We start from the raw sequence: 56524 nt of genomic DNA, 5'->3' as shown, positions 1-56524 counted from the left end.
GCCTCCAGCCAGGGCGACGTCGCCGAATCGTTCACCTTCTCCGCGGTCTACAACGCCCCCGTGGTGTTCTTCTGCCAGAACAACCAGTGGGCGATCTCCGAGCCGACCGAGCGCCAGACCCGCGTCCCGCTCTACCAGCGCGCGCAGGGCTACGGCTTCCCCGGCGTCCGCGTCGACGGCAACGACGTCCTGGCCTGTCTCGCGGTCACCAAGTGGGCGCTGGAGCGCGCCCGCAACGGCGAGGGCCCCACCCTGGTGGAGGCGTACACCTACCGCATGGGCGCGCACACCACCTCCGACGACCCCACCCGCTACCGGGGCGACGAGGAGCGGCTGGCCTGGGAGGCGAAGGACCCGATCCTGCGGCTCCGCCGGTACCTGGAGGCCTCAAACCACGCGGACGAGGGATTCTTCGCGGAACTTGAGACCGAGTCCGAGGCGTTGGGCAAACGAGTGCGCGAAGCGGTCCGCGCCATGCCCGACCCGGACCACTTCGCCATCTTCGAGAACGCATACGCGGACGGGCACGCGCTCGTCGACGAGGAGCGCGCCCAGTTCGCCGCCTACCAGGCGTCGTTCGCCGATGAAGGGGGTCACTGAGATGGCCGAGAAGATGGCGATGGCCAAGGCCATCAACGAGTCGCTGCGCCGTGCCCTGGACACCGACCCCAAGGTGCTGATCATGGGTGAGGACGTCGGCAAGCTCGGCGGCGTCTTCCGGGTGACGGACGGGTTGCAGAAGGACTTCGGCGAGAGCCGGGTCATCGACACCCCGCTCGCCGAGTCCGGCATCGTCGGCACCGCGATCGGCCTGGCCCTGCGCGGCTACCGCCCGGTGGTGGAGATCCAGTTCGACGGCTTCGTCTTCCCGGCCTACGACCAGATCGTCACCCAGCTGGCCAAGATGCACGCCCGCTCGCTGGGCAAGGTCAAGCTGCCGGTCGTCGTCCGCATCCCCTACGGCGGCGGCATCGGCGCGGTCGAGCACCACTCGGAGTCGCCGGAAGCGCTGTTCGCGCACGTGGCCGGCCTGAAGGTGGTCTCCCCGTCCAACGCGTCGGACGCGTACTGGATGATGCAGCAGGCCATCCAGAGCGACGACCCGGTGATCTACTTCGAGCCCAAGCGGCGCTACTGGGACAAGGCCGAGGTCGACTTCGAGGCGATCCCCGCCCCGCTGCACAAGGCGCGCGTGGTCCGCGAGGGCACCGACCTGACGCTGGCGGCCTACGGCCCCATGGTGAAGCTGTGCCAGGAGGCGGCGAACGCGGCGGCCGAGGAGGGCAAGTCCCTGGAGGTCCTGGACCTGCGCTCGGTCAGCCCCCTCGACTTCGACTCCGTCCAGGCCTCGGTGGAGAAGACCCGCCGCCTGGTCGTGGTGCACGAGGCACCGGTGTTCTTCGGCTCCGGCGCGGAGATCGCCGCCCGGATCACCGAGCGCTGCTTCTACCACCTGGAGGCACCGGTCCTGCGGGTCGGCGGCTACCACGCCCCGTATCCGCCGGCGCGCCTGGAAGAGGAGTACCTGCCGGACCTGGACCGTGTGCTCGACGCCGTCGACCGCTCGCTGGCGTACTGAGGAGAGGGTCGTGACGACGATGACGGAAGCGTCCGTACGCGAGTTCAAGATGCCCGACGTGGGCGAGGGACTCACCGAGGCCGAGATCCTCAAGTGGTATGTCCAGCCGGGCGACACGGTGACGGACGGCCAGGTGGTCTGCGAGGTGGAGACGGCGAAGGCGGCCGTCGAACTGCCCATCCCCTACGACGGCGTGGTCCGCGAACTGCACTTCCCCGAGGGCACCACGGTGGACGTGGGCACGTCCATCATCGCGGTGGCGGTGGCCGGGGCCGGCGGTGCCGCGCCGGAGGCCCCCGCCGAGCAGCCCGCGGCGGCCCCCGCCCCGGCGAAGGAGGAGCCGAAGCCGGAGGGCCGCCAGCCGGTCCTCGTTGGGTACGGCGTGGCGGCCTCCTCCACCAGGCGCCGCCCGCGCAAGGGCCCCGAGGTCACCGTCCCGGCGCCGGCGCAGGCGGTCCAGGCGGAGCTGAACGGCCACGGCGGCGCGGTCGCCGGGAAGTCCCGCCCGCTGGCCAAGCCCCCGGTGCGCAAGCTGGCCAAGGACCTGGGCGTCGACCTGGCCGCGATCACCCCGTCCGGCCCGGACGGCATCATCACGCGTGAGGACGTCCACGCGGCGGCCACGCCCCGGACGGCCGAGCCGGCCGCCCCGGTCACGGCGGCGCCCGCCGCTCCCGCGGCCCCGGCGCCCGTGGCGTCGTACGACACCGCGCGGGAGACCCGCATCCCGGTCAAGGGCGTCCGCAAGGCCACCGCGCAGGCGATGGTCGGCTCGGCGTTCACCGCGCCGCACGTCACCGAGTTCGTGACGGTGGACGTGACCCGCACGATGAAGCTGGTCGAGGAGCTGAAGCAGGACAAGGAGATGCAGGGCCTGCGGGTGAACCCGCTGCTGCTGATCGCCAAGGCCCTGCTGGTCGCCATCAAGCGCAACCCGGACATCAACGCGTCCTGGGACGAGGCGAACCAGGAGATCGTGCGCAAGCACTACGTCAACCTGGGCATCGCGGCGGCCACCCCGCGCGGTCTGATCGTCCCGAACATCAAGGACGCGCAGGACAAGACGCTCCCCGAACTGGCTCAGGCGCTGGGCGAGCTGGTGTCCACGGCCCGCGAGGGCAAGACCTCCCCCGCGGCGATGCAGGGCGGCACGGTGACCATCACCAACGTCGGCGTCTTCGGCGTCGACACGGGCACCCCGATCCTCAACCCGGGCGAGTCGGCGATCCTCGCGGTCGGTGCGATCAAGCTCCAGCCGTGGGTCCACAAGGGCAAGGTGAAGCCGCGTCAGGTCACCACGCTGGCCCTGAGCTTCGACCACCGGCTGGTGGACGGCGAGCTGGGCTCGAAGGTGCTCGCGGATGTCGCCGCGATCCTGGAGCAGCCGAAGCGGCTGATCACCTGGGCCTGACCGCCCGACGACTCGCCGGTGCACGGCGAAGGGCCCGCCGCACGGGGTGCGGCGGGCCCTTGTCGTCGGTGCGTCAGCCGAGCTTGGCGAAGCCGTAGTTGAGCAGCTTCTTCGCGTCCGCCTCGCGCTGGGTGATGGAGGAGGAGGCGAGGACGGTGCCGATGACGGTCTTGCCGTTCCGGGTCGCGGCGAAGACCAGGCAGTACTTGGCCTCGGGGCCGGAACCGGTCTTCACGCCGATGGTGCCGCTGTAGCTGCTGAGGAGCCCGTTGGTGTTCTTCCACGGGTTCATCGTGCGGGTGCTGCCCGTCTTGGTGATCGTCTTCGCGGTGTACGACTTCGTCTTGACGATCGTGCGGAACGTGGAGCTCTTCATCGCGCTGCTGGCGATCTTCGTCAGGTCGCGCGGCGTCGAGTAGTTGGAGCCGTTGCCGATGCCGTCGAACGAGTCGAAGTGGGTGTTCTTCAGACCCAGGTTCTTGGCGGCGGTGTTCATCTTGCCGATGAAGGACTTCACCCGCGCGGCCCGCGTGGAGCCGGAGCCGAACTTGTCGGCGAGCGCGTAGGCGGCGTCGCAGCCGGACGGCAGCATCAGGCCGTACAGCAGCTGGCGGACCGTCACCTTGTCGCCGACGATCAGGTGGGCCTGGGAGGCGTTGTTCTTGACGACGTAGTCGCTGTACGCCTTCTGGATCGTGACCTTGGCGTCGAGGTTCAGGTTCGACTGCGCGAGCACGACCTTGGCGGTCATGATCTTGGTGGTGGAGCCGGTGGAGCGCCTGGTGTCCGCCGCCTTTCCGTACAGCGTCGCGGCGTTGGCGTTGTTCATCACGAACCCGCCCTTGGCCACGATCGTCGGCGCGGTGACGGCCTGTGCGGGCGCTGCGGTGAGGGCACCGGTCGCGAGCAGCGCGCCGGACGTGACGGCGACGGCAGTTGCTCTGCGGAGGCGGATGCCCTTGATGCCGGTAATCAAAGTGATATACCTCGAATGTCTTGAATGCCCCTGGATTGCGGCCGAGTTGAGGTGGCAAGCGGGAGGGGGCCGCATAGGTGTGACACGTAAGTAGCACAGAAGGTTGTGCGGTCGCCGAGAGAGACGTGCGTCACGTCCGTATGATGGACGGTCCGGCCCTTGCGTACGTGTTGTATCTATGCTGTGGGCATGAACACGGCCGTCGAGCAGTCCGCCCCTCAGTCCCTCAAGCCGCCACCCGCCGCCGACCGCGTGTACACCCACGTCAAGCAGGGTGTGCTCGACCGCCGCTACGAGGGCGGCACCCTGCTCACCGAGGGGGAGCTGGCCGAGGCCGTCGGGGTCTCGCGCACGCCCGTCCGGGAGGCGCTGCTGCGGCTGGAGGCCGAGGGCCTCATCCGGCTCTACCCGAAGAAGGGCGCCCTGGTCCTGCCGGTCTCCGCGCAGGAGATCGCCGACGTGGTGGAGACCCGGCTGCTGGTCGAGGAGCACGCGGCCCGCAAGGCCGTACCCGCGCCGCCGGGCCTGCTGGAGCGGCTGGCCGAGCTGCTGGAGCAGCAGAAGGCGCAGGCCGCCGCCGGCGACCTGGCCGCCGCCGCGGTCACCGACCGCTGCTTCCACGCCGAGATCGTGCGCAGCGGGGGCAACGAGATCCTCTCCCGGCTCTACGACCAGCTGCGCGACCGGCAGCTGCGGATGGGCGTCGCCGTCATGCACTCCCACCCCGACCGGATCGCCAAGACGCTCGCCGAGCACGAGGAGATCCTGGACGCGCTGCGCGCCGGCGACGCCGAGGCGGCCGTCGGGATCGTGCACCGGCATGTGGGCTGGTTCTCGCACCTGGCACGGGGTGAGGTCCGATGAGCCTTCCGGGGCGCGGCGCCACCCTTCCGGGCGATCCGCCGGGCGGGCGCCGGGCCGTCGCCGTCTGGTCCATAGGCGTGGCCGTCTACTTCGTCGCCGTCATCTTCCGTACGTCGCTGGGCGTGGCCGGCCTCGACGCGGCCGACCGCTTCCACGTGGGCGCCTCGGCGCTCTCCACGTTCTCCATCCTCCAGCTGCTGGTCTACGCGGGCATGCAGATACCCGTCGGCCTGCTCGTGGACCACCTCGGCACCAAGAAGGTGCTGAGCATCGGTGCGGTGCTCTTCACCGCCGGACAGCTGGGCTTCGCCTTCTCCCCCTCGTACGGCACCGCGCTCGCCTCCCGGGCGCTGCTGGGCTGCGGCGACGCGATGACCTTCATCAGCGTGCTGCGGCTCGGCACCCGCTGGTTCCCGGCCCGGCGCGGCCCGCTGGTCGCTCAGCTCGCGGGCCTGGTCGGGATGGCGGGCAACCTGGTCTCCACCCTGGTCCTGGCCCGGCTGCTGCACGGCATCGGCTGGACCCCGGCGTTCGCGGGCAGCGCGCTGGCGGGGGCGGTCGTCCTCGTGCTCACCCTGCTCTTCCTGAAGGACCACCCCGAGGGGCAGGAGCCGGAGCCGTCCCCGCACCGGGGCGCGGCCTACGTCCGCCGGCAGATCGCCGCCTCCTGGCGGGAGCCCGGCACCCGCCTGGGCCTGTGGGTGCACTTCACCACCCAGTTCCCGGCGATGGTGTTCCTGCTGCTGTGGGGCCTGCCGTTCCTGGTCGAGGCGGAGGGCCTCAGCCGCGCCACGGCCGGCGAGCTGCTCACTCTCGTCGTGCTGTCCAACATGGTGATCGGCCTGGTCTACGGCCAGATCGTCGCCCGGCACCACGCGGCGCGGCTGCCGCTGGCGCTGGGCACGGTGGCCGCCACCGCGCTGCTGTGGGCGGCGACCCTGGCCTACCCCGGGGAGCACGCGCCGATGTGGCTGCTGCTGGTGCTGTGCGCGGTGCTCGGGGCGTGCGGACCGGCGTCCATGCTCGGTTTCGACTTCGCCCGGCCGGCCAACCCGCCCGAGCGACAGGGCACGGCGTCCGGCATCACCAACATGGGTGGCTTCATCGCCTCCATGACGACGCTCTTCGCGATCGGCGTGCTGCTGGACGCGACCGGGGACGACTACACCGTGGCGTTCAGCGCCGTGTTCGTGCTCCAGGCGCTCGGGATCGGTCAGATCCTGCGGCTGCGGGGGCGGGCGGCCCGGCGGGAGCGCGAGCGGCTGGTCGCCAGCCGGGTGGAGACGGTGCACGTGCCCGCGGCGTGAGCCGCGGGGCATCCCGCCCGCCCGTGCTTCTCCGGTCGGCCGGGAGGCCGGCCGGGTGCCGTCACGGCGTCACCGCGAAGTGGCGCAGGATGGCCGCCGCCAGCTCCTGGTCGCCCTCCGTCTTCACCCGGTCCGCCACCGCCTCGGGGCTCACCCGACCGCAGGCCAGACGGACGTAGGTCTCCCAGTCGAGGGTGAGGGTGGCCGCCGGGCCGAGGGCGGGGACGGTCTCCAGGGTGCCGCGGCCCTGGATGTCCACGCGGACCGTGCGCAGGAACTCGACCGGGCCGTGCACGTCGAACACGATCGCCGAGCTGCGCGGGGCGTTCGCGTCGTGCGCCACGACCTTGGGCAGCGCCTCCAGCAGGACGTCCCGGGTGACGTAGGCGCCCGGCGAGTCCAGGTTGCCGGGGCGGCCGAGGGCCGCGCGCAGGTCCTGCTCGTGCACCCACACGTCGAACGCGCGGGCGCGGTAGGCCTGTTCCAGGGTGATCTCCGTGCCCAGCGGCCCGCGCACTTTGGTGCCGGGGTCCCGGGCCTCGTTGCGCAGCTGGCGGTTGCGGCGGATGACCGTGTACTCCAGCTCGGCCGTCATCTCCGGCGCCGTGTGGTGGCGGCGGACGTCGACCTGCATCTCCATGTAGCGCTGGTGGTCGGTGGTGACGTGGAAGAGGTCGCGCGGCAGGGAGTGGATGGGGCGCGGGTCGCCGAGCATCTCGCAGTCCAGGCCGATGACATGGGACACGACGTCCCGCACCGACCAGCCGGGGCAGGGTGTCCGCCGGTTCCACTCGCCTTCGACGAGCGACTGCACCATCTCGGATATCGCTTCGATGGAGTGGGTCCAGGCGTCGGCGTAGGGCTGGAGGGTGGGATGCAGACTCACGGAACGGGACCCCTCGGCGGTCGGTACACGGGCAGGTTGTGGCGGCATGGCCAGTGGGCGGCTGCACTTCGGCGGGTGTCTTGGAGTCCCCCAGGTTCTCGACTGTGCTCGAACTGGGGGCACCCCCAAGTTACGCTGCTGAAAGGCACCCCGGCAGTGCTTTCGTGTGACGATCGTAGGCCCGTGTGGACGACTCGAATGCCAGGACGGTGGTAGTGTGCGCGCCTCGCTGATCCAGATCGCCGTGGACGAGGGCGAACCGGTCGACTCCCGGCGCCGGCGCGTGGCCGCGCTGGTGCGGGAGCAGAGCGGCGCCGACCTCGTCGTACTGCCCGAACTGTGGACGACCGGTGCCTTCGCCTTCGAGGAGTTCGGCCGGGCGGCCGAGCCGCTCGAAGGGCCGACGTACGAGGCCATGGCCAAGGCGGCGAGCGACGCGGGCGTGTGGCTGCACGCCGGTTCCCTGCCCGAGAGGGACCCTGACGGCACCCTCTACAACACGTCCCTCCTCTTCTCCCCCTCCGGTGAGCCGGCCGCGGCCTACCGCAAGATCCACCGCTTCGGCTTCGACAAGGGCGAGGCGGTGCTGATGGGCGCCGGCCGGGACCTGGTGACGGCCCGGCTGCCCGGGACCACGCTCGGCCTGGCCACCTGCTACGACCTCCGTTTCCCCGAGCTCTTCCGCGGTCTGGTCGACGCCGGCGCCGAGACGCTGGTGATCCCGGCGGGCTGGCCCGAGCGGCGACGCGCGCACTGGACGCTGCTGGCCCAGGCGCGGGCGGTGGAGAACCAGGCGTTCGTGCTCGCCTGTGGAACGGCCGGGACCCACGCCGGAGTTCCGCAGGCGGGTCACTCGATCGTGGTGGATCCGTGGGGCGAGGTGCTCGCCGAGGCGGGCCCCGGAGAAGAGGTCCTCACGGTCGACCTGGACCCGGCGAAGGTCGGCGCGACCCGCGAACAGTTCCCGGCGCTCAAGGACCGGGTGCTGGGCCTGGAACCGCCCCGGCGCCCGCGCTAGTCCCCGTCAGTCCTCCTCCCCCTCCTTCTCGGCGAGGTGGATCACGCACACCGCCACCGCGATCAGCAGCGCCGGGTCGGCGTCCTCCCGTACGACGTCCACGCCGTACGTGTCGCGGACGCTCAGCCAGCGGCGGGAGATCACCGCGAGGAGTTCGCCGTCGTACTCGACGGCGAACTCGCGGTCCAGGATCTTTCCGCTGACGTCGAGTTCGGTGCCGTCCACCAGGGAGACCCGGTAGTGGTTGCGCAGCAGGGACAGCCGCTTGCGCCGGATCCTGGCCAGGGGCTCGCCCTCGCGTTCGATCAGCATGGTGTCGCGCAGGGCGAACATCTTCTGGTGGATGTCGATCAGGACCCGCCCCTCGGTGTCCTTCAGCTCGAAGGTGTCCCGCAGGCGCATCGCCTTGCCGTCGACGAGGAACACCTTCCGGCCGTGTTCGTCCTCGATCCACCAGTCGTCACCGATGCCGAGGATCCGGTCGCGTACGAGGAATCTCATACGGGTCATGCTTCCCCGGCACCGGTCGATCGTCACGGGTCGTGCTGGTTCGTCAGGCCGGCCCGAGGCGTCGTGCGTGACCCCGACGCCGTACCGCCCGGGGCGAGCGGGCCGGATCGCGGGCGACCGCGGACCCGGACCCGGGTCCGTCTCACGCCGTCCTGACCCGGCCCTGCCGACCGGCCGCACCTTCCACGGGCGCCGTCCCGAACCGCCTGAGGTACTGCGAGGGGCTCAGCCCCGTCTCCCGCCGCAGCCGCGCCCGCAGATTGGCCGCCGTACCCAGGCCGCTGCGCGCCGCCACGACGTCCAGTCGCTCCTCACCCCGCTCGATCAGCCGGCACGCCAGCGCCACCCGCTCCGCGGTGAGCCAGGCCAGCGGGGTCGTGCCCAGCCGGCTGCGGAAGCGCCGGTGCAGCGTGGCCGGGCTGACCGCCGCGCGGGACGCCAGGCCGGCCACCGTCAACGGCTCGTCCAGCCGTTCCTGCGCCCACGCCGGCAGCGGGCCGAGGGACTCGTCGGGCACGGCGGGCACCGGCCGCTCCACGAACTGCCGCTGCCCGCCGTCCCGGTGTGCGGCGAAGACGAGCCGCCGGGAGACGTGGTGGGCGATCTCCGCGCCGTGGTCCCGGCGGACCAGGTGCAGGCCGAGGTCGAGCGCGGAGGCGCTGCCGGAGGCGGTGAGGATGTCGCCGTCGTCCACGAAGAGCACGTCCGGTTCCAGGCGCACCGCGGGGAAGCGGGACCGGAAGGACTGTGCCCACATCCAGTGACAGGCCGCGCGGCGCCCGTCCAGCAGCCCGGCCTCCGCGATCGTGAACGCGCCCGAGCAGAAGCCGACGAGGCGGGCGCCACGCGCGTGTGCCCGGCGTACGACGTCCAGGACGCGCTCCGCGCGCGGGACCTCGGTGTCCGGGCGGTTCGGCACGATCAGCGTGTCGGCCTCCTCGGAGGCTTCCAGACCGGCCACTCCGCCCAGCGTGAAGAAGCCGTCCCGCATCCGGGTGTGCGGCTCGGCCGCGCACAGCCGGAAGTCGTACTTATCCGAGCAGTGGAGCCCCCGCATCGTCACCGCCGTCAACGACTACGACGTCCGCGTGGCGAAGGTGGAGGGCGAACACCTCTGGCACGCGCACGAACACACCGACGAGTTCTTCCTGGTCCTCCCCGGCGAGCTGCACATTGGTCTGCGCGAACCGGCCGGCGAGCGCACGGTGGTCCTGCCCAGGGGATCGGTGTTCACCGTCCCGCGCGGCACCGAGCACAAGCCGTACGCGCCCGTGCCCACCGAGATCCTGCTCTTCGAGCCCACCGGGACGCTGACCGTCGGCGACCGGCACGAGGACGTCCCCGGCCACGTGGACGCGACCACGGGTCACGCGCTGGCGTGACCCGCTCCTGACGGGACGCCGGAATCCACCGGGACACCAGGTGTTCCGCGGGTGAACTTCCGGTTCTCCCAAGGGTGTTGGCCAACCAACGGGAGCAGCCCCGAGTCGAACGGTGCGGAAGCCGGCGGAAGCCGGCCGAACAGTCCGCCCGTTCCTCCCGGAGGTCCACCATGTCCGCTCGCGCCCACCGCCGCCGGCCCGTCCGCGCGCTCGCCCTGGCCGTCGGCACGGCCGCCGCGCTGGCCGTGCCGTTCGCCCTGTCCGGCACCGCGTCGGCGGCCACTTCGCCCGCCACCGCCGAGGTCAACCAGTACGACTGGCAGCTCACCTACAAGGCCGCCCCCGGCCAGACCAACAAGGCCACCGTCACCGCGTCGCTCACCGCCGACCGCACCGGCATCACCTACGTGATCGACGACACCGTCGCGATCAAGGCGGGCCACGGCTGCGCCCACCCGGACGGCGCGGACCGCACGAAGGTCTCCTGCACGGTCACCAGCCTCGACAGCCAGGACCCGTACGCCGCCCTGGTCGTGGACCTCGGCGACCGCGACGACACCCTCGCGTACAGGAACGCCACCGACCAGATCTACTACTACGCCCAGATCTCCCTGGGCTCCGGCAACGACAAGGCGACCGACTCCGGCCGCCTCGACGGCGCCTACGTCTCGGGCGACGCGGGCAACGACCGGCTCACGGTCGGCAAGGAGGGCCTGGCCTGGGGCGGCGACGGGAACGACACGATCAACGCGAGCGGTGGCGACAACATCGTGCAGGGCGGCAAGGGCGACGACGTGCTGCACGGCGGCGCCGGCGCCCAGGACCTGGCCGGTGACGAAGGCAAGGACACGATCACCGGCGGCACCGGCGACGACGTCCTGTACGGCAACAGCGGCAACGACAGACTGTACGGCAACAGCGGGAACGACAGGCTCTACGGCGGCCCAGGCCGGGACACGCTCTCCGGCGGCCCCGGCCGGAACGTGGTCCACCAGGGCTGACGGCCGCGCCGGTCACGGGCGGGCCGCCCCGCGCCCGGGTTTTCCACAGGCGCCGAAACGGCTGTCGGCGTCAGGTGGCACTCTTGGAGCCATGACCGACTCCGCACCCCGACGCGCCCGAGTCCGCGCCCCCGAGCTGATCGGCAAGGGTGGCTGGCTGAACACGGGAGACCAGCAGTACACCCTCGCCGACCTGCGCGGACGCATAGTCGTCCTGGACTTCTGGACCTTCTGCTGCATCAACTGCCTGCACGTCCTGGACGAGCTGCGCGAGCTGGAGGAGAAGCACCAGGACACGCTCGTGGTGATCGGGGTGCACTCGCCGAAGTTCGTGCACGAGGCGGAGCACCAGGCGGTCGTGGACGCCGTGGAGCGCTACGGCGTGGCGCACCCGGTCCTGGACGACCCCGAGCTGGCCACCTGGAAGCAGTACGCGGTCCGCGCCTGGCCGACGCTCGTGGTGATCGACCCCGAGGGGTACGTCGTCGCGCAGCACGCGGGCGAGGGGCATGTGCACGCCATCGAGCGGCTGGTGACCGAGCTGGAGGCCGAGCACGAGGCCAAGGGCACCCTGCGCCGTGGCGACGGGCCGTACGTCGCACCGGAGCCGGAGCCGACGGCGCTGCGCTTCCCGGGCAAGGCCCTGCTGCTGCCGTCCGGCACCTTCCTGGTCAGCGACACCACCCGGCACCAGCTGGTGGAGCTGGCCGAGGACGCCGAGACCGTCGTACGGCGCATCGGCTCCGGCACGCGCGGATTCGCCGACGGGGGCCCGCGGGAGGCGTCCTTCAACGAGCCGCAGGGCCTCGCCCTCCTCGACGACGGCTCGGTGGTGGTCGCCGACACCGTCAACCACGCCCTGCGCCGCCTGGACCCGGTCACGGGCGAGGTGACCACCCTGGCGGGCACCGGGAAGCAGTGGTGGCAGGGCTCGGCGACCTCCGGCCCGGCCCGCGAGGTGGACCTCTCCTCGCCGTGGGACGTGGCGGTCTTCGGCGGCAAGGTGTGGATCGCGATGGCGGGCGTCCACCAGCTGTGGACGTACGACCCGGCCGAGCGCACGGTCGCCGTGGCGGCCGGCACCACCAACGAGGGCCTGGTGGACGGGCCCGCGGCCGAGGCATGGTTCGCCCAGCCCTCCGGCCTCGCGGCCACCGCCGACCGGCTGTGGCTCGCCGACTCCGAGACGAGCGCCCTGCGCTGGGTCGGCCTCGACGGGCAGGTGCACACCGCCGTCGGCACCGGCCTGTTCGACTTCGGCCACCGGGACGGCGCCGCCGACCAGGCCCTGCTCCAGCACCCGCTGGGCGTCACCGCCCTGCCGGACGGCTCGGTCGCCGTCGCCGACACCTACAACCACGCCCTGCGCCGCTACGACCCGGCGACCGGCGAGGTCACCACGCTCGCCACCGATCTGCGCGAGCCCAGCGGCGCCGTCCTGGCCGGTGAGGACATCGTGGTCGTGGAGTCGGCCCGGCACCGGCTGACCCGGCTGCGGCTGCCGGAGGAGGCGGTGCGCGTGGAGTCGGTCGCCCACCGCACCCAGCGCGCCGCGACCGAGGTCGTCCCCGGCGCGCTGCGCCTGGACGTGATCTTCCAGGCCCCGGCGGGCCAGAAGCTCGACATACGCTACGGCCCCTCGACCCGGCTGCTGGTCTCCGCCACCCCGCCCGAGCTGCTGCTCAAGGGCGAGGGAGCGGACACCGACCTGTCCCGCGACCTGGAACTGAACCCGGACGTCACGGAGGGCGTCCTGCACGTCTCCGCGATGGCGGCGTCCTGCGACGACGATCCGGCCAACGCATACCCGGCCTGCCACGTCCACCAGCAGGACTGGGGCGTCCCGGTCCGCCTCACCGAGGGCGGTGCGGACCGGTTGCCCCTGGTGCTGGCCGGGATGGACGACACCGCCCCCGGACAGGGCTGAGCGGCGCGGCCGGCGGGCACAGAGCTGGGCACGGCTGAACCCACCTTCACAGGCCGGTGGGTTCAGCCGTCAGACGCCGTAGCCGTCGGAGTAGCCGTCGACGCGGTGGTGGCGGGGTTCTTCCTCCACCACCGGCGTCGTCGGCGGGACCACCACGCGGCGGCGGCGGGCTATTCCGCTGAACGTCGCCACGCCGATCAGGCCCACGGCCATCAGGATCAGGCCGACGACGGTGAGGTTGACGCCCTGCATGTGCCAGTCGGTCGCGAACGTCAGAATGGCCCCCACGGCGATGAGGATGATGCATCCGCCGAGACCCATGAGACCTCGCCTCCCCTTCTGGTTCCGGAATCTCCGGTGCCCTCCGGGTACCCGGCGAGGCCCCGACTAGCCCTCCAGGAAGGCGGTCAGGGCGTTCGCCAGGAGGAACGGGTCGTCGGCGCCGCACAGTTCACGGACGCTGTGCATGGAGAGGATCGCCACGCCGATGTCGACCGTGCGGATGCCGTGCCGGGCCGCGGTGATCGGGCCGATGGTGGTGCCGCACGGCATGGAGTTGTTGGAGACGAAGCTCTGGAAGGGGACGTTCGCCTTCTCGCAGGCCGCGGCGAACACCGCGCGGCCCGAACCGTCGGTGGCGTAGCGGTTGTTGACGTTGACCTTGAGGATCGGGCCGCCGTTGACCCGCGGGTGGTGCGTCGGGTCGTGCCGCTCGGCGTAGTTGGGGTGCACGGCGTGGCCCGTGTCGGAGGACAGGCAGACCGTTCCGGCGAAGGCGCGGGCCCGGTCCTCGAACGACCCGCCGCGCGCGAGGACCGAGCGCTCCAGGACGGTGCCGAGCAGCGGGCCGTCCGCGCCGGTGTCCGACTGGGAGCCGTTCTCCTCGTGGTCGAAGGCGGCCAGCACCGGGATGCGGGTGAGCGCGGCACCGGAGGCTGCCGCGGCGACGAGGGCGGCGACACCGGCGTGCACGGACAGCAGGTTGTCCATCCGCGGACCGGCGACCAGCTCGCGGTCCCGGCCGAGGTAGGCGGGCGGCTCCACCGGGTACGTCATCAGGTCCCAGCCGGCCACCGAGCCCGCCGTCAGCCCGGCCTCCTGCTCCAGGAAGGCGATGAGTTCGCCGTCCAGCACCTCGTTGCCGAGGCCCCACACCGGCTGGAGGTGCCGCTGCTTGTCCAGCTTGAGCCCCTCCGAGCTGACCGAACGGTCCAGGTGGATGGCGAGCTGCGGCACCCGCAGCAGCGGCCGGTCCACGTCGACCAGGACCGAGGAGCCGTCGCGCAGGGTCAGCCGGCCGGCCAGGCCGAGATCCCGGTCCAGCCAGGAGTTCAGCAGCGGGCCGCCGTAGATCTCGACGGCGACCTGGCGCCAGCCGTGCGCCCCGCTGTCCGGGCGCGGCTTGACCCTGAGGTTCGGGGAGTCGGTGTGCGCGCCGATGATGTGGAAGGGGGTGTGCGGCTCGGCGCCCTCGGGCACGTACCAGGCCACGATCGCGCCGCCGCGCAGCACGTACTTGCCGCCGTACGTCCCGTCCCAGGCGTCCGTCTCCGCCACCTGCCGGAAGCCCGCCTTCTCCAGCCGGGCGGCGGCGTTCGCCACGGCGTGGTACGGCGTCGGGCTCGCCGCCAGGAAGGACATCAGGTCGTCGGTGTGGCCGCGGTCGAAGGTGAGAGGCGCGCGCGAAGCGCCCCCGGGAGGGGCGGCGGCGGATGACGGGCGGGCTGGTGCGCTCATGGGATTCACCTTAACGACGTGCACGGGCCCGCTCCCGGTAAGGAGCGGGCCCGTGCGAGGAATCGACGGGGTCGTCCGGAACGTCCGGACGGGCCGGTTAGAACGCCGCCTCGTCCAGTTCCATCAGGTCCAGCTCGACGCCCGCGGCGACCTTGCGGGCGAGGGTGACGCCCGGCAGGACGTTCGCCGCGAAGAACTTCGCCGCGGCGATCTTGCCCGTGTAGAACGCCTTGTCCTTCGCCGAGGCCGTGGCCAGCTTCTCGGCGGCGATCGCGGCGCCCCGCAGGAGCAGGTAGCCGACGACGACGTCACCGGAGGCCATGAGCAGGCGGGTGGTGTTCAGGCCGACCTTGTAGATGTTCTTGGTGTCCTGCTCGGTGGCGGCGAGGTCGGTCAGCATCAGGCCGACGATCGCCTCCAGCTCCACGGCCGCCTTGGCCAGGTGCTCGCGGGCGCCGGCCAGCTCCTCGCCGCCGGTGCCGAGCGCCAGGAACTTCTTGATGTCCTCGGCGAGGGAGTTCAGCGCGGCGCCCTGGTTGCGGACGATCTTCCGGAAGAAGAAGTCCTGGCCCTGGATCGCCGTGGTGCCCTCGTACAGGGTGTCGATCTTGGAGTCCCGGATGTACTGCTCGATCGGGTACTCCTGGAGGAAGCCGGAGCCGCCGAAGGTCTGAAGCGACTGGGCGAGCTGCTCGTAGCCCTTCTCGGAGCCGTAGCCCTTGACGATGGGCAGCAGCAGGTCGTTCAGCGCGTGCTCGGCGGAGGCGTCCTCGCCGTTCGCCTCCTTGATCTGGATCGCGTCCTGGACCGAGGCGGTGTGGAGGACGAGGGCGCGCATGCCCTCCGCGTACGCCTTCTGCGTCATCAGCGAGCGGCGCACGTCGGGGTGGTGGGTGATGGTGACCTTGGGCGCGGTCTTGTCCATGAAGTTGGCCAGGTCCGGGCCCTGGACGCGCTCCTTGGCGTACTCCAGCGCGTTGAGGTAGCCGGTGGAGAGCGTGGAGATCGCCTTCGTGCCGACCATCATGCGGGCGAACTCGATGATGCGGAACATCTGGCGGATGCCGTCGTGCTTGTCGCCGATCAGCCAGCCCTTGGCGGGGTGCTTGTCGCCGAAGGTCATCTCGCACGTGTTGGACGCCTTCAGGCCCATCTTGTGCTCGACGTTGGTCGCGTAGACGCCGTTGCGCTCGCCCAGCTCGCCGGTCTCGAAGTCGAAGGTGTACTTCGGGACGAGGAAGAGGGACAGGCCCTTGGTGCCGGGGCCGGCGCCCTCGGGACGCGCGAGCACGTAGTGGAGGATGTTCTCCGACATGTCGTGCTCACCGGAGGTGATGAAGCGCTTCACGCCCTCGATGTGCCAGGAGCCGTCCTCCTGCTGCACGGCCTTGGTGCGGCCGGCGCCCACGTCCGAGCCCGCGTCGGGCTCGGTGAGGACCATCGTCGAGCCCCACTGCTTCTCGACGGCGATCTTGGCGATGTGCTTCTGGACCTCGTTGCCCTCCTCGAAGAGGATGCCGGCGAACGCGGGGCCGGAGGAGTACATCCACACGGCCGGGTTGGCGCCCAGGATCAGCTCGGCGTAGGCCCAGATCAGGGAGCGCGGCGAGGTGGTGCCGCCGATCTCCTCGGGCAGGCCGAGCCGCCAGTACTCCGAGTCCATGAAGGCCTGGTAGCTCTTCTTGAAGGACGCGGGCACGGGCGCGGTGCTGGTCTGCGGGTCGAAGACCGGCGGGTTGCGGTCGGCGTCGGCGAAGGACTCGGCCAGCTCGTTCTCGGAGAGGCGGGTCAGCTCCTCCAGGACGCTCTTGGCGGTCTCGACGTCCATCTCCTCGAACGGGCCGGTGCCGTACACCTTGTCGCGCCCCAGTACTTCGAAGAGGTTGAACTCGATGTCGCGGAGATTCGACTTGTAGTGCCCCATGGCGACGGCTCCGTAGAGGGATCGGCGAGGCACTTGCTCCTCGCACCTAGTTCACGTACCAACAAGTAGCTCCGATGATGCTACCCGCGGGTAATAAGAAGCAACCCCGATCCGGGCATCTGTGACCCACCCCTCGCCCGGCGCTCAGTACTCTTACGCGCATGTACGGATACGGCCAGCCCATGGACGGGGGTGCTGCCCAGCAGCAGTACGCCTCGTCGCAGCAGCAGATGCCGGGTGGTGTCGGCGGGTACGGGCAGCAGCCGCCGCTGTACCCCGAGCCGTCGCCGCCCTCGCTCGCGGACGCGGTGCGCGCCTTCACGACCGGGCAGATGTCCGCCGAGGACTTCCAGCAGACCTTCGCCACGTCGAAGGTGTACTGCCCGCGCGGCGACACCCCCGGCTTCCTGGCGCTGCACAACACCCAGCAGCCGGTGATCCCGATGTTCACCTCGCTGAAGGAGCTGCGCCGGTACGCCGGCAAGGAGTCCAAGTACTTCGTCATCACCGGCGCCGAGGTGATCGACCTGCTCCCGACCGGCTACGGCTTCGTCCTGGACATGGAGGGCGAGCACCGGATGGTCTTCGACGCGAAGGCCGTCGAGCAGATGGTCGACTTCGCGATGCGCCGCATGTACGGCTAGACGCCACTGCCGCGCGGACGACGGTCGACCCGTGCGCCCGCGCACCGGGAGCCCGGAGGGAATGTCCTCCGGGCTTTCTCTGTTCTGGGTGGCAAGAAGTTCAACGCTCAACTAAAGTGGGCGTACCAAGGAGGTACCCACCATGCCTGCAATCGACGGCGTCTTCGACCACCATGACAGCAACGGTGGCGGCGGCACCATCACCAACGGCGACACCCAGTGGATGACGGCGGGCTCGGGCCTGCTGCACATCGAGGCCCCGCCGGAGTCCCTCGTCGTGTCCGGCGGCCTCTTCCACGGGCTCCAGCTGTGGGTGAACCTCCCCGCCAAGGACAAGATGATGGCCCCGCGCTACCAGGACATCCGCGGCGGCAACGTCCAGCTGCTCACGACCCCCGACGGCGGCGCGCTGCTGCGTGTCATCGCCGGCGAGCTGGACGGCCACCAGGGCCCCGGCATCACCCACACCCCGATCACGATGATCCACGCGACCGTCGCCCCGGGTGCGGAGATCACCCTGCCGTGGCGCGAGGACTTCAACGGTCTGGCGTACGTCCTCGCGGGCCGCGGCAGCGTCGGTGCGGAGCGCCGCCCGATCCACCTGGGCCAGACGGCCGTCTTCGGCGCCGGCTCCTCGCTCACCGTCCGCGCGGACGAGAAGCAGGACTCGCACACCCCGGACCTGGAGGTCGTCCTCCTCGGCGGACAGCCCATCCGGGAGCCGATGGCGCACTACGGCCCGTTCGTCATGAACACCAAGGACGAGCTGATGCAGGCCTTCGAGGACTTCCAGAAGGGCCGGCTCGGCAGCATCCCGGCGGTCCACGGGATGACCGAGGGCGGCATCTGACCGCTCCCCGGCGAAGGCGGCGGCCCGCGGACGACCCGCCGGGCGCCGCCGGCTCCCCCTGACGACCCCGGCCGCACACCGGCCGGGGCCGGCGTCTTCTCACCCGCCCGGACCCGTGTCACAGGACAGTTCCGGTGCCCCGTGATCGGCTGGACGCGTGCAGTTCCTCCCTGTCGCCGTCCGCCGGTTCGCCGCCTGGTGTGTCGTGCTGCTGCTCGCCGCCGGGGTCGGATGGGTCGGGGTGCGGCTGTGCGCGGAGTTCCGCACGGCCGTCACACCGGTGCTGCTCGCCCTGCTCGGGACCGCGCTGCTCGGGCCGCTGTACCGGCAACTGGTGCGGGCGGGGGTGCAGGCCTCCGTGGCGGCCGGGCTCACCTGCGTTGCCGTCGTGGCCGTCGTCGGCGGTGCCGTGTACATCGTCGTCGCCGCGCTCGTCGACACCGGCGCGGAGATCCTCGCCTCGCTGCGGCACGCGGCCAAGGGCGTCGCACGGCACTTCGGCGCCGCCGGGACGAGTCTGGACGACCTCGCCGCCAACGCCCGGCAACTGCTGGGCAAGTTCGGCAGCACCGCCGCGTCCAACGTCATCAGCGGCGTCAGCGTCGTCGCCGAGTCCATCGCCATGGCCGTGCTCGCCCTGCTGCTCGTCTTCTTCTTCCTGCGCGACTCCCACCGCGCCATGGCCGGCCTGCGCTCGCTCGCGCCCGGCGGCAGCGCCGAGCTCCTGGAGGCCATCGCCCGGCGGTCCTTCGCCGCGGTGGAGGGCTTCATGCGCGGCACGACCTTCATCGCGCTCATCGACGCCCTGTGCATCACCGTCGGCCTGCTGATCCTGCGCGTACCCGGTGCGATCGGGCTCGGCGCGCTCGTCTTCGTCGGCGCCTACATCCCCTATCTCGGCGCCTTCCTCTCCGGCGCGGTGGCCGTGCTGGTCGCCCTCGCCGACCGGGGCTTCGTCATCGCGCTGTGGGTGCTCGGGGTGGTGCTGGCGGTGCAGGTGCTGGAGGGGCATGTGCTGCAACCGGTGATCCAGAGCCGGACCGTGCAGATGCACCCGGCCGTGGTGATGGTGACGATCACCGCGGGCGCCTCCGTCGCGGGCGTCCTCGGCATGCTCCTCGCCGTCCCGCTGACCGCGGCGGCCTTCGGGGCCGTCCAGGAGCTGCGGGGGCGTCAGGCCACCTCCTCCGACGCGCCGGCCCCGGAGCCCCCCGGTTCGTAGAGCTCGAACCAGATGCTCTTGCCCTCGCCCCGCGGGTCCACCCCCCAGCCGTCCGCGAGGAGTTCGATCAGCATCAGACCGCGCCCGGAGGAGGCCAGTTCACCGGGGCGGCGCTTGTGCGGGAGGTCGTCGCCGGTGTCGAAGACCTCCACCCGCAGCCGCCGCCCGGTGCCCTCGCCCATGACCTCCGCGAGCAGCAGCGCGTCGGCGTCCGTGTGCACCAGCACGTTGGTGACCATCTCCGAGACCAGCAGCACCGCCGAGTCCACCTGCTCGGCCGACGCCCAGTCGTGCAGCAGTCCGCGCAGGTGCTGGCGGGCCTCGGCGATCCGTTCCGGCTCGTCCTGCGCCACCGACAGCAGCGTGCGCCGCACCGCCGGCCGTACCGCGACGGTGCCGCCGCGCTCGCGGCCCTCCCCCGGCCGGCACAGCAGCAACAGCGCGATGTCGTCCTCGCGGCGGTCGGCCAGCGGGCCGGTGGTGTGGTGCGAGGACGGCCCGTGCACCCCCTGCACCAGCGCGTCGGCCAGCGACTCCAGGTCGCCCTCGTGGTCCTCCAGGATCGCCCGCAGCCGGCGCCAGCCGCTCTCCATGTCGTGCCCGCCGGTCTCGATCAGGCCGTCGGTGCACAGCATCAGCGTCTCGCCGGGTTCGAGCGTGAACCGGGTCGTCGGGTAGTCGGCATCCGGGTCGAGGCCCAGCGGCAGCCCGCCCGCCGTCGGCCGCGTCATCACCGTGCCGTCCGTCATCCGGATCACCGGGTCGGGGTGCCCGGCGCGGGCGATCTCCAGCCGGCCGGTCGGCGGGTCGGCCTCCACGTACAGGCAGGTCGCGAAGCGGAGGTCGGCCAGCGCGTCCTCCCCGGCGTCCTGGGTGAGGCCGTGCAGGAAGCGGGAGGCGCGGGTGAGGACCGCGTCCGGGCGGTGCCCCTCGGAGGCGTAGGCGCGCAGCGCGATCCTCAGCTGGCCCATCAGGCCGGCCGCGCGCACGTCATGGCCCTGGACGTCCCCGATGACCAGCGCGAAGCGGCCGGAGGGCAGCGGGATCATGTCGTACCAGTCGCCGCCGACCTGGAGTCCGCCGCCGGTCGGGATGTACCGGGCGGCCACCCGCATCCCGGGGACCTCGGGGCCGAGCGACGGCAGCATGGAGCGCTGGAGGCCCTCCGTCAGCTCCCGCGCGGACTCGGCGGCACCGGCCCGGGACAGCGCCTGGGCCAGCATCCGGGCGACCGTCGTCAGGACCGCGCGCTCGTCCGGGGTGAACGCCACCGGATAGGTGAAGGCGGCCATCCAGGCGCCCATCGTGCGCCCGCCCGCCGTCAGGGGCAGGAACGCCCAGGAGCGGCGCCCGAAGTACCGGGCGAGCGGCCAGGTCGCCGGGTAGCGGTCCCGGTACTCCTCGGGCGAGGACAGGTACACCGCGCGGCCCGTGCGGACGACCTCGGCCGCCGGATAGTCGGTGGCCAGCGGCATGTTCGAGAAGGGGCCCATGTCGGCGGGGGTGTGCCCGTGCTGCCCGGTGATCGTCAGCCGGTCGCCCTCGACGCCGAACACCACGAGCCCGTCCGGCGAGAACCCCGGCATCGACAGGGCGCCCGCGACCCGCAGCACCTCCGCCGTGGACCGGGCCTCCGCCAGCGCCCGGCCCGCGTCCAGCAGGAACGCCTCCCGGGAGCGCCGCCAGTCCCCGGTGACCGCGCTGCGGCCGGCCGCCGTGCCCGGGGTCGGCTCGGTCACCTCCTGGAGGGTGCCGATCAGCTCGTACGTGTGCCGCTCGGGGTCGAAGGACGGCTTCGACCGGCTGCGGACGACCCGCAGGATGTTGCCGTCCCCGTCCATGATCCGGATGCGCACCTCGGCGAGGGTGCCCTCGGCGACGGCCAGCCGCACCACGCCGGTGATCTCGTTCCAGTCGACCGGATGGAAGTGGGCCCGGGTCTGCGCCTCCGTGAGGGTGGCCGGCTCCGCGGGCAGGCCGAGCAGCCGCGCCGCCTCCGCGTCGACGGTGACCAGCCCGGTGTCCGTGTCCCAGTGCCAGAGCCCGGTCGCGAGGGCGGCGAGGACGTCCTCCACGGACGGCAGCGGCTCACCTGTGCGCATTGCCCCACTTTATGGAGAGGTGTACGAAGCCTGCCACCGTAGGCGGGCGAGCGGTACGGGCGGTAACGGTGGGAGCCGATCTTGGGGTGCCCGGTACCCTTGGGATGGCCTAGGCCGTACCCGCCTGGCGACACCCGATCCGCAAAGACTGGATGAACGACGATGCATCGGTACAGGTCCCACACCTGCGGCCAGCTCCGCGCCTCTGACGTCGGCACCGACGTCCGGCTGAGTGGCTGGCTGCACAATCGGCGCGACCTGGGCGGCATCCTCTTCATCGATCTCCGTGACCACTACGGCATCACGCAGCTGGTCGCGCGCCCGGGCACCCCGGCGTACGAGGCCCTGGACAAGATCTCCAAGGAGTCCTCGGTCCGTGTCGACGGCCGCGTTGTTTCACGTGGAACCGAGAACGTGAACCCCGACCTGCCCACCGGCGAGATCGAGGTCGAGGTCGCCGAGGTCGAGCTGCTCGGCGCGGCGCAGCCCCTGCCCTTCACCATCAACACCGAGGACGGGGTCAACGAGGAGCGGCGCCTGGAGTACCGCTTCCTGGACCTGCGCCGCGAGCGCATGCACCGCAACATCATGCTGCGCACCTCCGTGATCTCCGCGATCCGCCAGAAGATGGCGGCGATGGGCTTCAACGAGATGGCGACGCCGATCCTGTCCGCCACCTCCCCCGAGGGCGCCCGCGACTACGTGGTCCCCTCCCGTGTGCACCCGGGCAAGTTCTACGCGCTGCCGCAGGCCCCGCAGCAGTTCAAGCAGCTGCTGATGATCTCCGGCTTCGACCGCTACTTCCAGATCGCGCCCTGCTTCCGCGACGAGGACGCCCGCGCCGACCGCTCGCCCGGCGAGTTCTACCAGCTCGACGTGGAGATGAGCTTCGTCGAGCAGGAGGACGTCTTCCAGCCGATCGAGAAGCTCATGACGGAGCTGTTCGAGGAGTTCGGAGGCGGCCGTCACGTCACCTCTCCGTTCCCGCGCATCCCGTTCCGCGAGGCGATGCTGAAGTACGGCTCGGACAAGCCGGACCTGCGCGCCAAGCTGGAGCTGGTCGACATCACCGATGTCTTCGAGGGCTCGGAGTTCAAGGCCTTCGCGGGCAAGCACGTGCGCGCGCTGCCGGTGCCGGACGTCTCCGCGCAGCCCCGCAAGTTCTTCGACCAGCTCGGCGAGTACGCCGTCGAGCAGGGCGCCAAGGGCCTGGCCTGGGTGCGCGTGGCCGAGGACGGCTCGCTCTCCGGCCCGATCGCGAAGTTCCTCACCGAGGCGAACGTCGCCGAGCTGACCAAGCGCCTCTCCCTGGCCCCCGGCCACGCCGTCTTCTTCGGCGCCGGCGAGTACGACGAGGTCTCGAAGATCATGGGCGCCGTCCGTGTGGAGGCGGCCAAGCGCGCCGGCCACTTCGAGGACGGCGTGTTCCGCTTCTGCTGGATCGTCGACTTCCCGATGTACGAGAAGGACGAGGAGACCGGCGGGATCGACTTCTCCCACAACCCCTTCTCGATGCCGCAGGGCGGCCTGGAAGCCCTCCAGACCCAGGACCCGCTGGACGTCCTGGGCTGGCAGTACGACATCGTCTGCAACGGCGTCGAGCTGTCCTCCGGCGCCATCCGGAACCACGACCCGGAGATCATGCTCAAGGCCTTCGAGATCGCGGGCTACGACCGGGAGACCGTCGAGGAGAAGTTCGCGGGCATGCTGCGCGCGTTCCGCTTCGGCGCCCCGCCGCACGGTGGCATCGCCCCGGGCGTGGACCGGATCGTCATGCTCCTCGCGGACGAGCCCAACATCCGCGAGACGATCGCCTTCCCGCTCAACGGCAACGCCCAGGACCTGATGATGGGCGCGCCGACCGAGCTGGACGAGTCCCGCCTGCGCGAGCTGCACCTGACCATCCGGAAGCCGCAGCCGAAGTAAGCAGCCGAGAAATCCCCGGCCGTGCGCGCCGATCCGTCCTGACTCGCTCTTGACGATCGGCGCGCACAGCCGTCTCCGGGCCCGGTGACAGCTTCCGTCCCTACGGTCCCGGCCCATGCAGACACCCCTGAAGCCGGCCGCAGCGGCCGTGAGCCGTCCCGCCCGTCCCGTCGTACGGTGATCATGGCGGGTGGTGCCACCGCCGTGGCCGTGGGCCTGGGCGGCGCCCTGGCCGTCGACGCGTCCGCGGACGACGACACCACCGCGGACCTCTGCTACACGCTGACCTCCGAGACCGTGGAGGGCCCCTACTACATCCCCGCCGACAAGATCCGGCAGGACGTCACCGAGGACCAGGACGGCATCCCGCTGACGCTCACGCTCAAGGTGATCGACGCGGAGACCTGCGAGCCGCTGCGGAACGCGGCCGTCGACATCTGGCACTGCAACGCGGTGGGCGTCTACTCCGGGTACGAGGCGTCGGGCAGCGGCGGTGGAGGCGGCGGCCCGGCGACCGGCACCCTGACGGCGACCCCGACCGGTACGCCCACGGGCGCGCCTCCGTCAGGCGGTCCCGGTGGTCCCGGCGGCGGTGGCCACCAGGAGCCCACCGACGACACCCGCTACCTGCGCGGCACCTGGCGCACCGACCAGCGCGGGCACGCCACCTTCCGGACGGTCGTCCCCGGCTGGTACCAGGGCCGCTGTGCGCACATCCACGTCAAGGTGCACGTCGACGGCACCTGGACGGACGCCGGGTACGAGGGCGGCCACGCCTGCCACACCGGGCAGCTCTTCTTCGCCGAGCAGGCGGTGCTGCTGACGCAGGAGGTGGAGCCGTACTCCACCAACACCACCACCCGCACCACGCTCGACGAGGACACCATCTACCCCGGCAACGGGCACGCGGGCGGCCTGCTGTACCTGTCGTACGACCGCAAGCGCATCGCCCGCGGTGTCCGGGCCCGGCTCATCCTGGGCGTGGCCCCGGACGAGACGCACGACGGCGGCTGATCCCGTTCACTCGCCCTGTTCGTCGGACTCGGTGTCCGGGGACGCGCCCTCCTCCAGCAGCCGCTCGGCGATGTCGTCGGACCAGTGCTGGGCCCAGGCGCGCAGGGCGGCGACGGCGGTCTCGTCCAGGCCGTGGCGGAGGAAGTCCCTGTCGGAGTAGAAGTCCGTGCCCGTCAGCCGGGACTGGAGGGTCGGCAGGTCGAACGGGTCATGGGCGTGTCGGCGCCCCAGTTCCTCCAGGGCGGGCAGGGGGAACCGGGCCGCCGCGGCCTGCGCGTCGATGAGGTCGACGGCGGCGCCCCGGTCGTACAGGGCGCGGATCTTCGTGCCGACGGCGTCCGCCAGGGAGAGCGCCGGGCCGTACCCGGTCAGTTCCGGCGGCTGCCAGAACGCCTCCTTGTGCAGTGCGAGCGCACACGGCTCGCCGGTCGGCGGGTCCGTGACCGTCAGCTGTGCGGTGCGCGCGGTGACCGCGCCGGTCCGCACCCGCCGCCCCCGCGCCTCCAGGGCCGCGCCGACGGCACCGGCGATGTGCTCGATGACCTCGGCGCTCTCGGTGGCGAAGTCCAGGTCGGCGTGCGGGCGGCGGAGCAGTCCGTGCGCCTGGAGGGCGTAGCCGCCGGCCAGGACCAGACCGTACGGGCCGCCCACGGCGACGACGTCCGCGAGGAGCCGGCGATGGGGTTCGGGGATGTCCACACCAAGATCTTTCCGGCTTCCGGCCGCTCATGCGCGACGAGCGGCAACTTTCCCCGCCGCGGCGGCCACTGCCCCGCCGCCGAAGCGCCGCCGGAGCGGCCGAAGGGTCCGGGAAGCGTGTGCTCCCCGGGCCCTTCCGCTCGTGCCACGGCTCAGGCGGCCGGCTTCTCCTCAAGGCGCGGGAAGAGGACCGCGCCCTTGGTGATCGTCGAACCCGCGGGCAGCTTGCCCCACTCGCCCGCGTCCTGGATCCGCTGCCCGGCCAGGGCGCCGAGGCCGGCCTCCGCGCCCAGGGAGTCCCAGAGCTTCTCGGAGGTCTCCGGCATGACCGGGTTCAGCAGCACGGCCACCGCGCGGAGGGCTTCCGCGGCCGTGTAGAGGATCGTCGCGAGGCGGGCCCTGCCCTGCTCGGACTCGTCCTTGGCCACCTTCCACGGCTCCTGCTCCGTGATGTAGCCGTTGACCTGCTTGACGAAGTCGAAGACGGCCAGGATGCCGCCCTGGAAGTCCAGCTCCTCGCCGATGCGGCGGTCCGCCTCGGCCACGGCCTTGGCCAGGCCGTCGTGGATCGCCTTCTCCGCCTCGCCGTCGGCGGCCGACTCCGGCAGCGTGCCGCCGAAGTACTTGCCGACCATGGCGGCCACGCGGGAGGCGAGGTTGCCGAAGTCGTTGGCCAGCTCGGAGGTGTACCGGGCGGAGAAGTCCTCCCAGGAGAAGGAGCCGTCCTGGCCGAAGGCGATGGCCCGCAGGAAGTACCAGCGGTAGGCGTCCACGCCGAAGTGCGAGGTGAGGTCCTGCGGCTTGATGCCGGTCAGGTTCGACTTCGACATCTTCTCGCCGCCGACCATCAGCCAGCCGTTGGCCGCGATCCTGCCGGGGAGCGGGAGACCCTGCGCCATCAGCATGGCGGGCCAGATCACCGCGTGGAAGCGGAGGATGTCCTTGCCGACCAGGTGGACGTCGGCGGGGAACGTGGCCTCGAACTTCTCCTGGTTCTCGTTGTAGCCGACCGCCGTGGCGTAGTTCAGCAGCGCGTCGACCCACACGTAGATCACGTGCTTGTCGTCCCAGGGGATCGGGATGCCCCAGTCGAAGGTCGAGCGGGAGATGGAGAGGTCCTGGAGGCCCTGGCGGACGAAGTTCACGACCTCGTTGCGCGCGGACTCGGGCTGGATGAAGCCCGGGTTGGCCTCGTAGTGGGCGAGGAGCTTGTCGGTGTACTCGCTCAGCTTGAAGAAGTAGTTCTCCTCGCTGAGGATCTCCACCGGCTTCTTGTGGATCGGGCACAGCTTCTGGCCCGCGTACTCGCCCTCGCCGTCGAGCAGTTCGCCGGGGAGCTTGTACTCCTCGCAGCCGACGCAGTACGGGCCCTCGTAGCCGCCCTTGTAGATCTCGCCCTTGTCGTACAGGTCCTGGACGAATTCCTGGACGCGGTCGGTGTGCCGCTTCTGCGTGGTGCGGATGAAGTCGTCGTTCGCGATCTCCAGGTGCTCCCAGAGAGGCTTCCAGGCCTCGGTGACGAGCTTGTCCGCCCACTGCTGGGGCGTCACCCCGTTCGCCTCGGCCGTGCGCATGATCTTCTGACCGTGCTCGTCCGTGCCGGTGAGGTACCACACCTTCTCGCCGCGCTGACGGTGCCAGCGGGTGAGCACGTCGCCTGCGACGGTCGTGTAGGCGTGGCCCAGGTGAGGAGCGTCGTTGACGTAGTAGATGGGGGTGGAGACGTAGTACGCCTTGCCACCCTGCTTCTCGGATCCAGTGGCCGCCATAAGTCGAAATCCTACTGGCCCGCCGGAGATCGACTCACATGCGTTTCGGGGGGTGGACGGGTGTCCACCCCCCGGTGGGGCTCACGGGCGCCAGGTGGCCAGTACGCCCTCGTAGAGCTCCGTGTCGGTGAGCTCGCGCGGGGTCGGGCCCGCGTGGAAGAAGGACGTGTTGCCGGTCTTCAGCTTGCGGAGGTAGTCGAAGGCCTTGTTGTCGTGGTCGCCGAAGGCGACGAAGGAGAAGAAGAGGGCGGGGTGCCGGGTGGCGGCCTCGGTGAGCGACTGGGTGGCGGGGGTCTTGGCGTCCGGGGCGCCGTCGGTCTGGAACACGACCAGGGCGGGGGTGCCGGGGGCGGCGTTCTCCTCGTAGTGCGTGACGACCGCCTCTACGGCGGCGTGGTAGCTGGTACGGCCCATGCGGCCGAGGCCGGCGTGGACGTCGTCGATCTTCGTCTCGTGGTCCGGGGCGAGGGTGAGGTCGGCGGTGCCGTCGACCTCCGTGGAGAAGAAGACGACGTGGACCGTGGCCTCGGGGTCGAGGTGGGCGGCGAGGGCGAGGGTCTGGTCGGCGAGGGCCTGGGCGGAGCCGTCCTTGTAGTACGGCCGCATGCTCGCGGAGCGGTCGAGGACGAGGTAGACCTTGGCGCGGGTGCCCGTGAGGTCGGTCTTCTTGAGGGTGGCCGTGGCGGCCTTGTAGGCGGTGGTGAGGGACGGGGTGCGGGTCCGTACCCGGGTGAGCGGGACGGCCGGCTGGGGCTTGGGCTCCGCCTCGGCATCAGCGGGTACCTGCGGTGCGGGTGCGGGTGCGGGTGCCGGGTCCGGGTCCGCCTCGGCTTCGTGGGTTGCCTGCGGTGCCGGGTCCGGGTCCGCCTCGGCTTCGCCTTCGGCGTCCGGGTTCCCACCCGCACCACCCGTGCGGCTTTCGTCGTCGGCTGCGGGTGGCCCCTGGGGGGCGTCCTCGCCGTCGGCGGCCTGCGGGGCGGTGGTCGCCTCGGCGGCTACGGCCGCTTCGTCGGCCTCCGCTTCCGCGTTCGCCTCCGCCGGAACCGGAACCTCCACCTCTGCCTCCGGCTCGGTCGCCGGTTCCGCCGGAGCTGCAACCTCTGCTTCCGCCTCCGGCTCGGTCGCCGGTTTCGCTTCCGCCTCCGGTTCGGTTGTCTCCGTGCCGACCGCCGACTCGGGCTCGGGCTCCTCGGTCGTCTGCTCGGCCTTCGGCTCGGGCTCCTCGGCCGCCGACTCGGGCTCGGGCTCGGGCTCCTCGGTCGTCTGCTCGGCCTTCGGCTCGGGCTCCTCGGCCGCCGACTCGGGCTCGGGCTCGGGCTCCTCGGTCGTCTGCTCGGCCTTCGGCTCGGGCTCCGTTGGAACCGTCGGTGCGGTCTGCTCGTCCGCCTCGGCCGGGGGCTGCTGGTCGGGCTTGTCCCCGGGCTCGTCCTGGATTTCGGCGGTGGCTGCCGCCGGAGGCTCCTGCTCGGGCTCCGTCGGAACCGTCGGCGCGGTCTGCTCCTCCGCCTCGGCCGGGGGCTTGTCCTCGGGGTGGGCGGGGGTGGGCGCTTCGCTCTGCTCCTCCTCGGCCGTCACCGGGTCCGTCTCCTCGGTCCTGGCCGGAGTCGGGGCGGTCTTCACCTTGTCGAAAGCCGCTGCCACCAATTCGTGTTCCTCGGCCGCCGTCACCGGTGCGTGTTCCTCGGTGGGGGTGCGGCGGGGTTCCGGGACCGAGGGGGAGTGCGCGGGGGTCTCGGTCGCACCCTCCGGCTCGGTGGCTCGTGCTTTGCGTGAGCGGCCGAACGCGTTCCGCAGGAGAGTGAGAATGCCCATGTGCGCAACCCTTCGTGAGGTGTAGCCGTCAATCCCTGGCCAGGACGGACACGTAAGGTTAGCGGCCCCGGATTACGGGGGCGGTCAGCGCGGGGACGCGATCGAGCGGGCCGCCGCGACCTCCTGCCGCAGGGGTTCCAGGACGCTGCCCGCCGGGCCGGTCAGGTCGGTGCGGACGGCGATGAGGGTCTCCGCGTTCCGTACGCCCTCCGACAGTTCCCGCAGTTGCAGGGTGACCTGGGTGATCTCGGCCGTGGAGGGCGCCGCCGCCCCGTGGCGGACACGTACGCGGGCGGCCGTCGTGGCGTCCACGATCCGTTCCACGGCGACGACCAGCGGCCACCACGCGGCGGCGCGCCGGCCGGTCGGCGGCGGTTCGGTCAGGGCCCGCTGGAACTCCGTCCGGATGACGGACAGGTCGCGGTAGAGGCGGCGGCGCATGCGGGCCCGGGCGGGCGGGTCGGCGTGCGGGCCGAAGGCGGCCTCGACGTACGCCGCCGTGTCGGCCACCGCGTCGGCGAGGCGGTCGCCGACCCGGGTGTGCCAGCTCTCGGGCCACAGGAGGTAGCCGGCGGTCAGGGCGATGGCGCAGCCCAGGAGGGAGTCGGCCAGCCGGGGCATCAGCAGGGCCGTGCCCTGGTGGTTGAGGACGTCGGACAGGATGAGGATCACCGGGGTGATGGCGGCGGTCTGGTAGCCGTAGCCCCGGGGGGTGAGGACCGGGATGAGGGGGGCCAGGAGGAAGAGGACGGGGACGTCCCACCAGCCGAGCGGGACCTCGGCCAGCACCACCGCCGCGATCAGCAGACCGGCCACCGTGCCGAGCGCGCGCAGCAGCGCGCGGGAGAAGACCGAGCCGAAGTCGGGCTTGAGGACGAAGGTGATGGTCAGGGCGACCCAGTAGGAGCGCGGGACGGGGATCAGGGAGACCAGGGCCTGTGCGATGCCGATGCAGACGGCGAGCCGTACGCCGTAGCGCCAGGAGTTGGCGGACAGCACGACGTTGCGGGCCGCGCGGGCGGTGCGGATGCCGAGGGCGGCCGGCCGGCCCAGGCGGTCGTCGATGCCCCGGGGGTCCACGTCGGGGGCGGTGACGACCTCGGCGGTGTGGCGCACGGCGTGGTCCACCGCCCGGGCCGTCTCCGTGGTGGGGACGGGCAGGTGCAGGGGCGGGAGGGTGTTCGACCCGGTGGCGACGGCGTCGGCCAGGTGGTGGAAGGCTGCCGGGATCTCCGGGGGGAGCGGGCGGGCCGCCAGGTGGGCCGCGGGGGCCGCCTCCATCACGGGGGTGATCGCGTTCAGCTGGGCGAGGAGCCGGGTGAGGTCCGGGCTGCGGCCGTGCTGGCGGGCGCGCCGGGCAAGGATCAGGTCGTACGACTGGTTCAGCGAGTGGGTGACGGTGCGGCGGGCCTCCTCGTACTCCTCGGTGCGGTCGGTGCCGGCGGTGGTGAGGAGGGTGGCGACCGTGCGGTAGGTGGCCGCGACCGCGGCCCGTTCGGGCACGCCCGCGCGCAGCGGCCAGGCCAGCAGCCCGAGGAGGAGGACGAGGAGGCCGCCGCCGGTCAGCAGGGCCGGGGCGAGCCACCAGGGGGAGGGGAGCGGGAGCCCCGCGCCCACCACGCAGTTCAGCAGCAGGAGCAGGCCGGAGACCGAGGCGACCGCGCCGATCGTGGAGATCATGCCGGAGACCAGGGCGACGCCGGTGACCGCGGCCACCGCGTACCAGCCGTGCCCGTACACCAGGGTGCCCAGGGCCACGCCGACCGCGCCGAAGAACTGCGGTACGGCGATGTTGAGGACGCGCATGCGGTAGGCGTCGGCGGTGTCGCCGATGACGCCGGACAGGGCGCCCATGGAGGCGAGGGCGCCGTAGGCCGGGCGGCCGGCGGCGAGGCCGAGGGCCAGCGGGAGGGCCATCGCGAGGGCGGCGCGGGCCACGGCGGCCCCGTTGACGGGGGCCTGCTGGGGCTTGAGGTTCCGGACCAGCCAGTCGGGAGGGGTGAGGCTGATGGGGAACTCTCGCGACATGCGCCCATTATCACCGGGTTGATCCATCCGGGTCAGGCCCGAGCGTGCAGAGTCCGGTTCCGTCAGCGCACGGCTTGGTCCCGCCGGTGCAGGGTGAGGTCCACGACGAGGGCGCGGTGGTCGGTGCCGGACACGCGCAGGAAGCGGGCGCCGGTGGCGGTGAAGTCCCGGGACACCAGCACGTGGTCGATCTGGGCGCCGATGACCGAGGCGGTGCGGGACGGCCAGGTCGGGGTGCGGTCGTGGCCGGCGAGGCGGGCCGCGTCGGTGAGGCCGGTGTCGAGGACGTGCCGGAGGGCCGCGTGGTCCTGGGAGGCGTTGAAGTCCCCGGCGAGGACCACGGGGCCGTCGTCGTGGGCGGCGGCGAAGGCGCGGAGCCGGGCGAGTTCGCGGCGCCACGGGCCCACCTGGTCCGGCAGCGGGGGCACGGTGTGGACGAGCTGGAGGCGTACGGCGTGCCCGCGCACGTCGGCCACGGCGCCGGGCATGCCCAGCGTGCCGCGGACGCCCGCGGCGGGTCCGAGCGGGAAGCGGCTCAGGATGAGGGAGCCCTTGGAGCCGTCCTCCTCGACGGCCCGGCGGTGCGGGTAGACGCGCGCGAAGTCCCCTTCCAGGGTGGCCCGGCAGCCGGAGGTGCACTCCTGGACGAAGGCCACGTCCGGCCGCCGGTCGCGCAGGACCGGGACCAGGGCGGGCGTGCCGCGGCCGAACTCGACGTTGGCGGTGAGCACGCGGAGCCGGGCGAGGGGCGGCCCGCCGGGCTCGGCGGTCTTGCCGTACGGCTCCAGGTACCAGGCGAGCAGGCCGAGGACGGCGACCCCCCAGACCAGGCCCGGCCACCAGCGGGCGAGCAGCGCGCACAGCAGCGCGAAGCCGGCCGGTGCGAGCAGCCAGGGCAGGAAGGCGAGCAGCTGGGGTACGGGGGTGATGCCGTCGGTGTCGGCGACCCGGCAGCCGACGACCACGCTCACCCCGGCGAGCAGCAGCCCGGCGCACCAGGCGCCGAGCCCGCGTCCGGAGCGCTGGGTCACGCGAGCGAGCCTACGTTTCGGCCGTCCAGCCGCGCCAGGAATTCCGCCAGTGCGCGGTTGAACTCCTCGGGGCGTTCCAGGTTCGGCAGATGGGCGGCGCCCTCGACGACGTGCAGGACGGAGTCGGGGAGGGTCGCGTGCATCGCCTCGGCGCCGGCGACCGGGGTGTAGGTGTCGTCGGCGCCGACCAGGACGAGGGCGGGCACGGGCAGCGTCGCCAACAGGGCCCGGTAGTCGGGGCGTTCGGCCCGGCCGCGCAGCGCTGCGGCGGCGCCCCGCGGGGAGGTGGCCGTCATCATGCGGTGCACATGGGCCTTGACCCCGGGGTCGGCGTAGGGGGCGACCATCTTCTCCAGCACCTCGTCGGCGTAGCCGCGCATGCCCTTGGCGAGCAGCCGGTCGGCCATGGCCTCGCGGCCCCGCCGGCCCTCGGGGGTCTCGGCCTCGGGGAAGGTGTCGGCGAGGACGAGGCCCCGGATCCGGTCGCCGGAGCGGGCGGCGCACTCCATGGCGATCTGGCCGCCCATGGACAGGCCGGCGAGGACGAAGGCGTCCACGCCCAGGTGGTCCAGGAGGTCCGCGATGTCCTGGGCGTGGCGGGCGAGCGGGACCTTGCCGGGGGTCACGGGGGAGGCGCCGTAGCCGCGCAGGTCGGGGGCGATCACCCGGCGGGTCGCGGCGAACGCGGTGAGCTGCGGCTGCCACATCGTGCGGTCGAAGGGGTGGCCGTGGACGAGGACGAGGGGGACCCGGGAGGAGATTCCGGGGTCTTTGTCCTCGAATGCGAGGAAGGGGGGCATGGCGACGACCCTAGGGTGCCACCCTGGCTCGGTGCAATAAGATCTTTGCCCTCGGTGCAATCCAACCGGTCCGGGAACAGGGGGAGTTGTGGACGACTACCGGCGCATCGCCGACCTGATCGCCGCCGACATCACCGGCGGGCGGCTGCGGCCCGGCCAACGGCTGCCGCCCCAGCGGGTGTTCGCCCGCCGCCGTGGCATCGCGCCGTCGACGGCCGGGCGGGTGTACGCCGAACTCGTGCGCCGGGGGCTGGTGGTGGGCGAGGTCGGGCGCGGCACGTTCGTGCGGGCGACCGCGCCGGACGGGCAGCCGGGGACCGCCCTGACCGAGGCGGCCGGCGCCCCGCTCGTCAACCTGGAGCTGAACTACCCCTCGGTGCCGGGCCAGGCCGAGCTGCTGGCCCCGGCCCTGACGTCGCTGCTGCGGCCGGACGCGCTCGGCCAGGCGCTGCGGCCGGCCCCGGCGGCGGGCACCCCGGCGGCCCGGGAGGCGGTCGCCGCCCTGCTCGCCGGGAGCGGGCTGCGGGCCGGGCCGGAGCGGATCCTGTTCACCGGCAACGCCCGCCAGGCCATCGCCGCCACCCTCGCCGCGCTGGTCCGGCCCGGCGGCCGGGTCGGGGTGGAGCCGTTGACGTATCCGCTGGTCAAGGAGATCGCGGCGCGCCTCGGGCTGCTCCTCGTGCCGCTCGCCGCGGACGCGGAGGGGCCGCTGCCGGAGGCGGTGGCCGCCGCCCACCGCGGCGCTCCGCTGTCCGCGCTCTACCTCCAGCCGGCCCTGCACAACCCGACCTCGCGCACGATCGGCGCCGGGCGGCTGCGGGAGCTGGCCGACTGTGTCCACAGGCTGGGGACACCGGTGGTGGAGGACCGGATCTGGGCCTTCCTGGACACCGGCGGCACGCCCCCGCTCGCCGCGCTCGCGCCCGGCCTGGTCCACCTCGTCGACAGCCTGTCCAAGCGGGTCGCCCCCGGACTCACCGTCGGCTTCGCCGTCGTGCCGGAGGACCGCGTGGAGGCGGTGGCGCGGGCCGTCCGCTCCGGCGGGTGGAGCGCGGGGTCCTTCGCGCTGGAGGCGGCCGTGCGCTGGCTCGGCGACGGCACCGTGGACCGGCTGGTGGCCGCCAAACGGCAGGACGCGCGACGCCGGCAGCGGCTGGTCGCCGAGAAACTGGCCGGGTTCGGCGTACGGTCCGACCCGGCCGCCTACTTCGCCTGGTGGGAACTGCCCGCGCCCTGGCGGGCGGACACCTTCACGGCCGCGGCACGGTCACACGGCATCGCCGTCACCCCGGGTACGGCCTTCTGCGTCGACCCGAGCCGGACACCGGACGCGGTCAGACTCGGACTCGGGTCGGTGTCGGAGGGCCGCCTGGGACGGGCACTGGAGACGCTCGCGGTCGTGGCGCGGGGTGGGGCAGCCGGACGGTGAGGGCGGGTCGGCGGTGGCCTGGGGGTTGTGCGTGGGGGGCCGGTCAGTGGCCTGGCTCTTGTACGTGGGGGTGCTGGGCAGGCCGGGGGCCCCGGGCGGGCGCCGGTTGGGCTCGGGCTCGGGTCGGTGGGGCGGTCGGGACGGGCACTGGAGACGCTCGCCGTCGTGGCGCGGGGTGGGGCAGCCGGACGGTGAGGGCGGGTCGGCGGTGGCCTGGGGGTGGTGCGGGTGTGCCGGTCAGTGGCCTGGCTGTTGGGTGTGGGGTGCTGGGCAGGCCGGGGGGGCCGGGGCGGGCGCCGGTTGGGGTCGGGGTCGGGCTCGGGGCGGTCGGGGCGGGCGTCGGCGAGGGGCGTCGTCGTGGCGCGGGGTGGGGCAGCCGGACGGTGAGGGCGGGACGGCGGTGGCCTGGGGGTTGTGCGTGGGGGGTCGGGCAGGCGGGGGCCTGTTCCGGTGCGGTCAGGCTTTGGCTCGGGTCGGTGTCGGAGGGGTGGTCGGGGACGCCCGGCGGCGTCGCGTGCGGCGGGACAGGCGGAGGCGGCGGGTGAGCCGGACGGCGAGGGCGACCGCGAGGCCGAGGCCCATCAGCAGCCAGGCGGTCGTGCGCAGGGTGCCGGTCAGGGCGTCGTAGACGGCGCCCGCCGCCGGGTGGGGCACACCGGCGGGCAGGTCGGCCAGGGTCAGACCGCGGCCGACGGCCAGGGCGACGGCGAGCAGGGCGCCGCCCAGCGCCGTGCCCAGGGCGGTCGCGATGACGGCCCTGCGCCGGTGGACGGCGAGCGCGATGCCGCCGACGGCGAAGACCACGGCCGCCACCGGCAGCCAGAAGCCGGCGACTTCGAGCACGTGGTACCCCTTCCGCAGCGTGGGCAGCCGCTCCGCCGGGAGCACGGGGACCTCGGTGTGCTCCACCGGGATGTGCGCGGCGAGCGGCACGTGATCACGGGTGAGCTGGCGTTTGACCTGTGCGGTGACGGGGGCCAGGTCGATGGTGACGGCACGCTCGTCCTCCCCGCGCAGGGCGCGCAGGACGGCGTCGTGGGTGAGCCGGTTGCCGGTGTCCCAGGCCAGCCGGAAGGCGCGGGTCTGGGTGAAGGAGCGCACCGCGTCGTGCACGAACGGCCGGACCGAGCCGCGTACCGGACGCACGTCCAGGTGCTCGTCCACCGCGCGCAGGATGCCGTCGCCGACCGTGTCCACGACGGCGTCCCGCACGGCCGGATGGGCGGCGAGCGGCGCCATCGTGGTGACGTACCGGCCCGTGTCGGCGAGCCCGTACGCCGCCCAGGCCGCCAGCGCGCCGAACGGCACGAGGAGGCAGGAGAGGGTGATCAGTACGGCCGACAGGGCGCTCCTGAGGCGTGTGGGCACGCTTCCAGGCAAGGACCACCGGAGCCGGTGCGCGAGCGGGAGGACTGCGTTCGGGCGCTCTCCGGTGGAGGGTTCACCCGAACGGGTGTTTCCTGGTGCTGGGGGGAACGAAGTGGCTGATGCGGGCCACTGGGGACACAGGGGAGTGCGTGGGCCTCGGCCGACCGGCCGGGGCCCCCGCGCACCCGCGTAGGGCCACGGAGTACTCCGCGGCTCCGGCGCCCGTCCCGGCGTCCCGGCGCCCGTCCCGGTGTCCTCAGCGGATCCGGCGTCCTCAGCGGATCCGGCGTCCGAACGCGTCCTCCCGCGTGTAGTAGTGGTAGAAGAACGCGGCGAAGGTGGCCGCCGACACCAGCAGGGATATCAGTACGGTCCGCAGCACGTCGCCGCCCTGGCTGGCGCTCTGGGTGGGGATGAAGCTGCCGCGCTGGTTGTAGAGGAAGCCGAACGCGCAGCCGACGAACGCCGTCCACAGCAGCGCGTGCACCTCCCGCGGCATCCGGGGGGTCAGGATCAGCAGGGTCGCGCACAGCACCGCGAACACCAGCGCGCTGACGAAGCCGAGCAGGAGGTTCCAGCCGGTGATCGGGCCGCCGAAGCGGTTGTTGGCCGCCACCCAGTAGCCGTAGCACAGCCCCAGCACGACCGGGACGACCAGCCGGCCGATCGCGTGGGTGCGCGCGTCGAAGACGCCGGGTGAACGCCGGACCACGTCGGACGACCGCCGCTCCGCCGCCGGCGTGTGGCCGGACCGGGACATTCCGCCGGACGCGGGTGCCGCTTGAGCCATGGGAGCACTCCTCTCTCCTCGCCCCCGTGTCCAGGGCACACCGGGGCGCACGGCCTGGCAACTCGGCCAGGAGGGTGACGGGTGCCCGGATGCGTGCCGTTCTCCCCCGTGGTTCGCTGAGGGACATGGAGGGCCGGTCGCCGTGACGGAGATGGAGTTCGGGCGGCGCCGTCGCCCGCCGCTACGGATCCGCGGGGCGGGCGTCGCGTGGCTGCCGCCCCTGCTGCTGCTCGCCGGGATCGTCCTGCTGGACCTCAACACCAGCGAGAGGTTCCGGATCGTCACCTGGATCGTGCTGGTCCCGGGCATCGCCGCCGCGATCTGCGGGGTGTGGACGACGGCCGCCTACGTCGTGCTGTCCGTGGTGACGTACGTCCTCGTGGACAGCGCCTGGCCCGACCAGTACCAGGCCGGATTCGGCGACTTCCTCCTCGTCGCCCTCGGCGGCGCCCTGGCCACCCTGGCCGCGGTCGTGCGCGTGCGTCAGGAACGGCACGCCGGGCACATACGGGACATCGCCGAGACCACCCGGCGCACCGTGCTGCGTCCGCTGCCGCCGCGCTGGGCCGGGCTGGACCACGCGGGCGTGTATCTGGCGGCCGACGTCGACGCGCGGGTGGGCGGCGACTTCTACGACATCCAGCCCGGTCCGCACGGCACCCGGGTGCTCGTCGGCGATGTGCAGGGCAAGGGGCTGGGCGCGGTGGAGGTCGCGGCGGCACTGCTCGGTACGTTCCGTGAGGCCGGGTACCACGAGCGGGACCTCAGGACCGTCGCCGAACGCCTGGAGACCCGGATGCGGCGGCACCGCGCCCACATCGCCGCGCTCGGCCGGGACGAGGGCGACCGCTTCGCCACCGCCGTCCTCATCGCCTTCCCGGAAGGCACCACGGACGCGATCGACGTCACGAACTTCGGCCACGAGCCCCCGCTCGCCGTCGGCCCGAGCGGAGTCCGCGAGCTGCCCAGCGGCGACGGGCTGCCGCTCGGCCTCGCAGACCTCGCGGGCGGGCCGCCGCCCGTGCACCGGGTGCGGCTGGCCGCCGACGAGACGCTGCTGCTGGTCACCGACGGGGTGACCGAGGCCCGCGACGAGCCCGGCGCGTTCTACGAGCTGGCCCGCGAGGTGTCCCGCGCGGTCCGCGCGGACCCCCGCCGCACCGAGCCCCGCCGCCTGGTGCGCCGGGTCCGCGACGGCGTACTGCGCCACACCGGCGGCTGCCTGGAGGACGACACGACGATCTTCGCGCTCCGGCGGTTGCCGGACGACGGGGAGGGGCCGGGCGCGGGGGACGCGGCGCGCGCGGACGGCGTGACGGGACCGGAAGCCCCGGCGACCGACGACTCCGGAACCGGACGCGCACGGGGTGAGTGACGGCGCACATACGGCTGACGGGCCTCGGGCGGGACGCCGGCGGGGACCGGCGGGTGGCCGGCCGGGGGCACGTCGAGGGCGCGTCGAGCGTCGGGCGATCCGGCGGCCTGCGGCGTGGCGGCTTGCGGTTCGGCCGAGCACCGGAGCCCGGCCGAACACCGGAGCCCGGCCGAACACCGGAGCCCGGCCGGGCACCGGGGGCTCGCGGCGCGCCGGGGCTCGCGGGCAGGGGCGCGGGGGCGTTGGCAGCGCGGGCTGACGGGGGTCTCGGGCAGGGGCGGTGGGGCGTTGTCGGGGGCGGGCCGGGAGGACGCGAAGGAGGGGGTTTGCCGGGGGGACGCGTCGGTTTGCAGGCGCAGCGGTTACGGTGCTGGCTGGAGAACGGATCCACGGGGCCCCGGGTACGCAGGGGTCGCGGGGTCCACAGGGTGACTTGGGGGAGGCACGATGCCCGGAACCGTGCTGCTGCTCGCAGCCGCGCCGCTCGGCCGGGGGCGTCTGGTGGACGCGGCCGGTGTCCTGCCGGTGCTGGCCGCGGTCGCCCCCGCCGTCCTGTCCGGCGCCGGCACCGCGAACGTCGTCGAACTCGTGGATCCGCTGGAACCGCAGGCCGTCCTCACCCGGCTGCGGGCCGCCGCGGCCTCCCCCGGCCCGCTCACCGTGTACGTCACCGGCCAGGTGCAGCTGGACCGCCGACAGCACCAGCCCCACCTCGCCCTGGCCCGCACCACGCCGGCCACGGTCCGCTACACCGCGCTGCCCTGGCACTGGATCCGCGAGGAACTGCGCCTGCGCTCCGCCGGGGACACCGCGCTCGTGGTGGACCTGCACGCGGACGCCGAGGCATGGCGGTACGTCACCGAGCACGGCCTCGACTCCGGCCGGAACACCGCCGTGTACGGCCGTATCGCCCCGGCGACGGGACGGCGGGGCCTGGCGGAGCCGGCGTACATGAAAACGGTGGCCACGCTGCTGCGCAGCGGCCACCGGCCCCCGCTGGACGCGTTGCACCAGCAGGCGGTGGACCGGATCCCGCAGGAGACGAAGGGCAATCTGCTGCTGGCCGACGCGGGGGGCTACGCCGTACCCGCCTCCCCGGTCCCCCCGGCTCCCCCGGCCTCCTCCACCACGTTCACCACGGTCACCGCTCCGCTCCCCTCCCCCCGCCCCGAGGACCCGCACGCCGCCATCAGTGCCGCCGTGCGCGCCGGCCGGCACGCCGAGGCGGACGGAATGGCCGCCCGGTACGAGGCGGAGGCGGTGCGGGGGTACGGCGCCGCTTCCGAGCAGGCGCTGCACTGGAGCGAGGTGCGGGCCGATCTGGCGATGTTCGCGGGGGACCCGGTGCGCAGTTGCCGGGCCTGGCTGACGGTGGCCGAGACCCGGCTGGCCGCCGGGCAGGCGGTGGACGCGCCCGCCGTGGAGGCGGCCGTGGACCGCGCCCACCACCAGTGGACCCGGATCAAGGACACGGCGCGGGCCCGTGAACTCGGGCCCGCGCTCGCGGAGTTGCGGCTCAGGGTGCCGGGACGCCGGCATGGCGCGCTGGAGAGCGTCCAGCGGGAGCTGGGCCGGCTCCAGGCCGCCCCGTGACCCTTACTTGGTGAACGTGAAGTACTTCCAGGCGCCGTGCGTCGTGGAGTTCACGATGTCACCGGACGAGCTGTTGATGTACGACGAGCGCACCCGGAACCGCCAGCCGACGTCCTGGCCGTGGTCGCCGGTGATGCGGACCTTGGAGACGCCGTCGGAGCCCAGCTTGAAGTACTCGGGGTCGCCCGGGTACCAGCGGCCCTGGTAGTACACCTCGAACTCGAACTTCTGCGCCCGGCCCGGGTAGTACGACATCTTCGTCGTGATCAGCGGGTCCTTGGTCTTGTGGAAGAAGTAGTACGTGTGGCCCCACGCCGACTTCGCCTTGTAGTGGCTGCTGACCGAGGTGGACACGCTGACCCGGGCGCCGACGGTGCTGGCGGCGGACGCCGGCTTGTAGCGGGAGTCGCCCGCGAACTTCGCGGTGACCTTGGTGTCCCGCTTGAGGTCCAGCGTGACCGACAGGTTGCCGTCGGAGTTGACCTTGCCGGACTTCACCAGCTTGTTCGGCTTGTCGGCGCCGAACGGGTCGGCCCAGATCTCCACCGTGCGGTTCTTGTACGTCTTGCCCAGGTGGGCGGTGAACTTGACGTCCTTGCCGTACGCGTAGACCTTGCCGTTGTTGTTGACGGACAGGGTCGGCTTGGCGCGGGAGACGTCGACGGAGTCCGAGCCGGAGGCCGCCGTGTGGGCGGCGTCGCCGGCGTAGGCCACCGTGTACTTCACCTTGCCGCCGGCCGGCGGGGTGTCGGTGAAGGAGAACGTGCCGTCGGCCTTGGTGACCGCCGCCGCGAGCACCTTGCCCTTCGGCGACTCCAGGTCGGTGCGGGTCACGGTCAGCTTGGTGCCGGCGGGGACGGCCGTCTTGGAGGCGACCTTGCCCTTGACGGTGAGCTGCTTGGCGCGGGTGGCGGTGGCCGGCGCGTCCACGGTGACGGTGGCGACCGCCTTGGTGGGCGCGTTCAGGACGCGCAGGGAGAACACGCCCTCGTTGTTGCTGGTCACCGCGAACAGCCGGGAGCCGTCCGGGGCCCAGGCCAGGCCGCCCCGGGCCAGCAGGTCGGAGCCGCTGCTGGTGCCGGTGTTGGGGAAGTCGTAGGTGCGGACCGCCTCGCTGGTGCCGGGCTTGAAGACGTAGACGTCCGGCTCGTAGGAGCCGTCGATGCCGGCCGCGACCGTGCCGTTCGGCGCGATGGCGACGGAGTTGGGGTACGCGTCCGTGACGTACTTGCCGTCCTCGTTGAGGTCGGAGGTCCGGAACACCTGCTGGTAGTACGGCGCGCCGCTGGCCACCACGACGTCCTTGCCGTCGGGGGTGACCTGGAGGTCGCCGAGGTTGCTGCCGGCCTCACGGGTGCTCGCCACCTTGGTGGCGGTGCCCGTCGAGACGTCGTACGAGGCCAGTTCGACCGGGCTCTGCCCGATCGCACCGGCGATCAGGGTGCTGGAACCGGGCGCGGCGTCCAGCAGCGGGGCCGCGTACCAGCCGTTGTCCTGGCCGAGCGTGACCGTGTGGTCCTCGGCGGTCAGGTCGACGGAGCCGATGTTGCCCGCGGCGGCGCCGCCGTAGCCGAACCACAGCTTGCCGCCCGCGAGGGCGACGCTGAGCGGCTTGTCGCCGACCGTGTACCGGGTGGTCTCGGTGTCGGTGGCGGTGTCGAAGACGGCGATGGCGTCGAGGTCCTGCACGGCCGCGTAGAGCGTGCCGGAGTCGGCGGACAGCTCCAGGCCGGTGACGCCGGAGAGGTTGGTGGTGAGCTGCTTGACGACCCTGCCGGCGTAGTCGGTGACGACGATCTTGCCGTTCAGCGGGTCGCTGACGAAGACCTGCTGGTGGACGGCGTCGACGACGATGTCACCGGTCGTCCTGACGGGCAGGGTCTGGCTGGAGTCGGCGAAGGCCGGGGTGACGGCGAGGGCCGCCGAGCTGAAGAGGACCGCCAGGGTGGTGGCAGCTGTGAGAGAGCGCTTGCGCACGCTGATTCGAACCCCCCGGAACGAATGAAAGAAAGAGATGGGCGCCGCGCGGGCAGGGCGATGCGTCCGCCCCCTGTGCATGAACCGTGTGTGCCTCGTGCGGCGAGTGTGGAAAGACTAGGTCATGCCACTGACAAACGCGCGCGGGGCCCGGACTTGAGGGCGCGGACACCTCGGGCGGCCGGGCACGGACCGGGCGGGCGGAGCAGGACGGCCGCCGCGCGATGACGCGACGGGTACGGGCCGGCCGGGGACGCGCACGTGTGCCCCCTGCGCCTGTCACACACCGCGGTGACCTGCGCGGACGCGATCCGCGTGGACGACGGCACCGCTGCCGCGCCCGCCGCCGTCACCCCCGGGGCCACTCGCGTCGGCGGTCCGGGAGCGCGGGGCGGTCCGTCCTCGGGGTCGCGCTCCCGCGGTACCCGAGTGCCCTGACGCGCCGCCCCGGCCGCCCGCGCGTCCGGGGTCCTCAGGTATTCGCCTGCTGGGCCGTCGTGGGCGCCGGGGTGGTGTCGGCCGCGCGGGCCGGGCCGGCGTTCGCCGCGAGGAGGAGGGTCGCGGCGGCGATGACGGCCGCGACGATCCCCCGTGCGGTGGAGGTTCGGCCGATCGGGCGGATGCGGGAGTGGGGCGGTGCGTAGGGTGCGGATGTACGTCCGGGCACGGCGACCTCACAACACAACAGCGGCGTGTTAAGCATGTTTAATTCGCCGTTTAACCTAGGGGCTGCCGGAGCGCAACGGCAAGAGGTGTCAGGCCAGTTGGGGGGAGCAGGCGGCATGCGGGAGCGGGACGACCCGGAAGTCATCGGGCGGCGGGTACAACGGCTGCGCAATCAACGGGGGCTCACCCAGCGACAGCTGGCGGAGCCCGCGTACACACCCGCCTACATCTCCACCCTGGAGGCCGGGCGGGTCCGCGCCTCCGAAGAGGCGTTGCGGCACATCGCGGACCGGCTCGGGGTCGCCTTCGAGGAACTGGCCGTCGGCCGGCCCGCCCACCTCGCCACCGACCTGCGGCTGCGGCTCACCGAGGCCCAGCGGGTCCTCGCCGACGGACGGGCCGAGGAGGCCGCCGCCCAGTACGCCGTGCTGCGTGCGGAGGCCGAGGCGCACGCGCTGGGGTGCGAGCACGCCGCCGCCCTGCTCGGGCTCGGGGAGTGCGCGCTGGAGACGGGGCAGTTGACCGCGGCGCGCGAGTACTTCGAGCAGGCCGAGGAACGGCTCGCCGACAAGACCCTGCCCGTCCGGGTGCCCGCCCTGCGCGGCCGGGCCGTCGCCCACTACCTCGCCGGTGAGCTCCGGTACGCCGTCTACCTCCTGGAGACCGCCCTCGACGAGCTGAACCGGGGCGGACTGCACGACCCCGACGCGCTCCTGCTGCTCTACGCCAGCATCATCGGCCCGTACATGGACATGGGCGCCCACGCCCGCGCCGCCCAGGCCGCCGAGCTGGCCCTCGCGCTCGCCCCGCAGGCCGGCGACCCCGCGCTGGTCGCCCGGATGCACCGCTCGGTGGCCCGCACCCTGCTCGCCGAGGGCCGGGCCGCCGAGGCCGACGCCTCCCTGGCCAAGGCCGCCGAGCTGTACCGCCGGCTGAGCCTGCGCACCGAACTGGCCAACTGCCACTGGATGCGCGGCTACGTCTGCGCCCAGAACGGCGAACTGGAACGCGCCGAGGACGAGTTGCGCCAGGCGTACGCCATGCTGTCCCAGACCCGGGCCGCCCTGTACCGCAGCCAGGCCGCCGTCGAACTCGCCGACGTCCTGCACCGCCGGGGCAAGTCCGGGGAGGCCGCGGAACTGCTGGAGGGCGTCCTCGGGGACTTCTCCTCCGAGCGCGGCGCCGTGCACGCCGCCGGCGCGCACCGCCTCCTCGGCATCATCGCCGAGGACGCCCGGGACACCGAGGCCGCCGAGGAGCACTACGTCCGCGCCCTCAGCCTGCTGGAACGCGCGGGTGCCGCCGGCGACCTCGCCGACCTGTGCCGCCTCCTCGGCGACCTGTTCCGCCGCACGGGCCGCGTGGAGGCCGCCCTGGACGCCTACCGCACCGGCCTCGGCCACCGCACCGCCCCCGGCACCACCACCCTCGGCCCGGCCCCCGCCCAGCCGCCGCTCTGAGGCCTCACACCTGCGCCCGGCCCTGCTTGCGGATGTCGGCCAGGCGCAGGGCGCCGACCTGCACGGCCGCCTGGGTCGCGCCGTTCGGTACGTCACCCAGGCCGCCGTTGGTCAGCGCGAACGCGTCCTCGCCGACCCGGACGGCGGCCACGTCCAGGGTGAGCAGGAACTCCTGTCCGTCGGACGTCGTACCGCCGAGGGTGACGCGCAGCCCCTGGCGGGCGTCGCCGACCTCGGGCAGCGGGGCGTCCACGACCTGTACGTCCTCCACGAGCCCCAGCTCGGTGGTGGCCGTGAACCGCGCGCACCGCGCCGGCAGCGTCCGCAGCCACGCCAGCGCGGCGTCGACGTCCGCCGGGCGGCGGGCGCCGATCTGGTAGCGGAGCTGGGCGTCGGTGCCGGCGTCGTCCAGGCCGACGGCGACGCGCGCCGGTCCGCCGAGCAGTTCGTCGCTGTACAGGGCGTCCAGCAGCCGCTGGCACTCCCCGGCCGTGGTCTGCGCCTTCAGCAGCCCGTCGTGCCAGGTGGCCGCGCCGCGCGTGGCGATCCAGGGATCGCCGAGGTCGGTCTGGGTGATCAGCGCGGCCTGCGCCTGCGCGTCGCTGAGCGAGGAACCGCCGGTCGGCGCGGACGTCCTGGGCCTCGGGGCCGGCCGGTCGAGCGTGGGCAGCGGGTAGGGCGCGCTCGCCGGGTGCTCCAGGCCGAGGGCCGCGCAGCCGCCGGCGATCAGCAGCCCGGAGCCGATCAGGCAGAGGACGACGGCACGGGGGAGGTGGGGTATCTCGGGGGACATCGGTGCCTCCTGGGCAGCGTGCGGCCGGGGTGCCTGGTCTCACGGCACCACCGCTCTGACCTGCGCACCAGCGCTCCGGGCCGTACGGGTGAGGGGGCGCGGGAAATCCGTGGCCCGGTCCCCGCGGGGGGCGGTACGGTGCCGTCCATGCAGCGCGCCCGCCTGTGCCCGTCCGGCACGACGACGCCGGAGACCGTCCCGGCGCGCTGACACCTGACCAGCACCGAAGCCCCGGGGCGCACGCCCCGGGGCTTCGTCGTGCACCGGGGACCCGCGCCTCCCGCCGTGAGGAGACCCGGATGAACGACAAGCTGCCCGACCACCGCCGTCTCGGCCGTGAACTCGGCCTCTTCGACACCGACCCCCTGATGGGCGCCGGCCTGCCCTACTGGCTGCCCGACGGGGCCGTCGTCCGGCACACCCTGGAGGAGTACGTCCGGGACGCCGAACGCCAGGCCGGCTACCGGCACGTGTACTCGCCCGCGCTCGGCAAACGGGAGCTGTACGAGATCTCCGGGCACTGGGACCACTACCGCGACGACATGTACCCGCCGATGCGGCTCGGCGCCGAGGAGGTCGTCCTGCGGCCCAGCCTCTGCCCCCACCACGCCCTGATCTACCGCTCCCGCTCCCGCAGCTACCGCGAACTCCCCCTGCGCATCGCGGAACTGGGCGCCATGCACCGCGCCGAGCTGTCCGGCGTGCTCGGCGGCCTGACCCGGGTCCGCGCCATCCACCTCAACGACGCACACGTCTTCTGCACCCTGGACCAGGCGGTGGCCGAGGCCCGCGCCGCCCTGGAGCTGATCGCCCGCGCCTACGCCGACCTCGGCATCGAGGCCGTACGCCACCGGCTCTCGCTGCCCGGCGCGGGCGGGAAGTACGTCGCCGGCCCGGAGCTGTGGCGCCGGGCGACCGGGCTGCTGCGGGAGGTCCTCGCCGAGGCCGGGGTGGCGTACGAGGAGGCGGAGGGCGAGGCCGCGTTCTACGGCCCGAAGATCGACGTGCAGATCGCGGACCCGGCGGGCCGCGAGTCCACCCTGTCCACCGTGCAGATCGACTTCCACCAGCCCGCCCGCTTCGACCTGCGCTACACCGGCGCCGACGGCGCCAAGCACCGGCCGGTGATGGTGCACCGCAGCATCATCGGCAGCGTGGAGCGGGCCGTGGCCCACCTCGTCGAGACCCACGGCGGCGCCTTCCCGGCCTGGCTGGCCCCCGTCCAGCTGACCGTGCTGCCGGTGGCGGAGGAGCAGACCGCGGCGGCGGCGGCGCTGGTCCGCGAGGCGACCGCCCTGGGCCTGCGCGCCGAACCGGCCGGTCCCGGGGAGGGCACCCTGGCCGCCCGGATCCGCGCGGCCCGCCTGGTGCCGTACCAGGCGGTGATCGGTGCCCGGGAGGCGGACGCCGGACTGGCCGCCGTACGCCTGCGGGACGGCCGCCGACCCGGTCCCCTGCCCAACGCCGAACTCCTGCGGCGCGTCGCCGGACGGGTGGCGGGGCGGGGGACCGGGCTCTGGGACTGATCCCGGGCCGGGACTGATCTAAGGTCGGCACGACGGAAGGAGTCCGCCGTGGACGGTCAGCCCATACCCGTGATCATCGACTGCGACACCGGCGTCGACGACGCCCTGGCCCTGCTGTTCGCCGTGCGCCACCCGGGACTCGACCTCCGGGCGGTGACCTGCGTGGCCGGGAACACCGACGTGGACGGGGTGGTCCGCAACACCCTCACCGTACTGGAGCAGGCGGGCGCCCCCGACATCCCGGTGGCCCGGGGTGCCGAGCGCCCGCTGCTGGAGCCGGCCCGTCCGGCCCCGGTGCACGGCGTCGACGGCATGGGCGACCTGGGCCTGCCCGCGCCCACCCGGACCCCGGTGGCCGTCGACGCCGTCACCCTCCTGCACCGGGAGATCCTGGCCTCCCCGCGCCCGGTGACGCTGATCCCGACCGCGCCGCTCACCAACATCGCCCTGCTGCTGCGCACCCACCCCGAGGTGACCCGGAACATCGAGCGGATCGTGTTCATGGGCGGGGCGGTGGCGACCGGGAACGCCACGCCGGTCGCGGAGTTCAACGTCTGGCACGACCCGGAGGCGGCGGCGATCCTGCTGACCGCCGGGGTGCCGATCACCATGTACGGCCTCGACGTCTTCCAGCAGGTCGTGGTGGACAGCGGTGAGGTGCGCCGGCTGCGCGCGAGCGGTGAGCCCGGCACCCGCCTGGCCGGCGAGCTGCTCGCCCACCGGCCGGCCCACCAGGGCGAGCCGCCCCAGGCGGAGGAGGCGGGCGGCCTCGGCGACGCGGGCGCGGTGTGCGCGGTCGCCGACCCGCAGGGCATCACCACCCGCCTGCTCCCGGTCGAGGTCTCCCTCGCCCCGGGCCCCGCCCGGGGCCAGACCGTCGTCGACCGCCGCCCCCGCCCCGGCGAGTCCGAGATCCACGAGGGCGGTCGCGAACGCGCCCTGGTGGACGTGGCGCTGGAGGTGGACGCCGACCGTTACGTGAAGCTGTACCTGGAGACGGTCGCGCGCTAGCCAGGACCTGGCCGGCTACTCGGCGGCGGACGGGGAGACCGCCCAGCGCTCCTCCACCCGGGCGACCTTCCAGTACGCCAGCGCCGCCGCCCACACCAGCACGAACAGGCCGACGATGAGGTAGCCGACGTTGTCCAGGTCGAGGCCGGCGATCCAGCCGGTGATGTCGTCGTGCAGGCCGAACTTCTCGTGCAGGACGCCGACCAGCTCGATGGTGCCGATGAAGAAGGCGACGGCGATGGACAGGCCGGTGATGGCGAGGTTGTAGAAGACCTTGCGGACCGGGTTGGAGAACGCCCACTGGTAGGCGAAGTTCATGAAGGTGCCGTCGAGGGTGTCGAACAGGCTCATCCCGGCGGCGAAGAGCAGGGGCAGGCAGAGGATCGCGTACCAGGGCAGTCCCGCCGCCGCGCCCGAGCCCGCCATCACCATCAGCGTCACCTCGGTGGCCGTGTCGAAGCCGAGGCCGAAGAGGAAGCCGAGCGGGTACATCTGCCCCGGACGGGAGACGGACTTCGTCAGCCGGCCGAGGACGCGGTTCATGAACCCCCGCGAGTCCAGGTGCGCTTCCAGCTCCCTCTCGTCGAACGCGCCCGCGCGCATCGCCCGGAAGACCTTCAGGATGCCCACCAGGGCGACCAGGTTCAGGGCGGCGATGAGGTAGAGGAACGTGCCGGAGACCGTCGTGCCGAGGAAGCCGAGCACCTGGTGGGTGGTGGAGCCCTCGTTCATGACCTTCCCGGCCAGTGAGGTGCCGCCCGCGATCAGCAGCGCCAGCAGCACCACCACGCTGGAGTGGCCCAGCGCGAACCAGAACCCCACCGACACCGGCCGCTTGCCGTCGGCCATCAGCTTGCGGGTGGTGTTGTCGATCGCCGCGATGTGGTCGGCGTCGAAGGCGTGCCGCATGCCGAGGGTGTAGGCCGTGACACCGAGCCCGACCCCGAAGACATCGGTGCCCACCTTGTAGTGCTCGGGCGCGACGAGGACGTAGAGGATCCCGAACGCGACGACGTGCAGGGCGACGATCACCGCCAGCAGCCCCACCGTCTTGACGGTGTCCTCACGTCGCCAGCGGAAAGACGCGGCATCAGCCATGGGTTCACGCTCCAGCACCTCGTGGATCACTTCGTGAGCTGCCGTGGCCGGTCTCCTGGCTTACGGGTCGTGCGTCCGCCGTCCCTGCCTTCCCGGTCTGCGACCAGTGGCCCGGCGGTGCCGGACGGAACGGGAACTCCCCGATCACAGTGGCGAGGGCCGCGTCGACCTTCCATCGACTTCCCGAACACCACGGCCCGCCCACCGTAGAGGGGCACGCGGTTTCCTGCATAGCTGCGTACCTGCGCAGGTATCGAAGATCACAAACAGGGGCCTGCCAGACTGGCCCCATGCATCTCGTGCCTGCCGACCGAGCCGACCGTCGTTCCATCGACGGGCACCGGGTGTGCGAGGCGATCGCCGCCATCGGTGAGACGGGGCGCCTGCGCACCTGGGCCGACCGCTTCTCACTGCTCGCCGACGCCAACCGGCTGGCGCTGCTGGTCGCGCTGCACCGCACCGGGCCGCTCGCCGTGTCGGATCTCGCCATCGCCACGGGGATGAACGACCCCGCCGTCTCCCAGGCCCTGCGGCTGCTGCGGGCGGCCGGGGTCGTCGCGGGGGAGAAGGAGGGGCGCGTGGTGCGGTACAGGGTGGTGGACGAGGACGTCCGGGGGCTCTTGGAGCACTGCGTCGGCTGAACGGCCGTGCAAGGTTCCCTTTCCGGGCAATGTGGACAGGTACAGATTCCGTACCGTCGTCCGTCCCCTGGGAGCCCGTATGGCAGACCTCTCGCCGGACCTCTCGTCCAGGAACCCCGACTGGTGGCGGCAGGCCGTCGTCTACCAGGTGTACCCGCGCAGTTTCGCCGACGCCGACGGTGACGGCCTCGGCGACCTGCGGGGCATCACCGAGCGGCTGGGCCATCTCGCCGGCCTCGGCGTGGACGCCCTGTGGCTGAGCCCCTTCTACCCCTCCGAACTCGCCGATGGCGGCTACGACGTCATCGACCCGCGCGGCGTCGACGAACGCCTCGGCACCCTGGACGACTTCGACGCCCTGGTGGGTGAGGCCCACCGGCTCGGCCTCAAGGTCGTCGTGGACATCGTCCCCAACCACACCTCCCATCTGCACCGCTGGTTCCAGGAGGCGCTGCGTGCCGGGCCCGGTTCCGCCGCCCGGGAGCGGTACGTCTTCCGGCCGGGGCGCGGTGCGCACGGCGAACTGCCGCCCAGCGACTGGCAGTCGGTGTTCGGCGGCAGCGCCTGGCGGCGGGTGCCCGACGGGGAGTGGTACCTGCACCTGTTCGCCCCCGAACAGCCCGACCTCAACTGGGACAACGAGGAGGTCCGCGCCGACTTCCGCACCACCCTGCGGTTCTGGTCCGACCGGGGCGTGGACGGCTTCCGCGTGGACGTCGCCCACGGCCTGGCCAAGGACCTCACCGAGCCGCTGCGGGACATCGGCGGCATCGGCGCGACCGGCGAGCAGGCCCTGCCGCTGGTGCCGCCGGGCAGCCACCCGTACTGGGACCGGGACGAGGTCCACGAGATCTACCGCGACTGGCGCAAGATCTTCGACGCCTACGGCCCGCCGCGCACCGCCGTCGCCGAGGCATGGGTCCCCGGCGCCCGGCGCGCCCTGTACGCCCGTCCGGACGAGCTCGGCCAGGCCTTCAACTTCGAGTACCTGGAGGCATGCTGGGACGCGGAGGAGCTACGGGACGTCATCGCCGCCTCGCTGGTCACCGCCCGGACCGCCGGGACCTCCGCGACCTGGGTGCTGTCCAACCACGACGTCGTACGCCACGCCTCCCGGCTCGTGCTGCCGGCCGGCACCGATCCGGCCGCCTGGCTGCTGTCCGGCGGCACCGCGCCCGCGATCGACACGGCGGCCGGACTGCGCCGGGCCCGGGCGGCGACCCTGCTGATGCTGGCGCTGCCCGGTTCGGCGTACCTCTACCAGGGGGAGGAACTCGGCCTGCCCGAGGTCGCCGACCTGCCCACCGAGGTGCTCCAGGACCCGATCTGGGAGCAGACCGGCCATGTCCGCAAGGGCCGCGACGGCTGCCGGGTGCCGCTGCCGTGGACGACGACGGGACCGTCGTACGGCTTCGGGCCCGGGCCCGGCTGGCTGCCGCAGCCGACGTCCTTCGCGGCGTACGCCGTGGAGGCGCAGACCGGCACCGAGGGCTCCACGCTGGAGCTGTACCGCTCGGCCCTGCGGCTGCGCCGCAAGCTCCTCCAGGGCGAGACGCTGACCTGGACGCCGGACGCGCCCGCGGGCGTCCTGGACTTCGGCCGCACCGAGACCTGGCGGAACGTCACGAACCTCGGCACCGAGCCGGTACCGCTGCCGCCGGGCGAGGTCCTGCTGAGCAGCGGCCCCCTGCCGGAGGGCAGGGCCCTGCCGCCGGACACCACGGTGTGGCTCGCCTAGCCGGCCGACGGAACGGGGCCGGGGGTGAGGCCGGCGCCCGTGCCGCCGCCGAGGCCGCCGAGGTCCAGCGGGGTGGACGTGGCGGTCGGCGGCGGGGTGAGCACCACCTCCGGCTGGCCCGCCGGCGGGGCCGGCGGCGTCAGGTCGGACGAGGGCAGCTTCGGCGGGGTGGTCTGGTTGAAGATGGTCTGGTCGAAGTCGACCAGACCGGTCTTCTCCATCACCGTGATGTGGTCCAGGACCGTGTCGTTGGCCTGGTCGGCGAGGGCCCGCACCAGCGAGTTCTTGGTGGTCGAGCGGATCTTCGCGATCGTGTTGAAGATGGAGCCGTGCGTCATCCGCAGGATGTTGGCGAAGTCGGTGTCGAACTGCTTGCCGCTCTCGCCCTTCAACTGGTCGACGAAGCCGACCTGTTGCGGACTCGCCACGTTGGGCAGCGTGATGTTCAGCATGGGGGCGATCTTGCGGCAGGAGGCGTCCAGCGCGGCGTGCCCGTCGACCAGGTGCTCACTGGCCGTCTTGACCCCCTTGGTGGACCCCTTCTGGAGCCCGATCTGACCGAGCGGGTACTCCCACAGGCCGGCCGCCCGCACCTTGACCACGAAGTCCCGGTCGGCCTCGGTGAGCGGTCCCCACTGTGTCTGCGCGATGATCCGCGACTGCGAGCTGGAGACGGTGCTCAGCCCGAGCATGCTCGGGTAGGCGAGGGCCGCGAGGGTCAGGGCCATCGCACCGCCCACGAAGAGAGTTCCCGTCGCGTTCCGCGAAAAGCGCACCGTTCCTCCTGCCTGCGGGTCCCGCCCGTCGTTCGGACGCACAGCAGTACGGATGCCGGGGCCGCTCGTCTCAGTGCCCGCGGGTAAAGAATCTCCCGGGTGCGTTGGCGGAAGGTTGACCGCTGCCGGGCACAAGGTTGACCACTCCTCGGGAGAAGGCAGACCGGGGCCGCCCCTAGATTCGCCGCATGCCCCCACCGTCACCGCCCCGGCTCCCCGCCGCGCTGCCCGTCCTGCCCTACCGCAAGCCCACCAAGGGCCGCGACTACTGGGTGCTGGACGACGTCCTGCCGGACGTCGACGCCGTACGGCAGCGGTGCCTGGCCAAGGACGACTGGGTCGAGGGGTACCCGTACACCTCCGAGACCTGGCCCGGCCTGCGCGCCATGCCCGGTCTGGAGCCGGGTGAACTGGCCCGGATCGAGCGGCTGGTGAAGAAGGCGACCGGGGCCCGGGAGCTGTGGGTGCAGCGGGCGCCGGGCGGCGGCACCCTCAACCACAACTGCGTCCAGGTGGTCGGCGAGGGCGAGAGCGAGCCCCGCCCGCACACCGACTCCCGCGCGCTGTGCCGGTACGCGGCCGTGCTCTACCTCAACCCCGGGGCGCCCAAGGACTGCGGGACCGCCTTCTACCGCCAGTCGCTGCCCGGCGGCCGGCTCGGCGGCAACATCGTCCAGGCCCCGCACACCAACCTGGTCGAGGCGCTGGGGACGCGGTACGTCCCGGCGGACCACTTCGAGGAGGACGTCCGCGTCCCGCACCGGTACAACCGTCTGCTGCTCTACCACGCCAACCTGGTGCACAGCGCCACCGGTTACGCCGGCCGGACGCTGGAGGAGAAGCGGATGACGGCGGTGTTCTTCTGGATGGCCTGACCGGCACGGCCGGCACCGCCCGCCCTCGCGTGGGGTCGCGGGCGGTGTGAGGAGGCCGGGTCCGCGGTACGCATGACCGGTATGAGCAGTGTCGCCATCGTGGGAGCCGGGCCGGGGCTCGGAACCGCCGTCGCGCGCCGGTTCGGGCGGGAGGGGTTCGCCGTCGGGCTCGTCGCCCGGGACCGGGGGCGGCTGGACGCGATCGCCGGCGCACTCGCGGCCGAGGGCGTCACCGCCCGCGGGTTCGCCGCCGACGTGCGCCGGCCCGAGCGGCTGGCCGCGGCGCTGGGCGAGCTGGCCGACGCCCTCGGGACCGTCGAGGTGCTCCAGTACAGCCCGGTGCCGCACCGCGACTTCATGCGCCCCGTGCTGGAGACCCGGCACCGGGACCTGGTGGGGCCGATCGAGTTCTCCGTGTACGGCCCGGTGGCCGCCGTGCAGCAGGTGCTGCCGGGCATGCGGCGGCTCGGGCGGGGGACGATCCTGTTCGTCAACGGCGGGAGCGCCGCCGTACCGCATCCCGAGCGGGCCGGCACCTCGATCGCCTTCGCGGCGGAGAGCGCGTACGGGCACCTGCTGCACGACCGGCTGGCGAGCGAGGGGATCCACGTCGCCCAGCTGATCATTCCCGGGGTCATCACGGCAGGTCACGAGCGCAAGGACCCGGAGGTGCTCGCGGAGAGGCTGTGGACCCTGCACCGGGAGCGGCACGGGTTCCGGCACTACGCCGACGACCTCGGCGGCTGACCGGCCGCCGGCCGGAGGCGGTCACCCTGCGGAGAATGACGTTGTGAGCCAATATGGGGCTATTGGCCGCTTCGCTCTCTTCAAAGGGGGCCCCCATGGCTGTCGACATCCCTCCGCTCGTCAAGCCGTCACGGCTCAGAAGCCGGGGCGGTCTCCTGGGCGAGTGCCTGGCCGAGTTCCTCGGAACCTTCGTCCTCATCTCCTTCGGCTGCGGTGTGGTCGCGATGGCGGTCGCGGCACTGCCCGGTTCGGGCCGGGCCGCCACCCCCACCACGATCTTCCTCGCGGCGGGTGACTGGCTCCTGATCAGCTGGGGCTGGGCGCTGGCCGTCGTCTTCGGTGTCTACGTGGCCGGCGGCGTCAGCGGCGCCCACATCAACCCGGCCGTGACCCTGGCCATGGCCGCGCGCCGCGGCTTCCCCTGGGTCAAGGTGCTGCCCTACTGGTTCGCGCAGGTCGTCGGCGCCCTCACCGGGGCCGCGCTGGTCTACCTCGTCTACCACAACGCGATCGACGCCTACGACAGCGCCGTGCCGGGACCGAAGGTGAACGGGCACACCAACGCCACGTTCTCGATCTTCGCGACGTTCCCGGCCGCGTACTTCCACGGCGGCATCTGGGGACCGCTCATCGACCAGATCGTCGGCACGGCCTTCCTGCTCATGCTGATCGCGGCCGTGCTCGACCTGCGCAACCAGGCCGTGAAGGCCAATCTCGCCCCGCTGATCGTGGGCTTCGTCGTCGCCGCGATCGGCATGTCCTACGGCGCCAACGCCGGCTACGCCATCAACCCGGCCCGTGACTTCGGGCCGCGCCTGCTCACCTACGCGGCGGGCTGGGGCAGCCTGGCGTTCCCGGGCAGCGTGTCCGGCTCGTTCAGCGCCTACTGGTGGATCCCGATCGTCGGCCCGCTGATCGGCGGCCTGATCGGGATCCTGGTCTACGACCTGTTCATCGGCGACGTGCTGCTCCTGCGGTCCGAGCTGGCCCAGTTGCCGGAGCCGGGCAGGTCGACCCCGGTACGGACCACCGACGAGGAGTAGTCGCAGGACCGGGCTGGTGGCGCCCGGGGCCGGGCACCACCGGCCCGCCGGCCCCGCCCGCCGTCGCGGGGGCGTCCTCGCGGAGGCCGTCCGGGACCGCCCATCCGCCAGGCCCTCTTCCGAGGACGACCTGAGGTGTCGCACCACCCCAAGCCCTACGAGTCCAAGTACCTGTCGGACCAGACGACCGGCTTCGTCTGGGAGTTCTCCGGCGGCAGGCTCGTCATCACCGGGACCTGCCCGGAGTGCGCCGGCCGCACCGAGCACCCGGTGCCGGACGTGATGCCCGGCGCGGTGACGAAGGGCGGGAGCGGCGGGGCGTCCGCGCGGGAGGACGAGGTGCCGAGCGAGGTGTACATGCGCTGCCGGTGCCGGCTGCCGCATCCCGGGGACGCGCGGGAGAGCGGCGGCTGCGGGGCCAAGTGGGTCGCCGTCCGGCAGCCGGGGACCGGCTCATGACGCCGGCCCGGAGGTACCTGCCCGAAGAACTCGAGGTCCGGGAGAACGTCGCCGAACTCCCGGGTGGCTACCGGGCGGCGGTCGTCGTGCTGGTGGCGGCCGGGCTGGTCCTGCTGCTCGTCGCCGCGTTCTTCGCCGTGTCCGCCGCCCACGGCAGGCCGGGGGAGGAACTGAAGTACGCCCATGCCGCGAAGCTGCTGGGCTGGGAGGAGGGGGAGCGCGACCGGATCGCGTCGCGGATCCGCGTCACGCGCTGGGCGACCGTGCTCGGCGTGGCGGCCACCGCGTCCGGCATCCTGCTCACCTGGGTGTCCCCGGGGCCGGACGAGCCGGCGCGGACGGTCCAGGTGCACACCCGGGGCCAGACGCTGTGCGGCGAACTCCTGGCGGTCGACGGCAGCGGCGTCACGGTCAAGATCAAGCCGGCCGGTCCGGGCGAGGGCAAGGGCGCGGCGACGATCCGCCATCTCACCTGGCAGCACGACGCCGTGAGCGTGGCCCCGGCCGACACGTGCTGACCGGCCGGCGCCGCCGGGCCACGCCCCGTTGCCCGCGGTCGTGCCCTTGGTGCCGACGGCCGTGTGCTCGTGCAGCCGGCGGGCGTCGACGGGACGCAGGACGATCAGCCCCGGGGCGAAGGGCCGGCGGCCGGGAACGTCGGCCGTGCCGCATGGGCTCCCGGACCGTCGGTGCCGGTGACGCCTACCCGGCTGCCGACCGGGGGATCGCCACGGTCGTGACCACCCGTACGGCGCTGGGCGTGCGGGGTGTCGAGCCGAACCCGAACCGCACGGGCGGCAGGACCGGCGCCGGCGGGCCTTGGTCCCGGCCGTCGTACACCGTGCCGGCCGACACGACCGGGAGCAGGTCGAGGGCGCCGTACCACTCGCGCCGCCCGCCGCCCGCGCTGCCCCGGGTGCGCACGCCGAGCAGCAGCCTCGCGGGCGGGTCCGTCAGCGCCGTCCAGGCCGGCCGGGCGGCGAGCGGCGCGGGCACGGCGCGCAGGAGCCGGCCCATGAGGCCGCGCCGGCCGGTGATGAGGCGCAGCTCCAGCGGGCCGGCCGTGATCTCCCAGCGCCGGCCCGCGACCCGTACGACGACGGGGGTGACCTCCACCTCGTCGAAGGCGTAGGTCGCGGCGATGAAGTCGGCGGTCCGCCGGGAGGGTGCCAAGAGCAGCCGGTGCCCGTCCGCCCGCTCGACCATGACGTCGCTGAACCGCCCGAACGGCGACCGGGTCCAGTGGCCCAGCACCACACGGGTGCCGGACGCCGTGCCGGTCCCGACGATCCATCCCTCGAAACGCATCCGCGTCCGCCGGCCGGGCACCGCGTCACCGCGGACGCGGCGCGGACCGGGCGCTGGACCGGGGCTTCCCGCCGGGCTTGCCGCACCGCGGCCTCCCGCACCGCCACCAGGCCGCCAGCCAGCCCGCCTGCATCGCCGCGTCGAGCAGGTACGTGGGGCGGATCCGGCCGAGGGGCACGTAGACGAGGTCGACGGCCAGCAGGGTCACGGCGGACCCGACGCCCGCCCGGCGCGCCTGGCCGAGGGATTCCGGGGCCGGACCGGTGCGCAGCAGGCTCCAGCCGGTCGTGGCGAGCAGCCCCGCCGTCGCCCGCTGGAGCCAGACGTCGGTCTTCGGTCCGAAGACCCACTCGAAGCTGCGCAGGTGCAGCAGGGGCCACCCACCGCCGACGAGATGGAACAGGCCCTGGGCCCGGGCGACGGCCACCGCGCTCATCGGCTTCCTCCCGGTCACCTCATGTCCCCCTGGACACCACCGGTCCCGAGTGACCCGCGCGTGCCCCGGCAAACCGGCCGGCGCGGGTCAGAGGACCAGGAGCAGGGCGGCCAGGGCGGTGAGACCGGCGCACACCGCGAGCGCCACGCCCACGCAGCGCCGCCGCAGCTCGGCGTACCGCTGCTCGTACTCGCCCCGCAGCGACACGCACCGGGCGGCGATGCGTTCGAGGTCGGCCCGGGCCCGCAGCAGACTGTCGGCGACGTACCGCCGCTCGACCTCCTCGCGCTGCGCCGTCGTCAGCCAGTCCAGGGAGCCGGCGAACTCCCGCGCGCGCTGCTCCGCCTCCGCGACCCTGGCCTGCCACAGCAGGTAGCCCTCGACCTCGTTGCCGAGGTCGCCGCTCACTCCGGCCCCCTGCTGGGGCAGACCGCTCATCCCCGGCCCCGGTCGCTCGTGATCGCGACGGTGTGGCCCTCCTGCTCCCGCATCGCGATGTCCGGGTGGTGCAGGTCGAACGCCGGGGATTCGCTGCGGATCCGCGGCAGGGTCAGGAAGTTGTGCCGCGGTGGCGGGCAGGTGGTGGCCCACTCCAGCGAGCGGCCGTAGCCCCAGGGGTCGTCCACGCCGACCGGCTTGCCGAACTTGGCCGTCTTCCAGACGTTGTAGAGGAACGGCAGCATCGACAGGCCGAGCAGGAAGGAGCCGATGGTGGAGAGCGTGTTGAGCGCGGTGAAGCCGTCGGCGGCCAGGTAGTCGGCGTACCGGCGGGGCATGCCCTCGGCGCCCAGCCAGTGCTGGACCAGGAAGGTGGTGTGGAAGCCGACGAACAGCGTCCAGAAGGTGATCTTGCCGAGGCGTTCGTCGAGCATCTTGCCGGTCCACTTCGGCCACCAGAAGTGGAACCCGGCGAACATCGCGAAGACGACGGTGCCGAAGACGACGTAGTGGAAGTGGGCCACCACGAAGTACGAGTCGGAGACGTGGAAGTCCATG

50 protein-coding genes, 2 pseudogenes and 1 riboswitch (1 of these 53 cut by a window edge) are annotated in these 56524 nt (G+C 72.9%); of the genes and pseudogenes, 27 read left to right on the top strand and 25 right to left on the bottom strand.

The features are described from left to right. The 3 genes in view from pdhA to IE294_RS19935 are tightly spaced (at most 10 nt apart) and all read left to right on the top strand, a layout consistent with a single transcriptional unit that may run on beyond the window. Window positions 1-600 carry the end of a pyruvate dehydrogenase (acetyl-transferring) E1 component subunit alpha gene (gene pdhA, locus IE294_RS19945; protein ID WP_014673837.1) on the top strand. Its footprint begins 630 nt before the window's first position, so 600 of the gene's 1230 nt are visible here — the last part of the coding sequence; its start codon lies beyond the left edge, outside the window; it ends in the stop codon at window positions 598-600. Between the two features lies 1 nt (window position 601). Next, a complete protein-coding gene (locus IE294_RS19940; RefSeq protein ID WP_189887975.1) occupies window positions 602-1579 on the top strand; it encodes an alpha-ketoacid dehydrogenase subunit beta in 978 nt (325 codons plus the stop codon). Between the two features lie 10 nt (window positions 1580-1589). After that, window positions 1590-2990: a dihydrolipoamide acetyltransferase family protein gene (locus IE294_RS19935; RefSeq protein WP_189887972.1), complete on the top strand. Its 1401-nt coding sequence runs from the start codon at window positions 1590-1592 to the stop codon at window positions 2988-2990. A gap of 73 nt (window positions 2991-3063) precedes the next feature. On the opposite strand, the gene IE294_RS19930 is transcribed toward IE294_RS19935, so the two are convergent. Continuing rightward, window positions 3064-3966 carry a D-alanyl-D-alanine carboxypeptidase family protein gene (locus IE294_RS19930; protein WP_189887969.1) on the bottom strand — a complete coding sequence of 301 codons (903 nt, stop codon included), beginning with the start codon at window positions 3964-3966 and terminating at the stop codon, window positions 3064-3066. Window positions 3967-4155: 189 nt separating this feature from the next. Between IE294_RS19930 and IE294_RS19925 the strand changes: the two genes are divergently transcribed. Continuing rightward, complete coding sequence (locus IE294_RS19925) at window positions 4156-4830, top strand: GntR family transcriptional regulator (protein ID WP_189887966.1); 675 nt, start codon at window positions 4156-4158, stop codon at window positions 4828-4830. Then, window positions 4827-6137, top strand: coding sequence for an MFS transporter (locus IE294_RS19920; RefSeq protein ID WP_189887963.1), 1311 nt, complete (start codon window positions 4827-4829; stop codon window positions 6135-6137). The genes IE294_RS19925 and IE294_RS19920 overlap by 4 nt, the downstream gene beginning before the upstream one ends. Before the next feature lie 61 nt (window positions 6138-6198). Here IE294_RS19920 and IE294_RS19915 read toward each other — a convergent pair whose 3' ends face one another. Beyond that, complete coding sequence (locus IE294_RS19915; RefSeq protein ID WP_189887960.1) at window positions 6199-7023, bottom strand: maleylpyruvate isomerase family mycothiol-dependent enzyme; 825 nt, start codon at window positions 7021-7023, stop codon at window positions 6199-6201. A 217-nt stretch (window positions 7024-7240) separates the two neighbouring features. On the opposite strand from IE294_RS19915, the gene IE294_RS19910 reads away from it, so the two are divergent. Continuing rightward, window positions 7241-8041 carry a carbon-nitrogen family hydrolase gene (locus IE294_RS19910; RefSeq protein ID WP_189887957.1) on the top strand — a complete coding sequence of 267 codons (801 nt, stop codon included), beginning with the start codon at window positions 7241-7243 and terminating at the stop codon, window positions 8039-8041. A gap of 6 nt (window positions 8042-8047) precedes the next feature. Here the strand turns inward: IE294_RS19910 and IE294_RS19905 are convergent, their stop codons facing one another. Next, window positions 8048-8542 carry an LURP-one-related/scramblase family protein gene (locus IE294_RS19905; protein WP_014673847.1) on the bottom strand — a complete coding sequence of 165 codons (495 nt, stop codon included), beginning with the start codon at window positions 8540-8542 and terminating at the stop codon, window positions 8048-8050. Between the two features lie 151 nt (window positions 8543-8693). Then, window positions 8694-9581 (bottom strand): annotated as a pseudogene (locus IE294_RS19900) (helix-turn-helix domain-containing protein); the annotation flags it as partial. Here IE294_RS19900 and IE294_RS19895 point away from each other — a divergent pair. From IE294_RS19895 to IE294_RS19885, 3 genes are all read left to right on the top strand, one after another. After that, the gene (locus tag IE294_RS19895; RefSeq protein ID WP_189888262.1) at window positions 9541-9933 is read left to right on the top strand and encodes a cupin domain-containing protein; all 393 of its coding nucleotides are present in this window, start codon (window positions 9541-9543) and stop codon (window positions 9931-9933) included. The pseudogene IE294_RS19900 and the gene IE294_RS19895 overlap by 41 nt on opposite strands. Before the next feature lie 170 nt (window positions 9934-10103). Further along, window positions 10104-10934, top strand: a complete 831-nt coding sequence (locus IE294_RS19890) for a calcium-binding protein (RefSeq protein ID WP_189887951.1) — start codon at window positions 10104-10106, stop codon at window positions 10932-10934. Window positions 10935-11025: 91 nt separating this feature from the next. Continuing rightward, window positions 11026-12861: a thioredoxin-like domain-containing protein gene (locus tag IE294_RS19885; RefSeq protein ID WP_189887949.1), complete on the top strand. Its 1836-nt coding sequence runs from the start codon at window positions 11026-11028 to the stop codon at window positions 12859-12861. A gap of 69 nt (window positions 12862-12930) precedes the next feature. On the opposite strand, the gene IE294_RS19880 is transcribed toward IE294_RS19885, so the two are convergent. The 3 genes from IE294_RS19880 to IE294_RS19870 form a co-directional block, all read right to left on the bottom strand. After that, a complete protein-coding gene (locus IE294_RS19880; RefSeq protein WP_014673852.1) occupies window positions 12931-13182 on the bottom strand; it encodes a DUF6458 family protein in 252 nt (83 codons plus the stop codon). 66 nt (window positions 13183-13248) lie between these two features. Further along, window positions 13249-14598 (bottom strand): M18 family aminopeptidase, encoded by a 1350-nt coding sequence (locus IE294_RS19875; protein ID WP_189887946.1) that lies wholly within the window; start codon window positions 14596-14598, stop codon window positions 13249-13251. 97 nt (window positions 14599-14695) lie between these two features. Continuing rightward, window positions 14696-16522 carry an acyl-CoA dehydrogenase gene (locus tag IE294_RS19870; protein WP_189888260.1) on the bottom strand — a complete coding sequence of 609 codons (1827 nt, stop codon included), beginning with the start codon at window positions 16520-16522 and terminating at the stop codon, window positions 14696-14698. 161 nt (window positions 16523-16683) lie between these two features. Between IE294_RS19870 and IE294_RS19865 the strand changes: the two genes are divergently transcribed. From IE294_RS19865 to IE294_RS19855, 3 genes and pseudogenes are all read left to right on the top strand, one after another. Next, window positions 16684-17166, top strand: a complete 483-nt coding sequence (locus IE294_RS19865; protein WP_189887943.1) for an SseB family protein — start codon at window positions 16684-16686, stop codon at window positions 17164-17166. Window positions 17167-17317: 151 nt separating this feature from the next. Further along, a pseudogene (locus tag IE294_RS19860) lies at window positions 17318-18016 on the top strand (pirin family protein); the annotation flags it as partial. A 157-nt stretch (window positions 18017-18173) separates the two neighbouring features. After that, the gene (locus IE294_RS19855; RefSeq protein ID WP_189887940.1) at window positions 18174-19238 is read left to right on the top strand and encodes an AI-2E family transporter; all 1065 of its coding nucleotides are present in this window, start codon (window positions 18174-18176) and stop codon (window positions 19236-19238) included. Here the strand turns inward: IE294_RS19855 and IE294_RS19850 are convergent. Beyond that, a complete protein-coding gene (locus IE294_RS19850; protein ID WP_189887937.1) occupies window positions 19190-21340 on the bottom strand; it encodes a SpoIIE family protein phosphatase in 2151 nt (716 codons plus the stop codon). The two genes, IE294_RS19855 and IE294_RS19850, sit on opposite strands and share 49 nt — an antisense overlap. 162 nt (window positions 21341-21502) lie before the next feature. On the opposite strand from IE294_RS19850, the gene aspS reads away from it, so the two are divergent. Next, on the top strand, window positions 21503-23266 hold the full coding sequence (gene aspS, locus IE294_RS19845) for an aspartate--tRNA ligase (protein WP_014673860.1): 1764 nt from the start codon (window positions 21503-21505) through the stop codon (window positions 23264-23266). A gap of 183 nt (window positions 23267-23449) precedes the next feature. Beyond that, window positions 23450-24280 carry an intradiol ring-cleavage dioxygenase gene (locus IE294_RS19840; protein ID WP_189888258.1) on the top strand — a complete coding sequence of 277 codons (831 nt, stop codon included), beginning with the start codon at window positions 23450-23452 and terminating at the stop codon, window positions 24278-24280. Between the two features lie 6 nt (window positions 24281-24286). On the opposite strand, the gene IE294_RS19835 is transcribed toward IE294_RS19840, so the two are convergent. The 6 genes from IE294_RS19835 to IE294_RS19810 all read right to left on the bottom strand — a co-directional run bounded on the left by IE294_RS19835 (window position 24287) and on the right by IE294_RS19810 (window position 32419). Beyond that, window positions 24287-24979, bottom strand: coding sequence for a nucleotidyl transferase AbiEii/AbiGii toxin family protein (locus IE294_RS19835; RefSeq protein WP_189887934.1), 693 nt, complete (start codon window positions 24977-24979; stop codon window positions 24287-24289). 152 nt (window positions 24980-25131) lie between these two features. Continuing rightward, window positions 25132-26748 (bottom strand): methionine--tRNA ligase, encoded by a 1617-nt coding sequence (metG, locus tag IE294_RS19830; RefSeq protein ID WP_189887930.1) that lies wholly within the window; start codon window positions 26746-26748, stop codon window positions 25132-25134. 81 nt (window positions 26749-26829) lie between these two features. Then, window positions 26830-28560 (bottom strand): VWA domain-containing protein, encoded by a 1731-nt coding sequence (locus IE294_RS19825; protein ID WP_189887927.1) that lies wholly within the window; start codon window positions 28558-28560, stop codon window positions 26830-26832. Window positions 28561-28644: 84 nt separating this feature from the next. Continuing rightward, a complete protein-coding gene (locus tag IE294_RS19820; protein WP_189887924.1) occupies window positions 28645-30588 on the bottom strand; it encodes an FUSC family protein in 1944 nt (647 codons plus the stop codon). Window positions 30589-30650: 62 nt separating this feature from the next. After that, window positions 30651-31619, bottom strand: coding sequence for an endonuclease/exonuclease/phosphatase family protein (locus tag IE294_RS19815; protein ID WP_189887921.1), 969 nt, complete (start codon window positions 31617-31619; stop codon window positions 30651-30653). Continuing rightward, complete coding sequence (locus IE294_RS19810; protein WP_189887918.1) at window positions 31616-32419, bottom strand: alpha/beta fold hydrolase; 804 nt, start codon at window positions 32417-32419, stop codon at window positions 31616-31618. The genes IE294_RS19815 and IE294_RS19810 overlap by 4 nt, the downstream gene beginning before the upstream one ends. Before the next feature lie 88 nt (window positions 32420-32507). Here IE294_RS19810 and IE294_RS19805 point away from each other — a divergent pair, with 88 nt between their 5' ends. After that, window positions 32508-33848, top strand: coding sequence for an aminotransferase-like domain-containing protein (locus tag IE294_RS19805; RefSeq protein WP_189887915.1), 1341 nt, complete (start codon window positions 32508-32510; stop codon window positions 33846-33848). Window positions 33849-34304: 456 nt separating this feature from the next. Here the strand turns inward: IE294_RS19805 and IE294_RS19795 are convergent, their stop codons facing one another. Both IE294_RS19795 and IE294_RS19790 read right to left on the bottom strand, forming a co-directional pair. Then, window positions 34305-35216, bottom strand: coding sequence for a hypothetical protein (locus IE294_RS19795; RefSeq protein WP_189887913.1), 912 nt, complete (start codon window positions 35214-35216; stop codon window positions 34305-34307). 274 nt (window positions 35217-35490) lie between these two features. Next, the gene (locus IE294_RS19790) at window positions 35491-36006 is read right to left on the bottom strand and encodes a hypothetical protein (RefSeq protein WP_189887909.1); all 516 of its coding nucleotides are present in this window, start codon (window positions 36004-36006) and stop codon (window positions 35491-35493) included. Between the two features lie 151 nt (window positions 36007-36157). Here IE294_RS19790 and IE294_RS19785 point away from each other — a divergent pair, with 151 nt between their 5' ends. Next, on the top strand, window positions 36158-37381 hold the full coding sequence (locus tag IE294_RS19785; RefSeq protein WP_229917244.1) for a PP2C family protein-serine/threonine phosphatase: 1224 nt from the start codon (window positions 36158-36160) through the stop codon (window positions 37379-37381). A gap of 447 nt (window positions 37382-37828) precedes the next feature. Continuing rightward, window positions 37829-38974, top strand: a complete 1146-nt coding sequence (locus tag IE294_RS19780; RefSeq protein ID WP_189887904.1) for a hypothetical protein — start codon at window positions 37829-37831, stop codon at window positions 38972-38974. A 3-nt stretch (window positions 38975-38977) separates the two neighbouring features. Here the strand turns inward: IE294_RS19780 and IE294_RS19775 are convergent, their stop codons facing one another. After that, a complete protein-coding gene (locus IE294_RS19775; RefSeq protein ID WP_189887903.1) occupies window positions 38978-40951 on the bottom strand; it encodes a YncE family protein in 1974 nt (657 codons plus the stop codon). A gap of 472 nt (window positions 40952-41423) precedes the next feature. Continuing rightward, entirely contained in the window at window positions 41424-41618 is a 195-nt protein-coding gene (locus IE294_RS19770; RefSeq protein ID WP_189888286.1) for a hypothetical protein, read from the bottom strand. A gap of 115 nt (window positions 41619-41733) precedes the next feature. On the opposite strand from IE294_RS19770, the gene IE294_RS19765 reads away from it, so the two are divergent. After that, on the top strand, window positions 41734-43077 hold the full coding sequence (locus tag IE294_RS19765; protein WP_189887902.1) for a helix-turn-helix domain-containing protein: 1344 nt from the start codon (window positions 41734-41736) through the stop codon (window positions 43075-43077). Window positions 43078-43081: 4 nt separating this feature from the next. On the opposite strand, the gene IE294_RS19760 is transcribed toward IE294_RS19765, so the two are convergent. After that, entirely contained in the window at window positions 43082-43870 is a 789-nt protein-coding gene (locus tag IE294_RS19760; RefSeq protein WP_189887901.1) for a hypothetical protein, read from the bottom strand. Window positions 43871-44169: 299 nt separating this feature from the next. Here IE294_RS19760 and thrS point away from each other — a divergent pair, with 299 nt between their 5' ends. Together thrS and IE294_RS19750 are read left to right on the top strand one after the other, a co-directional pair. Then, on the top strand, window positions 44170-45396 hold the full coding sequence (gene thrS, locus IE294_RS19755) for a threonine--tRNA ligase (protein WP_189887900.1): 1227 nt from the start codon (window positions 44170-44172) through the stop codon (window positions 45394-45396). A 48-nt stretch (window positions 45397-45444) separates the two neighbouring features. Beyond that, window positions 45445-46407 (top strand): nucleoside hydrolase, encoded by a 963-nt coding sequence (locus IE294_RS19750; RefSeq protein WP_189887899.1) that lies wholly within the window; start codon window positions 45445-45447, stop codon window positions 46405-46407. A 15-nt stretch (window positions 46408-46422) separates the two neighbouring features. On the opposite strand, the gene nicT is transcribed toward IE294_RS19750, so the two are convergent. Beyond that, entirely contained in the window at window positions 46423-47505 is a 1083-nt protein-coding gene (gene nicT / locus IE294_RS19745; RefSeq protein ID WP_229917233.1) for a Nickel transporter NicT, read from the bottom strand. Window positions 47506-47533: 28 nt separating this feature from the next. Then, window positions 47534-47715: riboswitch (cobalamin riboswitch) on the bottom strand. An 80-nt stretch (window positions 47716-47795) separates the two neighbouring features. On the opposite strand from nicT, the gene IE294_RS19740 reads away from it, so the two are divergent. Together IE294_RS19740 and IE294_RS19735 are read left to right on the top strand one after the other, a co-directional pair. Next, complete coding sequence (locus IE294_RS19740; RefSeq protein ID WP_014673881.1) at window positions 47796-48146, top strand: ArsR/SmtB family transcription factor; 351 nt, start codon at window positions 47796-47798, stop codon at window positions 48144-48146. Between the two features lie 79 nt (window positions 48147-48225). After that, window positions 48226-49884 carry a glycoside hydrolase family 13 protein gene (locus tag IE294_RS19735; RefSeq protein ID WP_189887897.1) on the top strand — a complete coding sequence of 553 codons (1659 nt, stop codon included), beginning with the start codon at window positions 48226-48228 and terminating at the stop codon, window positions 49882-49884. Here the strand turns inward: IE294_RS19735 and IE294_RS19730 are convergent. Further along, window positions 49881-50624 (bottom strand): DUF4142 domain-containing protein, encoded by a 744-nt coding sequence (locus IE294_RS19730; protein ID WP_189888256.1) that lies wholly within the window; start codon window positions 50622-50624, stop codon window positions 49881-49883. The genes IE294_RS19735 and IE294_RS19730 overlap by 4 nt on opposite strands. Window positions 50625-50848: 224 nt before the next feature. On the opposite strand from IE294_RS19730, the gene IE294_RS19725 reads away from it, so the two are divergent. The 5 genes from IE294_RS19725 (at window position 50849) to IE294_RS19705 (ending at window position 54302) form a co-directional block, all read left to right on the top strand. Next, the gene (locus IE294_RS19725) at window positions 50849-51535 is read left to right on the top strand and encodes a DUF6445 family protein (protein WP_189887896.1); all 687 of its coding nucleotides are present in this window, start codon (window positions 50849-50851) and stop codon (window positions 51533-51535) included. Window positions 51536-51616: 81 nt separating this feature from the next. Further along, on the top strand, window positions 51617-52282 hold the full coding sequence (locus tag IE294_RS19720) for an SDR family NAD(P)-dependent oxidoreductase (RefSeq protein ID WP_189887895.1): 666 nt from the start codon (window positions 51617-51619) through the stop codon (window positions 52280-52282). Window positions 52283-52377: 95 nt separating this feature from the next. Continuing rightward, the gene (locus tag IE294_RS19715; RefSeq protein WP_189887894.1) at window positions 52378-53325 is read left to right on the top strand and encodes an MIP/aquaporin family protein; all 948 of its coding nucleotides are present in this window, start codon (window positions 52378-52380) and stop codon (window positions 53323-53325) included. 135 nt (window positions 53326-53460) lie between these two features. Continuing rightward, window positions 53461-53784, top strand: a complete 324-nt coding sequence (locus IE294_RS19710) for a hypothetical protein (protein ID WP_189887893.1) — start codon at window positions 53461-53463, stop codon at window positions 53782-53784. Then, on the top strand, window positions 53781-54302 hold the full coding sequence (locus tag IE294_RS19705) for a hypothetical protein (RefSeq protein ID WP_189887891.1): 522 nt from the start codon (window positions 53781-53783) through the stop codon (window positions 54300-54302). The genes IE294_RS19710 and IE294_RS19705 overlap by 4 nt, the downstream gene beginning before the upstream one ends. Window positions 54303-54486: 184 nt before the next feature. Here the strand turns inward: IE294_RS19705 and IE294_RS19700 are convergent, their stop codons facing one another. From IE294_RS19700 to IE294_RS19685, 4 genes are all read right to left on the bottom strand, one after another. Continuing rightward, complete coding sequence (locus tag IE294_RS19700; protein WP_189887889.1) at window positions 54487-55092, bottom strand: hypothetical protein; 606 nt, start codon at window positions 55090-55092, stop codon at window positions 54487-54489. Window positions 55093-55117: 25 nt separating this feature from the next. Beyond that, window positions 55118-55528, bottom strand: coding sequence for a hypothetical protein (locus IE294_RS19695; protein WP_189887887.1), 411 nt, complete (start codon window positions 55526-55528; stop codon window positions 55118-55120). An 87-nt stretch (window positions 55529-55615) separates the two neighbouring features. Next, on the bottom strand, window positions 55616-55966 hold the full coding sequence (locus IE294_RS19690; protein WP_189887885.1) for a cytochrome C oxidase subunit I: 351 nt from the start codon (window positions 55964-55966) through the stop codon (window positions 55616-55618). Next, a partial coding sequence (locus IE294_RS19685; protein WP_189887884.1) for a cbb3-type cytochrome c oxidase subunit I occupies window positions 55963-56524 on the bottom strand: 562 nt, incomplete at its 5' end. The genes IE294_RS19690 and IE294_RS19685, both read right to left, overlap by 4 nt.

Origin of the sequence: Streptomyces canarius (assembly GCF_014650735.1) — a bacterium.
Taxonomy (GTDB): domain Bacteria; phylum Actinomycetota; class Actinomycetes; order Streptomycetales; family Streptomycetaceae; genus Streptomyces; species Streptomyces olivaceoviridis.
Note: the sequence above shows the minus strand (reverse complement) of the source record. Positions and strands in the feature narration are given on the sequence as shown.

What these genes read in the sequence shown, in the direction of transcription:
- IE294_RS19890 (WP_189887951.1), top strand. Translation starts at nt 10,104, where the DNA reads ATGTCCGCTCGCGCCCACCGCCGCCGGCCCGTCCGCGCGCTCGCCCTG.
- nicT (WP_229917233.1), bottom strand. Translation starts at nt 47,505, where the DNA reads ATGGCTGATGCCGCGTCTTTCCGCTGGCGACGTGAGGACACCGTCAAG.
- IE294_RS19700 (WP_189887889.1), bottom strand. Translation starts at nt 55,092, where the DNA reads ATGCGTTTCGAGGGATGGATCGTCGGGACCGGCACGGCGTCCGGCACC.
- IE294_RS19820 (WP_189887924.1), bottom strand. Translation starts at nt 30,588, where the DNA reads ATGTCGCGAGAGTTCCCCATCAGCCTCACCCCTCCCGACTGGCTGGTC.
- IE294_RS19870 (WP_189888260.1), bottom strand. Translation starts at nt 16,522, where the DNA reads ATGGGGCACTACAAGTCGAATCTCCGCGACATCGAGTTCAACCTCTTC.
- IE294_RS19810 (WP_189887918.1), bottom strand. Translation starts at nt 32,419, where the DNA reads ATGCCCCCCTTCCTCGCATTCGAGGACAAAGACCCCGGAATCTCCTCC.
- aspS (WP_014673860.1), top strand. Translation starts at nt 21,503, where the DNA reads ATGCATCGGTACAGGTCCCACACCTGCGGCCAGCTCCGCGCCTCTGAC.
- IE294_RS19695 (WP_189887887.1), bottom strand. Translation starts at nt 55,528, where the DNA reads ATGAGCGCGGTGGCCGTCGCCCGGGCCCAGGGCCTGTTCCATCTCGTC.
- IE294_RS19740 (WP_014673881.1), top strand. Translation starts at nt 47,796, where the DNA reads ATGCATCTCGTGCCTGCCGACCGAGCCGACCGTCGTTCCATCGACGGG.
- IE294_RS19825 (WP_189887927.1), bottom strand. Translation starts at nt 28,560, where the DNA reads ATGGGCATTCTCACTCTCCTGCGGAACGCGTTCGGCCGCTCACGCAAA.
- IE294_RS19840 (WP_189888258.1), top strand. Translation starts at nt 23,450, where the DNA reads ATGGCGGGTGGTGCCACCGCCGTGGCCGTGGGCCTGGGCGGCGCCCTG.
- IE294_RS19785 (WP_229917244.1), top strand. Translation starts at nt 36,158, where the DNA reads ATGGAGTTCGGGCGGCGCCGTCGCCCGCCGCTACGGATCCGCGGGGCG.
- IE294_RS19715 (WP_189887894.1), top strand. Translation starts at nt 52,378, where the DNA reads ATGGCTGTCGACATCCCTCCGCTCGTCAAGCCGTCACGGCTCAGAAGC.
- IE294_RS19765 (WP_189887902.1), top strand. Translation starts at nt 41,734, where the DNA reads ATGCGGGAGCGGGACGACCCGGAAGTCATCGGGCGGCGGGTACAACGG.
- IE294_RS19925 (WP_189887966.1), top strand. Translation starts at nt 4,156, where the DNA reads ATGAACACGGCCGTCGAGCAGTCCGCCCCTCAGTCCCTCAAGCCGCCA.
- IE294_RS19885 (WP_189887949.1), top strand. Translation starts at nt 11,026, where the DNA reads ATGACCGACTCCGCACCCCGACGCGCCCGAGTCCGCGCCCCCGAGCTG.
- IE294_RS19725 (WP_189887896.1), top strand. Translation starts at nt 50,849, where the DNA reads ATGCCCCCACCGTCACCGCCCCGGCTCCCCGCCGCGCTGCCCGTCCTG.
- IE294_RS19920 (WP_189887963.1), top strand. Translation starts at nt 4,827, where the DNA reads ATGAGCCTTCCGGGGCGCGGCGCCACCCTTCCGGGCGATCCGCCGGGC.
- IE294_RS19880 (WP_014673852.1), bottom strand. Translation starts at nt 13,182, where the DNA reads ATGGGTCTCGGCGGATGCATCATCCTCATCGCCGTGGGGGCCATTCTG.
- IE294_RS19790 (WP_189887909.1), bottom strand. Translation starts at nt 36,006, where the DNA reads ATGGCTCAAGCGGCACCCGCGTCCGGCGGAATGTCCCGGTCCGGCCAC.
- IE294_RS19865 (WP_189887943.1), top strand. Translation starts at nt 16,684, where the DNA reads ATGTACGGATACGGCCAGCCCATGGACGGGGGTGCTGCCCAGCAGCAG.
- IE294_RS19760 (WP_189887901.1), bottom strand. Translation starts at nt 43,870, where the DNA reads ATGTCCCCCGAGATACCCCACCTCCCCCGTGCCGTCGTCCTCTGCCTG.
- thrS (WP_189887900.1), top strand. Translation starts at nt 44,170, where the DNA reads ATGAACGACAAGCTGCCCGACCACCGCCGTCTCGGCCGTGAACTCGGC.
- IE294_RS19850 (WP_189887937.1), bottom strand. Translation starts at nt 21,340, where the DNA reads ATGCGCACAGGTGAGCCGCTGCCGTCCGTGGAGGACGTCCTCGCCGCC.
- IE294_RS19720 (WP_189887895.1), top strand. Translation starts at nt 51,617, where the DNA reads ATGAGCAGTGTCGCCATCGTGGGAGCCGGGCCGGGGCTCGGAACCGCC.
- IE294_RS19690 (WP_189887885.1), bottom strand. Translation starts at nt 55,966, where the DNA reads ATGAGCGGTCTGCCCCAGCAGGGGGCCGGAGTGAGCGGCGACCTCGGC.
- IE294_RS19875 (WP_189887946.1), bottom strand. Translation starts at nt 14,598, where the DNA reads ATGAGCGCACCAGCCCGCCCGTCATCCGCCGCCGCCCCTCCCGGGGGC.
- IE294_RS19940 (WP_189887975.1), top strand. Translation starts at nt 602, where the DNA reads ATGGCCGAGAAGATGGCGATGGCCAAGGCCATCAACGAGTCGCTGCGC.
- IE294_RS19905 (WP_014673847.1), bottom strand. Translation starts at nt 8,542, where the DNA reads ATGAGATTCCTCGTACGCGACCGGATCCTCGGCATCGGTGACGACTGG.
- IE294_RS19780 (WP_189887904.1), top strand. Translation starts at nt 37,829, where the DNA reads ATGCCCGGAACCGTGCTGCTGCTCGCAGCCGCGCCGCTCGGCCGGGGG.
- IE294_RS19705 (WP_189887891.1), top strand. Translation starts at nt 53,781, where the DNA reads ATGACGCCGGCCCGGAGGTACCTGCCCGAAGAACTCGAGGTCCGGGAG.
- IE294_RS19735 (WP_189887897.1), top strand. Translation starts at nt 48,226, where the DNA reads ATGGCAGACCTCTCGCCGGACCTCTCGTCCAGGAACCCCGACTGGTGG.
- metG (WP_189887930.1), bottom strand. Translation starts at nt 26,748, where the DNA reads ATGGCGGCCACTGGATCCGAGAAGCAGGGTGGCAAGGCGTACTACGTC.